A 56,492-nucleotide genomic window follows, 5' to 3' on the forward strand; every position below is an offset into this window, starting at 1 on the left:
CGCTTCCTCCGCTTTGTTTTTTCTTTCGTCGCGGGCGTGCCCGCTGGCGCGCCCCCCCCCCACTTCTCAAGGTGCCGCTTGCTTCGGCCTACTTCGGCTGCGGCTTGCGCACCGACAGGTGCAGCTCCTTCAGCCGCGCCTCCTCCAGCTCCGTCGGCGCGCCCATCATCAGGTCCTGGGCGTTGCCGTTGAGCGGGAAGGCGATGGTCTCGCGGATGTTCGGCTCGTCGGCGAGCAGCATCACGATGCGGTCGACGCCCGGGGCGATGCCGCCGTGCGGCGGGGCGCCGAAGCGGAAGGCGCGCAGCATGCCGGCGAACTTCTCCTCGACCGTCTCACGGTCGTAGCCCGCGATCTCGAAGGCCTTGAGCATGATCTCCGGCTCGTGGTTCCGGATCGCGCCGGAGGACAGCTCGACGCCGTTGCAGACGATGTCGTACTGCCAGCCCAGGATGTCCAGCGGGTCCTGGGTCTCAAGGGCCTCCAGACCGCCCTGCGGCATGGAGAACGGGTTGTGCGAGAAGTCGATCGCGCCGGTCTCCTCGTCCTTCTCGTACATCGGGAAGTCGACGATCCAGCAGAACCGGAAGACGCCCTCCTCGAAGTGGCCGGCCCGCTTGGCGGCCTCGACGCGGACCGCGCCCATGATCTTCGAGACCTCGTCGAACTCGCCCGCGCCGAAGAACACGGCGTGACCGGCCTCCAGGCCGAGGCGCTCGGTGAGGACCTTGATGTTCTCCTCGGTGAGGAACTTGGCGATCGGGCCGGTCAGCGAGCCGTCCTCGGCGACACGGACCCAGGCCAGGCCCTTGGCGCCCTGCGCGACGGCGTAGTCGCCGAGCTGGTCGAAGAACTTGCGGGGCTGGTCCTGCACGGCCGGGACGGGCAGCGCGCGCACGTGCTTGCCGGCGAACGCCTTGAACTCCGAGCCCTCGAAGACGTCGGTGATGTCGACGAGCTCCAGCTGGGCGCGCAGGTCCGGCTTGTCGGAGCCGTACTTCAGCATCGCCTCGCGGAACGGGATCCGCGGGAACGGCGAGGTGACATGGCGGCCGCCGCCGAACTCCTCGAACAGCTCCGTCATCAGCTTCTCGACGGGCTGGAAGACGTCCTCCTGCTCGACGAAGCTCATCTCGACGTCGAGCTGGTAGAACTCGCCCGGCGAGCGGTCGGCGCGCGCGTCCTCGTCACGGAAGCAGGGCGCGATCTGGAAGTAGCGGTCGAAGCCGGAGATCATCAGCAGCTGCTTGAACTGCTGCGGGGCCTGCGGCAGGGCGTAGAACCTGCCCGGGTGCAGACGGGAGGGGACGACGAAGTCGCGGGCGCCCTCGGGGGAGGTCGCGGACAGGATCGGGGTCGCCATCTCGTTGAAGCCCAGCGCCGTCATCTTGTGCCGGATCGCCGAGATGACCGCCGTACGCAGCATGATGTTGCGGTGCATGCGCTCGCGGCGCAGGTCCAGGAAGCGGTACTCCAGGCGCCGCTCCTCGTTGACCCCGTCCTCGGTGTTGATCGTGAACGGCAGCGGGGCGGCCGCGCCGAGCAGCTCGACCTCGCCGACCTCGACCTCGACCTCGCCGGTGGGCAGGTCGGGGTTGATGTTCTCGGCGCCGCGGGAGACGACCTTGCCGTCGACGCGGAGGGTGGACTCCTTGGAGAGCTTGTCCAGGGCCTCGTAGGCGGGCGTGCCGGGGCGGGCGACGAGCTGCGTGATGCCGTAGTGGTCGCGCAGATCGATGAAGAGGATGCCGCCCAGGTCGCGCCGATTGTGCAGCCAGCCACTCAGCCGGACGTCGGTGCCGACGTCAGAGGAGCGGAGCTCGCCGCAGGTGTGGGACCTGTACCGATGCATCGTCGTTCATCCAGTCTTCGCGGATCGGGGGGCGTGTTTCACGTGAAACTTCCCCCCAGCCTACCGGGGACCCCACGATCGCCTCCCCACCATTTGGCGGCGCTCCCGGGCCCCCGCCGACCAGATGCCCCGTACAGCTTCGGTGGCAGTCTGCGATCACCTCTTCTTACAGTGGGGCAATGCGCACTGGTGAGCCCCTGCCCGCCGTGGGGGAGGTTCTCGCCGCCCTCGCGACCGGACTGTGGCACTGGAACACCGCCACGGGCCTGGTCACGGTCGACGCGGAGGCGGCACGGCTGCTCGGGCTGCCCGCCGAACAGGCAACCCTGAGCCAGGCGCAGGTGCGCGCCCGGCTGCATCCCGTCGACTGGAACGAGATCACCGGAGTGATCCAGCTCGCCGTCGCCGAGGGCACCCTCGGCGAGGTGCGGGTACGGATCATGGACGAGCGGGGCCGGGTCGTCCGGGTGGGCCGCAGCCGCTTCCACGCGTCCTTCGATCGCGAGAAGCGGTCGTACGAGGTCACCGGCTCCCTCCAGGAGGTCACGGAACCGAGGCCGGGTACCCCAGCCGGGCGTACGGCGGTCACCGGCGACTGGCGGCGCTCGCGGGAGGCGTTCCTGCTGGACGCGGGCCGGGCGCTGGCCGAGGCACGGTCGACGGCGGAGGTGCTGCGGGTCGCGGCCGGCCTGTCGATGCCGGGCTTCTCGCCCGACGGACTCGCCGTGTTCGGGGTGACGGGCGATCGCCTGACGATCATCGGCCACCACGGCCACCAGCCCGGCGACGAGGGCCCCTTCACGCACATGGCCCTGGACACCGACTACCCGGCCGCCGAGGTCGTCCGCACCGGCCGTGCCGTCTATCTCTCCTCGCCCGAGCAGTACAAGCAGCGCTACCCGGTCACCTGGCCGCTCGCCGCGCACTTCAACCGCCAGTCCTGGGCGTTCCTGCCGCTGACCGTGGCCGGCCGCACCATGGGCGCCTGGATGGCGGCGTTCACCTATCCGGTCGCGTTCACTCCGGACGAGCGGTCCGTGCTGACGACGGTGGCCCGCATGCTCGCCCAGGCCCTCTCCCGGGCCGAGGCCACCGAGTCCGCGCGGGAGCTGACGGACGGCCTCCAGCGCTCGATGCTGCCCAAGCTGGGCCCGGAGATACCCGGCATGAGCGTCGCCGCCCGCTACGTCCCGACCGGCGGCGGGCTCCAGGTCGGCGGCGACTGGTACGACATGATCCCGCTGCCGAACGGCCGCTTCGCCCTCGTCATCGGCGACGTCCAGGGCCATGACGTCCGGGCGGCGGGCCTGATGGGCCAGCTCCGTATCGCGCTGCGCGCCTACGCCTCCGAGGGCCACCGCCCCGACGCCGTGCTCTCCCGCGCCTCCCGTTTCCTGCACGGCATGACGTTCGGCTCCCTCGACGAGGACCCGTCCGACCTGCGCTTCGCGACCTGCCTGTACGTCGAGGTCGACCCCACGACCGGCCTGCTGGACATCGCGCGCGCCGGCCACCCGGACCCGGCGATCCGCATGACCGACGGCACGGTCCTCGCCCGCCCCACGGCCGGCGGTCTCCCCCTCGGCATCGACCCGGACGCCGACTACCCGACGACCAGGATCACCCTGGAACCCGGCGAGACGATGCTGATCTGCACGGACGGCCTGATCGAGACCGGCGGCCACGACCTGGAGACCGGCTGGAAGCGCATCCGCGCGATCCTCGAGGAGCACGACGGCGACCTGGAGGCGCTCGCCGACGCCCTCGTCCAGGCCGTCCACGGCCCGTCCTCCCACCACACCACCGGCCCGCTCGCCGACCGGCGCGAGGACGACATCGCGGTGCTGCTGCTGTGCCGGGAGGGGGAGGGCTGCGGCTGCGGCGAGGCGATCGCGGTACGGCCGACGATCCGGCGCACCATGCTCACGGTCGCGCAGGCCGAGCCGGAGCGGGTCGCGGCGGCCCGTCAGCAGCTGCGGGAGCTGCTGCACGACTGGGCGTCCGAGGACCAGGTGGACTCCGCGGTCCTGCTCCTGTCCGAGACGCTCACGAACGTCCTCGTCCACACCGACTCCGACGCCCTGCTTCTCGCCGAGGTGCGGGGCGAGCCGGGGGGCCGCCGGTTGCGTGTCGAGGTGACGGACACCAGCGACGACCTGCCGCACAAGCGCCGCCCCGGTGAACTGGCGTCTTCCGGGCGGGGGTTGATGCTGATCGAGCTGCTGGCCCAGGGGTGGGGTGTCGATCCCCGGGGCCAGGGCAAGAGCACCTGGTTCGAGTTCTACGAGTCCAAGGGCGCGGACGGCCCCGGGGGCGCGGACGGCCCGGCGGGCTCCGGCGGCTGAGGAGGCTCCGGCGGCTCAGGGGGCTCCGAGCCCGCGTAACGCTCCTGCAGTTCGTGCACGACGCCCGAGGCGGCGGCGGTGAGCGGTACGGCGAGCAGCATGCCGAGGACTCCGGCGACGGACGCCCCCGCGGTGATCGCCACCATGACGGCGGCCGGGTGCATCTGCACGGTCCGGCTCTGGATCACGGGCTGCAGCACATGCCCTTCCAGCACCTGCACGGCGAGCACGACGGCGAGCACCCACAGCGCGATGACGAACCCCCGGTCGGCGAGCGCGACCAGCACGGCCACGGCCCCCGAGATGAAGGCGCCGAGATAGGGGATGTAGGCCCCGACGAAGACCAGCGCGCCGAGCCCGACGGCGCCCGGGACGTCGAGGACGAGCAGCCCGACGGTGATGCAGACGGCGTCGATGAGGGCGATGAAGGTGGTCCCCCGCATGAACCCCTCCACGGCCTGGAACGCCCGCCGGGCCATGGCCTCGACGAGGTCCCCGCTGCCACGCGGGACGAAGGACCGCACCGTGTGGGCCGCCCGGTCGGAGTCCCGCAGGAAGAAGAAGACGAGCAGCAGCGCGAGGACGGCCATGGCGATGGTCTCGCCCACGACGCTCACCCCGCTGATGACCCCGGAGGCGGCCGTCCCGCCGAACTTGGTGAGCAGCTCTCTGGCGTTGGAGGCCACGTCGTCCAGCGACGTCCCGGCGGCCCCGAAGTGCTCGGCGAGATCCTCGCCCGCCTGCTTGAGCGAGGCCACGATCTCCTCCCCGCTGTCGACGATCGCGGCGACGACGATGTACACGGCCCCGCCGACGACGGCCACGACGGCGACGCAGGTGAGCCCGGCCGCCAGGGAGCGGTGCACCTTGGCCTTCACCAGCCGCCGGTGCAGCGGCCGCAGCAACGCCGTCCCCAGCAGCGCGAGCAGCACGGGCACGACAGCCGTACGGAACTCGTCGGCCAGCCGGATCCCGACGTAGACGACCCCGGCGACGAGCAGCACGACGGCACACCAGGCGGCGAGCCGCCGGACGGGGTCGGGGAGCAGTGGGGTGGGAGGCTGCACGACTCCAGCGGATCACGAGCCGGACGAGGCTGTCGTGTGCGGGCGGACCGGGTGGGTGACGGGAGGAAACCTCCCTGAATTCCGACAGGGAAACCGCGGGAGTCAACCGGGCTCCCGGCATGACAAAGTGCCGATGATCAGAACTGAAAGACTTTCCCAGCAGATCAAAGACCTTGCCAAGGGGCACTGCAGGTGCGGGAAAGCGATCTACGCTCGCCTTGAGCAACTGCTTCTGAGGCCTGAGGAGGCCACTCATGGGAAACGCCATCAGTCCGCTCCGCAAATTCGCCGCAGTAGCCGCCCTCGCGTGCGGCATTTTCGGCGCATTTCTCCTGCCGCATGCGCAGGCGCACCCGCAGACGCATCCGCTGGCAATCTCAGCGGGAGGGGACACCTCTCCTGGGGATGGAATTTCGTAGTACCCGGATCGCACGACGCTGAACTACAACATTCAGCGTGACCCAGTAGTCGGGTCGCCGGGAATGAAATTCTCCCGGCGACCCGAATACGCCCTACAGTCCGCCCTCGGACATCCCGTGCACGGCCGGGATGGTGCCCAGCCGCCCTTTCTGGAAGTCGTCGAATGCCTGCTGGAGTTCCTCCCGGGTGTTCATCACGAACGGGCCGTAGTGCGCCATCGGCTCCCGGATGGGCTGTCCGCCGAGCAGGACGACCTCCAGGTTCGGCGTGTGGGAGTCCTGCTTGTCGTCCGCGCGGACGGTCAGCGAGCCGCCGCTGCCGAAGACCGCCGTCTGGCCGAGGTGGATCGGCCGGCGTTCGGCACCCACCGCGCCCCGCCCGGCGAGGACGTACGCGAGGCCGTTGAAGTCCTCGCGCCACGGCAGCGTGATCTCCGCGCCCGGGGCGAGGGTCGCGTGGATCATCGTGATCGGGGTGTGGGTGATACCGGGGCCCTGGTGGCCGTCCAGCTCACCCGCGATGACGCGCAGGAGCGCGCCGCCGTCGGGGGTGGAGAGCAGTTGGACGTTGCCGCCGCGGATGTCCTGGTAGCGCGGCGCCATCATCTTGTCCCTGGCCGGGAGGTTCACCCACAGCTGGAGACCGTGGAAGAGACCGCCGGACATGACCAGCGACTCCGGCGGGGCCTCGATGTGGAGGAGACCCGACCCGGCCGTCATCCACTGGGTGTCCCCGTTGGTGATGGTGCCGCCACCGCCGTTGGAGTCCTGGTGGTCGAAGATCCCGTCGATGATGTACGTGACGGTCTCGAAGCCGCGGTGCGGATGCCAGGGAGTGCCCTTGGGCTCGCCCGGCGCGTACTCCACCTCACCCATCTGGTCCATCATGATGAACGGGTCCAGATAGCGGTAGTTGATCCCGGCGAACGCGCGGCGCACCGGGAAACCCTCGCCCTCAAAACCGCTCGGCGCGGTCGTGACGGCGAGCACGGGACGGGCCACGGCCTCCGCGGGTGCGGCGACGCGCGGCAGCGTCAGCGGGTTCTCGACAGTCACTGCAGGCATGTCGGTACCTCCTTGTGCGGCCAGTTTAGTTGAGCATTGAACTTCCTGCCACCCCAAACAGAGGACACCCGCGGGGCATTCCCCCAACAGAACGCCGCCGGCCCGTCAGGACCGGCGGCGATGTGGGCGATGTGTCAGTCGAGGTCACGCGGGCACAGTAGGGGGGCCCAGGAGCGGAAGGAGCGGTTCAGCCGTAAAGGAGTTCCGGCACTCGGCAGAGGTGACCGGCGGCAGAGGTGTGCAGCCGGTGTCTAGCCGTACATCCTGCGCATCGCGAACTCGACCATCTGCTCGACGGCCTTCGCGTCGAACACCATCCGGTGCTCGCCCTCCATGTCCAGGACGAAGCCGTAGCCGGTCGGCAGCAGGTCGATCACCTCGGCGCCGGTGATGACGAAGTACTTGGACTCCTTGCCCGCGTACCGCCGCAGTTCCTTCAGCGAGGTGAACATCGGGATCACCGGCTGCTGGGTGTTGTGCAGGGCGAGGAAGCCGGGGTTGTCACCGCGCGGGCAGTAGACCTTCGACGTGGCGAAGACCTGCTGGAAGTCCTCGGCGGACATCTGCCCGGTGGTGAAGGCCCGCACGGCGTCCGCGAGCGAGGGCGGGGACGGCTCGGGGTAGAGCGGCGGCTGCTGGCCGTACCCGCCGACGCCGCCGGGCTGCTGCGGCGGGGCGTACTGCTGCTGTGCACCGACGTTCTGGTCGTAGCCGTACATGAGCGCAAGCGTACCGACAGCAGCCGTGGGGCGGGCCGGTACGGGCGCTCCGGCGGACCGACAGCGACTCGGCAGCGACTCGACAGCGAGTGCCCTGGCTTCCCACAGCCGCCGCTCATAGCGTCGGCCATAGCGTCGGCCGTACAGAGGCGAGCACGGCAACGGCAGCACACCAGCGAGGGGACACGGCCATGCACCGACACCATGACGACGAGGTCCACGAACACGACAGGGGTCTGACCTACGACCTTCCCGTCCTCGCCCGCCGCCGCATGATCCGGCTCATGGCCGGAGCGGGTCTGATCCCCCTGGTGGGCTGCAGCTCCGACGAGGACACCCCGGCGTCCTCCGCGTCCTCCTCGCCCGCCGAGTGCGCGACCATCCCCGAGGAGACCGCCGGTCCCTACCCCGGCGACGGCTCGAACGGCGTGAACGTGCTGAAGGAGAGCGGTGTCGTCCGCGGTGACATCACCGAGAGCTTCGGCGACTTTGCGGGCGGCACCGCCGGGGGCGTGCCCCTGACCGTGACGCTGACGGTGGTGGACGCCGCGTCCGGCTGCGGCACCCCGAAGAAGGGCGCCGCCGTCTACCTCTGGCACTGCGACCGGGAGGGCAGGTACTCGCTGTACTCCGAGGGGGTCACGGACGAGAACTACCTGCGCGGCGTCCAGGAGACGGACGACGAGGGCCAGGTCACCTTCACCAGCGTCTTCCCCGGCTGCTACGCGGGCCGCTGGCCGCACATCCACTTCGAGGTCTACGGCAGCCTGGCCGACGCCACGGCCGCCACCTCGATCACCACCACCTCGCAGCTCGCGTTCCCGAAGGACGTCTGCGACACGGTCTACGCCACGGACGGATACGGCCAGAGCGTGCGGAACCTCGCTCCGCTCTCCCTGGAGACGGACGGCATCTTCAGCGACGGCCACGACCAGCAGCTGGCGACGATGAAGGGCGGCGTGACGGAGGGCTACACGGCGACACTGACGGTTGCGGTGTGACCTGTCACAGATGACCGGATCGGGGTTGCGTCTTATTACTGACGGGTAGCATCATCGTAGCTACTTGTTGGTATGCGAACGAGCGCGAGGATCCAAGTGCCTCGCCGATCCCTCTACGGAGCCGTCACCATGGGGCACTACAAGTCCAATCTCCGCGACATCGAGTTCAACCTCTTCGAAGTACTCGGACGCGACAGGCTGTACGGCACGGGTCCGTTCGAGGAGATGGACGTCGAGACCGCGAAAAGCATCCTTGAGGAGCTGACGCGGCTCGCGGAGAACGAGCTGGCCGAGTCCTTCGCGGACGCCGACCGCAACCCGCCGGTCTTCGACCCGGAGACCAACACCGCGCCGGTCCCCGCGTCCTTCAAGAAGAGTTACAAGGCGTTCATGGACTCCGAGTACTGGCGTCTGGGGCTGCCCGAGGCGATCGGCGGCACGACGGCCCCGCCCTCCCTGATCTGGTCGTACGCGGAGCTGATCCTCGGCTCGAACCCGGCCGTGTGGATGTACTCCTCCGGCCCGGCGTTCGCCGGGATCCTCTACGACGAGGGCAACGAGGTCCAGAAGAAGATCGCCCAGATCGCGGTCGAGCGGACCTGGGGCTCCACCATGGTGCTGACCGAGCCGGACGCCGGTTCGGACGTGGGCGCCGGCCGCACCAAGGCGATCCAGCAGGAGGACGGCTCCTGGCACATCGAGGGCGTCAAGCGCTTCATCACGTCCGGTGAGCACGACATGGAGGAGAACATCCTCCACTACGTGCTCGCCCGCCCCGAGGGTGCCGGCCCCGGCACCAAGGGCCTGTCCCTCTTCCTCGTCCCGAAGTACCTCTTCGACTTCGAGACCGGCGAGCTGGGCGAGCGCAACGGCGTCTACGCCACGAACGTCGAGCACAAGATGGGCCTGAAGGCCTCCAACACCTGCGAGATGACCTTCGGCGACCAGCACCCCGCCAAGGGCTGGCTGATCGGCGACAAGCACGACGGCATCCGCCAGATGTTCCGCATCATCGAGTTCGCCCGCATGATGGTCGGCACGAAGGCGATCTCCACGCTGTCCACGGGCTACCTGAACGCGCTGGAGTACGCCAAGGAGCGCGTCCAGGGTCCGGACCTGGCGAACTTCATGGACAAGACCGCGCCCAAGGTCACCATCACCCACCACCCGGACGTGCGCCGCTCGCTGATGACGCAGAAGGCGTACGCGGAGGGCATGCGGGCCCTCGTCCTGTACACGGCCTCGGTCCAGGACGCGATCGCGGTGAAGGAGGCGGCCGGCGAGGACGCGAAGACCGAGCACGCGCTCAACGACCTGCTCCTGCCCATCGTCAAGGGCTACGGCTCCGAGAAGGGCTACGAGCAGCTCGCCCAGTCGCTGCAGACCTTCGGTGGCTCCGGCTTCCTGCAGGAGTACCCGATCGAGCAGTACATCCGGGACTCCAAGATCGACACCCTCTACGAGGGCACCACGGCGATCCAGGGCCAGGACTTCTTCTTCCGGAAGATCGTCCGCAACCAGGGCGCCGCGCTGAACTCGCTCGCCGAGGACATCAAGAAGTTCCTGGCGCTCGGCACGGGCGGCGAGGAGCTGGCGGGCGCGCGCGAGCACCTGGCCAAGGCGGCCGTGGAGCTGGAGGCCATCGTCGGCCTGATGCTGACCGACCTCGCGGCCACCGAGTCGGACGTCAAGAACATCTACAAGGTGGGCCTGAACACCACCCGTCTGCTGATGGCCTCCGGTGACGTCGTCGTCGGCTACCTGCTGCTCAAGGGCGCCGCGGTCGCCGCCGAGAAGCTTCAGACGGCCTCCACCAAGGACAAGGCGTTCTACCAGGGCAAGATCGCGGCGGCGAAGTTCTTCGCGGCCAACGTCCTGCCGGGCGTCACCGGCGCGCGCAAGCTCGCCGAGAACGTCGAGCTGGACCTGATGGAGCTGGACGAGGCGGCCTTCTAGCCGCTGCGCCCGGTACACGTTCCAGGCACTCACGGACAATCCACATCGCCCTCACGAGGGCCCGCTCCCCTTCACCGGGAGCGGGCCCTCGTACGTCGTTAAGGTGAACCCCATGAGCGAACCCCCCCGCTTCGACCGCGGCCACACCGACGACCTGATGTCCTTCCTGGCGGCGAGCCCGTCGCCGTACCACGCCGTGGCGAACACCGCCGAGCGGCTGGAGAAGGCCGGCTTCCGGCAGGTCTCGGAGACGGACGCCTGGGACGGGTCGAGCGGCGGCAAGTACGTGCTGCGCGGTGGCGCGATCGTGGCCTGGTACGTCCCCGAGGGCGCGGCGCCCCACACGCCGTTCCGGATCGTCGGCGCGCACACGGACTCCCCCAACCTGCGGGTCAAACCCCTGCCCGACAGCGGGGCGCACGGCTGGCGGCAGGTGGCCGTGGAGATCTACGGCGGACCGCTGCTCAACTCCTGGCTCGACCGCGACCTGGGCCTGGCGGGCCGGCTGACGCTGCGGGACGGCACGACGCGGCTGGTGAACGTGGACCGCCCCCTGCTGCGGGTCCCCCAGCTCGCGATCCACCTGGACCGATCCGTGTCGGCGGAGGGGCTCAAGCTCGACAAGCAGCGTCATCTGCAGCCTGTTTGGGGCCTCGGCGACGTGCGCGACGGCGACCTGATCGCCTTCCTGGAGGAGACGGCCGGGCTGGCGGCGGGCGAGGTCACCGGCTGGGACCTGATGGTGCACTCGGTGGAGCCGCCGGCGTACCTGGGCCGGGACAAGGAGCTGGTCGCCGGCCCGCGCATGGACAACCTGCTGTCGGTGCACGCGGGTACGGCGGCGCTGACCGCGGTGGCGGGCTCGGGCGCCGGGCTGCCGTCCATCCCGGTGCTGGCCGCCTTCGACCACGAGGAGAACGGCTCGCAGAGCGACACGGGCGCCGACGGGCCGCTGCTGGGCGGCGTCCTGGAGCGTTCGGTGTTCGCGCGCGGGGGGTCGTACGAGGACAAGGCACGCGCCTTCGCGGCCACCGTCTGTCTGTCCTCCGACACCGGCCACGCGGTCCACCCCAACTACGCGGAGCGCCACGACCCGACGCACCACCCGCGCGTCAACGGCGGGCCCATCCTGAAGGTGAACGTCAACAACCGCTACGCGACCGACGGTTCGGGCCGGGCGGTGTGGGCGGCGGCCTGCGAGAAGGCGGACGTGCCCTTCCAGTCCTTCGTCTCCAACAACTCGATGCCCTGCGGGACCACCATCGGCCCCATCACCGCGGCCCGGCACGGCATCAGGACCGTCGACATCGGCGTGGCGATCCTGTCGATGCACAGCGCGCGGGAGTTGTGCGGCGTGGACGACCCGCATCTGCTGGCGAACGCGCTGGTGGCCTTTCTGGAGGGGTAGTTCGCGGGGGCGGCCGCATGGGTGACGCCGGCCGGGGTACCCGGCCGTCCGGACCGGAACGACCGGACCGGACAGGGAGGCGACACTCATGGGCCTCGGCGGATGCATCATCCTCATCGCCGCGGGAGCCATCCTCACGTTCGCGACCGACTGGGACATGGAGGGGGTCAACCTCGACCTGGTCGGCATCATCCTGATGATCGTGGGGCTGATCGGCGTCACGACGTTCAGCAGCATCGCCAGGCGCAGGCGCGTGGTGGTGCCGCCCACGACGCCCGTGGTCGGCGACGACGGCCACCACCATCGGCACCGGGACGGATACAGCGACGGTTACGGCGTCTGAGCGTCCTTCGAGGGTGCGGGAGAGATCGGTCCCCGCACCCTCGTCCAGCGCGTGCCGTCACGTCAGCGCGTGCCCGGTGGTCGCGTCCACGTGGTCCGGCACCTCGTCGTGGCGGTCGCCGACGGTCAGGGTGCCGGTGGGCTCGAAGACGAGGACGGCGGCGGGGGCGGGGGCGTACGGCCTGTGTTCGGTGCCGCGGGGGACGGTGAAGACGGAGCCCCGCGGGAGGACGACGGTGCGCTCGCCCCGCGCCTCCCGCAGGGCGATGTGCAGTTCGCCGTCCAGGACCAGGAAGAACTCGTCGGTGTGGTCGTGGGCGTGCCAGACGTGCTCGCCGTCGACCTTGGCCACCCGGACGTCGTAGTCGTTGACGGTCGTCACGATGCGGGGGCTCCAGGTCTGCGTGAAGGAGGCGAGGGCCGTCTCCAGGGAGATGGGTTCCATGGGCTCATCGTGCGCGGTGGCCCAGGCGCCGTACGAGTGCTAGGAATCGCACATGGCGCACGATTCCTCTCATCCACCGGCGCACCGCGTCGCCGTGATCGTCGACGAGGGCACCAACCCGTTCGAGGTCGGCGTCGCCACCGAGCTGTTCGGGCTGCCGCGGCCGGAGCTCGGCCTCCCCGGTCCGCTGTACGAGGTGACGCTGTGCACCCCCACGCCCGAGGTCCGGATGAACCACGGCTTCTTCACGCTGACCGGGGTGCCCGGACTGGAGGCCGCCGACGCGGCGGACACCCTCGTCGTACCCGGCCGTCCGGACAACGTCGTACCGCGCGGCGCCGCCGTCCTCGACGCCATCCGCCGGGCACACGCGCGTGGCGCCCGCATCCTGAGCCTGTGCACCGGAAGCTTCGCGCTCGCCGAGGCCGGGCTGCTCGACGGGCGCCGGGCCACCACGCACTGGATGTGGGCCGACGCCTTCCGCGAGCTGCATCCGAAGGTCCTGCTGGAGCCGGACGTCCTCTTCGTCGACGAGGGCGACGTCCTGACCGCCGCGGGCAGCGCGGCCGCACTCGACCTCGGTCTGCACCTGTGGCGCCGGGACCACGGCGCGGAGATAGCCAACGCCGTCTCGCGGCGGCTCGTCTTCGCCGCGCACCGCGACGGCGGCCAGCGGCAGTTCGTGGAGCGGCCGGTCCCGGACGTACCGGACGAATCCCTGGCCCCGCTGCTGGCGTGGGCGCGGGAACGGCTGGGCGAGCCGCTGACGGTCGCGGACCTGGCGGCACGGGCGGCGGTGTCGCCGGCCACGCTGCACCGGCGCTTCCGGGCGCAGCTCGGGACGACGCCGCTGGCCTGGCTGACCGGGGAGCGGGTGGCGCTCGCGTGCCGGCTGATCGAGCGCGGAGAGGAACGGCTGGACGTGGTGGCGGCGAGGAGCGGACTCGGCACCGCCGCGAACCTGCGCGCCCGCCTGCGCCGGGAGACCGGGCTCAGCCCCTCGGCCTACAGGCGGCGTTTCGGGCCGGGCCGCGGGGAACTGCTCGTCTCATGAGATTCCTCGTACGCGACCGGCTCCTCGGCATCGGTGACGACTACTGGATCGAGGACGACCGGGGCAACAAGGTGTTCCTCGTCGACGGCAAGGCGATGCGGCTGCGGGACACCTTCGAGCTGAAGGACACGCAGGGGCGCGTCCTCATCGACATCCACCAGAAGATGCTCTCCCTGCGCGACACGATGGTGATCGAGCGGGACGGCGAGCCGCTCGCGAAGATCCGCCGCAAGCGGCTGTCGCTGCTGCGCAACCACTACCGGGTCTCCCTGGCGGACGGCCGTACGGAACTCGACGTCAGCGGCAAGATCCTCGACCGGGAGTTCGCCGTCGAGTACGACGGCGAACTGCTGGCCGTCGTCTCCCGGCGGTGGCTGCACGTGCGGGAGACGTACGGCGTGGACGTCGTACGGGACGACGCGGATCCGGCGCTGCTGATCGCGGTGGCGGTGTGCGTGATCCATCTGGCGGAGAAGGAGCACGCGGAGGACTGAGGAGGGCGAGGGCCGCGGACGCCGGCCCCGCCGTCAGCGGCGCGGCGCGGCCAGCCCCAGCACCCGGTCCTTCAGCGCCGGGAACTGCTCCCGCGTCACGGCCACCTTGCCCGGGTCGAACTCCACCGTGAGGACCTGCTCCCCGGCCCCGGCCTGCGCCAGCACCTCGCCCCACGGATCCACCACGATCGAGTGACCGGCCTGCGGAACTCCCGCGTGCGTCCCGGCCGTTCCACAGGCGAGCACGAACGCCTGGTTCTCCACCGCCCGCGCCTGAGCCAGCAGCGTCCAGTGCGCCCGGCGGCGCTCCGGCCAGCCCGCCGGGACGACCAGGGTCTCGGCGCCGGCGTCGACGAGGCCGCGGAAGAGTTCGGGGAAACGGAGGTCGTAACAGGTGGCCACACCGATGGTGGTGCCGGGCTCGCCGGGCTTGCCGGGCAGACCCACCGTCACCAGTTCCTCGCCCGCGCCCATCAGCACCGCCTCGCCCTTGTCGAAGCCGAAGCGGTGGATCTTGCGGTAGGCGGCGGCGAGCTCTCCGGAGGGGGAGAAGACGACAGACGTGTTGTAGAGGGCGCCGTCAGGGGCCCGCTCGGGGATCGAGCCCGCGTGCAGCCACACGCCCGCGTCGCTCGCGGCCTTCGCCATCGCCTCGTACGTCGGCCCTTCGAGCGGCTCGGCCTCACGGCCGAACTTCTCGTAGGCGAACGCCCCGGTGGTCCACAGCTCGGGCAGGACGACCAGATCCGCCCCGGCCTGTTCGCGTACCAGCGAGACGACCCTCACCCGACGCGAGTCGACCGATTCGTCCTCATTGACGTCGATCTGGAGCAAAGAGGCGCGCACACTACCACCGTCCTGGCATTCGAGCGGTCCACATGGGCTCCCAAGCGGGCCTACGATCGTCACACGAAAGCACTGCCGGGGTGCCTCACAGCAGCGTAACTTAGCGTTCCGAGACACCCGCCGACAGCAGCCGCCGCCCACTGGCACCGACGCCACAACCTGCCCGCGTACCGACGCACCAACCGCCGAGGGGTCCCGTTCCGTGAGTCTGCATCCCACCCTCCAGCCCTACGCCGACGCCTGGACCCACTCCATCGAAGCGATATCCGAGCTGGTGACGCCGCTTGTGGAGGGCGAGTGGAACCGGCGCACCCCCTGCCCCGGCTGGTCGGTCCGCGACGTCGTGTCGCATGTCATCGGCCTGGACTGCGAGATGCTGGGCGACCCGCGCCCCATCCACACGCTTCCGCGGGACCTCTTCCACGTCACGAACGACCACCAGCGCTACATGGAGATGCAGGTCGACGTCCGCCGCCACCACACGGCGCCGGAGATGACGTCGGAGCTGGAGTACACGATCATCCGCCGCAACCGCCAGCTGCGCAACGAGTCCCGGGACCCCGGCACGAAGGTGCGCGGCCCGCACGGGGCGGACCTCACCCTCGAAGAGTCCATGCGGTCCCACGCGTTCGACGTCTGGGTCCACGAACAGGACCTGCGCACCGCCCTCGGCCGCCCCGGCAACCTCGACTCCCCCGGCGCGCACGTGGCCCGCGACGTCCTGCTCGCCAAGCTGCCCGAGATCGTCGCGGGCAAGGCCGACGCCCCGCGCAGCTCGGCGATCGTCTTCGACGTCCACGGCCCGATCGAGTTCCTGCGCACGATCCGCGTCGACATCCAGGGCCGCGGCACCCTCGAAACGGCACCCGCCCTGGGCCCCGCCGCCACCCTCACCCTCGACTGGGAGACCTACGTCCGCCTCGCCTGCGGCCGCGTCGCACCGGAGGCCGTGACGGACCGGGTGAAGGCGGAGGGCGACCCGGACCTGACGGCGGCGATCCTGCGCAACTTCACGGTGACGCCGTAGGGGCCCGCTGGGGCCGTGCAGGCGCCGGATGCCGGCCGGATGCCGTAAGGCGGCGGCCCGTTATTCGTTGTCGGTGTCGGGCGGCGCACGGCTAGCGTGCTCGCCATGACCGACACGACCACCGAAACCGAGGCCGCCCCCGGCCGCCGTGGCGACGAACCGCCGCGCCTGACCCGCCTGACCTTCCACGGACCGCTGTCCGAGGCACGGGCGCACCGCCTCGTCCAGCGCCTCGCCCGCACCGACCCCGCCACCGTCCTCGACATCGGCTGCGGATGGGGCGAGTTGATGCTGCGCGTCCTGGACGCCGTGCCCGAGGCGAGCGGCGTCGGCATCGACGTCAACGCCGAGGACCTCGCCCGCGGCCGCCGCAACGCCGAGGCCAGGGGACTGGGCCGAAGGACCGCATTCGTCGAGGAGTCCGCCGTCGGAACCTCGCGCGGCCCCGCCGACCTCGTCCTGTGCGTCGGGGCGAGCCAGGCCCTGAGCGCGGCCGAGCCGCCCGGGCACACCACCGACGCCCTGCGCGAACTGCGCCGTCTGGTCAGCGACGGCGGCCGCGTGCTGCTCGGGGAGGGCTTCTGGGAGCGCCCCCCGACCCCCGCCGAACTCTCCGGCATGTGGCCGGGAGCCGCCGCCACGGACCACCACGACCTCGCGACCCTGCTCGATCTCGTGGTGGACGCCGGTTTCCGCCCCGAGTGGACCGAGACGGCGAACCTCGACGAGTGGGAGGAGTTCGAGTCGGCGTACCAGGCGGACGTCGAGGTATGGCTGGCCCAGAACCCGGACCACCCGCTCGCGGCCGAGACACGCGAACGCCTCGACCGCCATCGCGCCCAGTGGATGAGCTACCGCGGGGTGCTGGGCATCGCCTACCTCACCCTCGTCCCGGCCCGCTGACCGACGGCACCGCCTCAGGCGGGAACGTGCACCGTCTCCACCCTGCTGGCGACCAGCCGTTCCCGCTCCCTGCGCGCCGCCCGCTTGCGCAGCCGCAGGATCTGGCCGACCCCCAGCGCCTGGAGCACGAACACCGCCGAGAAGGCGACGGTGTAGTCGCCGCCCGTCGCGTCCAGCAGCACCCCGACGGCGAACAGCGTGGTCATCGAGGCGACGAACCCGCCCATGTTGGTGATCCCGGACGCCGTTCCCTGCCGCTCCGGCGGATTCGCCGGCCGCGCGAAGTCGAAGCCGAGCATCGAGGCCGGCCCGCACGCCCCGAGCACCGCGCACAGCACGATCAGCAGCCACATCGGCGCCGTCTCACCGGGCCAGGCCAGCGTCGTCGCCCACAGCGCCGCCGTCGCCGCCACCGTCCCCAGCGCCAGCGGCAGCCGCGCCTCGTGGTGCCGGGCGACGACCTGGCCGTAGACCGGACCCACGACCATGTTCGACAGGACGATGAGGGTGAGGAGTTCACCGGCCGTCGCGCGCGACAGCCCCTGCGCCTCCACCAGGAAGGGCAGCCCCCACAGCAGCAGGAACACCATCGCCGGGAACTGCGTCGTGAAGTGCACCCACAGGCCCAGCCGTGTGCCGGGCTCGCGCCAGGAGGCGGCGATCTGGCGTCGTACGTACGCCGCGCCCTGGTGCGGGACGGGCTCCGGCTCATGCCCCTCGGGGTGGTCCTTCAGGAACAGGAGCAGCAGGACGAGGACCACGACGCCCGCCGCCGCGCTGCCCGCGAACGCCGCCGTCCAGCCCAGCCCGTGCAGCAGCCGGGCCAGCACCAGCGTGGAGACGAGGTTGCCCGCCATGCCCGCGAACCCCGCGAGCTGCGCGATCATCGGACCGCGCCGGGCCGGGAACCACCGCATGCCGAGCCGCAGGACGCTGATGAACGTCATGGCGTCGCCGCAGCCCAGCAGCGCGCGCGAGGCGAGCGCCATGCCGTACGACGGCGAGAAGGCGAAGCCCAGTTGGCCCGCGGTGAACAGCACCACGCCGAGGGTCAGCACCTTCTTCGTGCCGAGCCGGTCGACCAGCAGGCCGACGGGTATCTGCATGCCCGCGTACACGAGCAGTTGCAGGATCGAGAACGCCGACAGGGCCGAGGCGTTCACGTCGAAGCGGTCCGCCGCGTCGAGGCCGGCGACCCCGAGGGACGTACGGAAGATGACGGCGACGAAGTAGACCGAGACGCCGATGCCCCAGACGGCCATGGCGCGACGGCCGCCCGGAGGATCGCCGGGCAACGTGGTGGCCTTCATCGCTCCTCACCCCGCGCGAGGTGCGAGAACCAGCCGATGTGCCGGTGGACCGTCCCGACGGCCGCCTCGGCGTCCCCGGAGCGCAGTGCCTGAAGGATCTCCTCGTGCTCGGCGAGGGTCTTGGCGATCCGGTCGGGGTGGGAGTGCAGGACGGCGACGCCCATGCGCAGTTGCCGGTCGCGCAGTTGGTCGTAGAGCCGCGACAGGATCTCGTTGCCGCCGCTGCGAACGATCTCCGCGTGGAAGCACCGGTCGGTGACGGCGGCACCCGCGAGATCGCCGGCGGCGGCCTGGGCCTTCTGCTTGGCGAGCAGTTCCGTGAGCCGCTCGATGAGCCCCGGGGGTGCCGGGACGGCCTTGCGTGCCGCGTGCTCCTCGACGAGCAGCCGCGTCTCCACCACGTCCTTGATCTCCTGCGCGGAGACCGGCAGGACCAGCGCGCCCTTCTTCGGGTAGAGCTTGATCAGCCCCTCGACCTCCAGCCGCAGCAACGCCTCCCGCACGGGCGTGCGCGAGACGCCGACGGCCTCGGCGAGCTCGCCCTCGGTGAGCAGCGTCCCGCCCTCGTAACGGCGCTCCAGGACGCCCTGTTTGACGTGCGTGTAGACGCGGTCGGCCGCGGGGGGCTGCTTGAGGGACGGGGACGTGGCGGTAGGCATGCGCACAGCATAGATACAACACGTACGCAAGGCGGCACCCGTCCATCATGCGGACGGGGAACCCACCCGTCTGTCGCACAACTTTCTGTGCTACTTACGTGTCACAGATGTGCGGCCCTCCTGTCTTCCCCTCCAACCCGGCCGCGCACAGGGGCATTCGACGTAATCGGGGTATATCAGTTGATAAGCGCCACCAAGAGCCTCCGTATCCGCAGAGCCGCGGCCGTCGCCGTGACGACCGGTGCGGTGCTCGTGACCGGAGCTCTCACCGCGGCACCCGCGCAGGCCGTGACGACGCCCAGCATCAATGCCAAGGGCGGGTTCCTGATGAACAGCGCGAACGGCAAGACCCTCTTCACCAAGGCCGCCGACACCAAGCGGCTCACCGCCTCGACGACGAAGATCATGACCGCCAAGGTCGTGCTCTCGCAGTCGAACCTGAACCTGGACACCAAGGTCACGATCAGGAAGGAGGTCAGCGACTACATGGTCGCCAAGGGCTACCCCTCGACGGCCAGGCTGATCGTCGGTGACAAGGTGACCGTCCGTCAGCTCCTGTACGGGATGATGCTGCCGTCCGGCTGCGACGCCGCGATGACCCTCGCCGACAAGTTCGGTTCCGGCACGACGGTCAACGCCCGCGTGAAAAGCTTCATCGGCAAGATGAACACCATGGCCAAGAGCCTGGGCATGACGAACACGCGCTTCGATTCGTTCGACGGCATAAGCAACGGCTCCAACTACTCGACGCCGCGCGACCTGACCAAGCTCGCCCGCAGCGCGATGAAGAGCTCCACCTTCAAGACCGTCGTGAAGACCAAGGCCTACACGGCCAAGACGATCACGAAGACGGGCTCCATCCGCACGATGGCGACGTGGAAGAACACCAACACGCTGCTCGGCTGGAACGGCACGCTCGGCATCAAGACCGGCTCCGGCACCGAGGCCAAGTACTGCCTCGTCTTCGCCGCCACGCTCAACGGCGAGTCGGTGATGGGCACCGTGATGACGGCCTCCTCGGAGGCCAACCGCACGACGGACGTGAAGAAGCTCATCAACTACGGCTACGCCAAGATCAGCTGACACGCGCGTTCATCGAAGAAGCCGCGGAAGGCGAAGAAGGCGAAGAAGAGGGGCGGCCACTCGGCAGTGGCCGCCCCTTCTCGTCACCGTCCCCGGCTCACGCCCAGGTGATCAACCGCTTCGGCTGCTCCAGGATCGCCGCCACGTCGGCCAGCACCTTGGAGCCCAACTCCCCGTCCACCAACCGGTGGTCGAAGCTGAGCGCCAGCGTGGTGACCTGACGCGGCTTCACCTTGCCCTTGTGGACCCACGGCTGGAGCTTGATCGCGCCGACCGCGAGGATCGCGGACTCACCGGGGTTGAGGATGGGGGTGCCGGTGTCGACGCCGAAGACGCCGACGTTGGTGATGGTGACCGTGCCGCCCTGCATCGCGGCGGGGCCGGTCTTGCCCTCCCGCGCCGTCGACACCAACTCACCCAGCGCCTCCGCCAGTTGCGGAAGCGTCTTGGCGTGGGCGTCCTTGATGTTCGGGACGATCAGCCCGCGCGGGGTCGCCGCCGCGATGCCCAGATTGACGTAGTGCTTGCGCACGATCTCCTGGTTCGCCTCGTCCCAGGACGCGTTGATGTCCGGGTTCCGCTTGATCGCGACCAGCAGGGCCTTGGCGATCAGCAGCAAGGGGTTCACGCGCAGGCCCGCGAACTCCTTGTCCTCCTTGAGCTCCTCGACCAGCTTCATCGTGCGCGTCACGTCGACCGTCACGAACTCGGTGACATGCGGCGCCGTGAACGCCGAGCCGACCATCGCCGCAGCCGTGGCCTTGCGGACGCCCTTCACGGGGACACGGGTCTCACGGACGGTGTCGTACGTGGCCACCGGCGCCGGGGCGGCGACGGGAGCGGCGGCCGGGGCGGCCTGCGGCTCCGGCTCGGCGGCCGGGGCCTGCGGGGCCACCGCCGCGTGGACGTCCTCGCGGGTGATGATGCCGTCGGGGCCGGTGGGGGTCACTGTGGCCAGGTCGACACCCAGGTCCTTCGCCAGCTTGCGCACCGGCGGCTTCGCCAGCGGCCGGGGAGGCGTGACCGCCCCGGCCGGGCCGTGGCCGTTCAGCTCCGACTGCAGGGCCTGCGCCGCGGCCGGGGCCTCCTGGCGCGGAGCCGCCTGGTGCGGGGCCTCGGCGCCCTTGCGCGGGCGGCGCTTCGTCGAGGACGTGGCCACGCCGTAACCGACCAGCACCGGCTGGCGGCCCTGCGGCTTGGCCTCCTTCTGCGGGGCCTCCTTCTCCGGGGCCTCTTCCTTCAGGTCCTTCAGGGCCTCCGGCTGCGCGGCCGGCGCCGCAGCGGCGGCCGCCGTCCCGCCCGCCACGTCCACCGCGATGATCGCCGTACCGACGTCCACCGTGGTGCCCTCGGGGAAGCGCAGCTCACGGACCACCCCGTCGTACGGGATGGGCAGCTCGACGGCCGCCTTGGCCGTCTCGACCTCGCACACCACCTGACCGTCGGTGACCGTGTCGCCCGGCTGGACGTACCACTTGAGGATCTCGGCCTCGGTGAGTCCCTCGCCCACGTCGGGCATCTTGAACTCGCGCACGGACGCTTCAGTCATCGTCGTCACGCCCCTCTCCTCAGTACGCCAGGGCACGGTCGACGGCGTCGAGTACCCGGTCCAGGCCCGGCAGGTACTCCTCCTCCAGGCGGGCCGGCGGATACGGGGCGTGGTAGCCGCCCACCCGCAGCACCGGGGCCTCCAGGTGGTAGAAGCACCGCTCCGTGATCCGGGCGGCGATCTCCGCGCCCGAGCCGAAGAACACCGGTGCCTCGTGCACCACGACCAGGCGGCGGGTCTTCTCCACGGACGCCTGGATCGAGTCGAAGTCGAGCGGGGAGACCGAGCGCAGGTCCAGGACCTCCAGGTTCCTGCCCTCCTCGGCGGCCGCGTCGGCGACCTCCTGGCAGAGCTTCACCATCGGGCCGTACGCGGCCAGCGTGAGGTCCGTGCCCTCGCGGACGACCTTCGCCTTGTGCAGCGGGCCCGGGATCGCCTCGGTGTTGACCTCGCCCTTGTCCCAGTAGCGACGCTTGGGCTCGAAGAAGATCACCGGGTCGTCGCTCTGGATGGCCTGCTGCATCATCCAGTACGCGTCCGACGCGTTGGAGGGGCTGACGATCTTCAGGCCGGCCACGTGCGCGAACAGCGCCTCGGGGGACTCTGAGTGGTGCTCCACCGCGCCGATGCCGCCGCCGTACGGGATGCGGACGACGACCGGGAGCTTGACCTTGCCCAGGGAGCGGGCGTGCATCTTCGCGAGCTGTGTGACGATCTGGTCGTACGCCGGGAAGACGAAGCCGTCGAACTGGATCTCCACGACCGGGCGGTAGCCGCGCAGGGCCAGGCCGATCGCCGTGCCGACGATGCCCGACTCCGCGAGCGGGGTGTCGATGACGCGGCTCTCGCCGAAGTCCTTCTGCAGGCCGTCCGTCACCCGGAAGACGCCGCCGAGCTTGCCGACGTCCTCGCCCATGATCAGGACCTTGGGGTCGGAGTCCAGGGCACGGCGCAGCGACTCGTTGATCGCCTTGGCGAGCGCCATGCTCTTGGACGTCACAGTCTCCGCCATCTCAGTTGCCCCCCTCTACGTCCGCGAACGACGCCTGGTAGGCGGCGAACTGGGCGCGCTCCTCGTCGACGAGCGCGTGCCCGTCCGCGTACACGTTCTCGAAGATGGCGAAGTGGTCCGGGTCCGGCATGGCGCGGACCGCCTCGCGCACTCGTTTGCCCAACGCCTCGCTCTCGCGCTCCAGTTCCGCGAAGAATCCCTCGTCCGCGTGGTTTGAAGCCTCCAGATAGCGGCGAAGGCGCAGGATCGGGTCCTTCGCCTCCCAGGCCAGGCGCTCCTCGTCGCCCCGGTACCGGGTGGGGTCGTCGGAGGTGGTGTGGGCGCCCATGCGGTACGTGTACGCCTCGACCAGCGTCGGTCCCTCGCCGCCGCGGGCGCGCTCCAGCGCCCACTTCGTCACGGCGAGGCACGCCAGGACGTCGTTGCCGTCGACCCGGATGCCCGGGAAGCCGAAGCCCTGCGCGCGCTGGTAGAGCGGCACGCGGGTCTGCTTCTCGGTCGGCTCGGAGATCGCCCACTGGTTGTTCTGGCAGAAGAACACCACCGGGGCGTTGTAGACCGCGGAGAACGTGAAGGACTCCGCCACGTCGCCCTGGCTGGAGGCGCCGTCGCCGAAGTAGGCGATCACCGCGCTGTCCGCGCCGTCCTTGGCGACGCCCATCGCGTAGCCGGTGGCGTGCAGCGTCTGGGAGCCGATGACGATCGTGTAGAGCTGGAAGTTGTTGCTGTTCGGGTCCCAGCCGCCGTTGTTCACGCCGCGGAACATGCCGAGCAGGTTGGTCGGGTCCACCCCGCGGCACCAGGCGACGCCGTGCTCGCGGTAGGTGGGGAAGACGTAGTCGTCCTCGCGGGTGGCCCGGCCGGAGCCGATCTGGGCGGCCTCCTGGCCGAGCAGCGACGCCCACAGGCCCAGCTCGCCCTGGCGCTGCAGGGAGGTGGCCTCGGCGTCGAAGCGGCGGGTGAGCACCATGTCGCGGTAGAGACCGCGGAGCTCGTCGGGGGTGATGCCGGCGACGTACTTGTCGAACTCCGCGTTCTTGACGCGCTTGCCCTCGGGCGTCAGCAACTGGACGAGTTCGGGGTCGGTGCCCGGCGATTTCCTTGCGGTCGCGCGCTTGCCGGCCGTGCTCTTGGTACCGGCGCTGCGTCGCGGCTTTCGCGCGGCAGTGCTCTCCACGGTCACGTGTGCTCCTCCGTCGGTCCGGCTACCCGGGTTCGCCGGGGGCCTGGGGGTCCCCCAGCTCGTTCAGAGCCTGGGGGAGCGGCTCACCTGAAGCCCTACGGACGCACAGGGTGGGTGCGGCTCGTTGGGGGACAGGCGTGACAGGTGCCCCGGCGAGCGCCCTGCAACAGGCACGTTACCCAGTGCTCCACATCTCTGTGAAACCCCTCCTGACCTGCGTTTTTGCTTGGAAATCCAAGTAAATCGCGAAAGTCCGGAACAAGTCCTGGTCACAGCCTTGCAGGGGGCCGGAACAACGGCACGTTATATCGGTGACCCAGGTCACGGGAAGAGTCGCCGGGAGCGACTTCACGGCGGAGGACGGCGACGGGGGGCCCGAAGAGGCCACGAGGGCGACCGACGGGGGTACGCGTTTCCGGCCATCCGGTCACGGTGTGCACATATGACACGCGCGCGTGGAGCCCGTTTCGGGCCACACGCGCGCGTGGGGATGTGCTCGGCGGGACAGCGCCGACGGGGTCAGGTGCCGTCGCCCGTCGGAGCCGTCGGCAGGGTCGTCGGCGCCGTCGGCTCCTGCGTCGGCTCGGGGGTCGTCGGCTCCTGCGTCGGCTCGGCCGTGGTCGGCTCCTGCGTCGGCTCGCCGGTCGGATCCTGCGTCACGGGCTCCGACGGCGTGTACGAGGGCGGGTCCGTCGGCGTGTACTCCGGTCCGGTGCCCGTGTCGCTGCCGTCGTCGGTGTACTCGTCGGTCGGGTCCTGGGTCGCCTCGTCGGTCGGGTCCTCGGTGGCCTTGTCCTTGTCGTCGGTCTGCGAGACGGTCGGCGACTGCGTGGTCCCCTTGCCGGGGTCGTTCCCGTTGTTCTTGTTCAGCGCCAGCGCGACACCCGCCGCGATCGCGATCACCGCGAGGACGGCCAGGATCCACAGCTTGCCGCGGCCGCTGCCCTTGTTGCCGTGCCCCTCGAAACCGGTGTCGTCCCCGCCGCCGTACCCGGAGGGCAGGATCGGCTGCGGGATCTGCGTCGTACCGGAGCCGGAGTCACCCGGGTGCCCCATGACGGCCGTGTGGGCGAAGCCCGCCGCCGGGGTGTTCCGGCCCTCGTGCATCGTCACCGGACCGGTGTTCCAGGTGCCGGTGTGGCCGCCCTGGTCGTACAGCATCTGCAGGCCGTACTGGACGAGGCCGCGCATCTCCTCGGCCGTCTGGAACCGGTCGTCCGGCTCCTTGGCGAGCGAGCGCATGACCAGCCCGTCGAGCTCCGGCGGCGCGGCGTCGGAGACCTCGGACGGCGGGGTCGGGATGTCCTGGACGTGCTGGTAGACCACCGACAGCGGGGTCTCGCCGGTGAACGGCGGGCGCAGCGCGAGGAGTTCGTAGAGCAGACAGCCCGTGGCGTACAGGTCGGAGCGGTGGTCGACCGCCTTGCCGAGCGCCTGCTCCGGCGACAGGTACTGGGGCGTGCCCATGACCATGCCGGTCTGCGTCATCGTCGACTGCGCGCCGTGCAGGGCGCGGGCGATGCCGAAGTCCATCACCTTCACGGCGCCGTTGTTGGTGATGATGACGTTGGCCGGCTTGATGTCGCGGTGCACGATGCCGTGCTGGTGCGAGTAGGCGAGCGCCTCCAGGACGCCGGAGACGATGATCAGGGCCTGCTCGGGGCCGGGTGCCTCGGCGTTGATCAGGAGGTCGCGGATCGTGCGGCCCTCGACGATCTCCATGACGATGTACGGCACCGACTGGCCGTTCACGTGGTCCTCGCCGGAGTCGTACACGGCGACGATCGCGTGGTGGTTGAGGCCGGCCACCGACTGGGCCTCGCGCGTGAAGCGGGCCTTGGACACCGGGTCCTCGGCGAGGTCGGAGCGGAGCAGCTTGACCGCCACGGTGCGTCCGAGGCGCACGTCCTCGGCCGCGAACACCTCGGCCATGCCGCCCCGGCCGAGTCTGCGTGTCAGCCGATAACGGCCGTCCCCGACAAGCCCGCCATTACCCCACATTTCCGGCGCGTCTGACATACCGCCGCCAGCCGCCTCGGGGTCGGACGGGCCCTGAGCGCGCTGCTGCTGTGCCATCGGTCCTCGCCGTCGTTTCTGCCCGCGGTGCGCGCGGTGTTGTTACGGTCTCCGTCGGCCACGCTACAGCCTCCGCGCAAGCCGTCGGTCCGAGATGGTCGCCCCAACCGGAAGGAGACGGACCGGCCATCCAACCGGTACCCCGTCCGCTCGTGCAAATTCTGTGTACTGGCGGTACTGCCCCGGTAACGCTTCCGCGGCGCTTCTTTCGCGTACGGTCACGGAACGGGCACCGTGCTTGACCTGTCAGTGCCGTGGGGCAGACTTGGCCGGGAATAGCACATTGGATCACTCGGATCACCCGATCCACAGCGATCGCAGGCGCCCGAGAGGCTACGGGGGACGCAGAACATGAGCCAGGACGGCGCGCAGGGCCGGTACGCGGGGCGGGCACTGGCCGGCGGCCGCTATCAGCTGCGCGACTTGCTCGGCGAGGGCGGCATGGCCTCGGTGCATCTCGCGTACGACTCCGTGCTCGACCGGCAGGTCGCGGTCAAGACGCTGCACACCGAGCTCGGCCGCGAGCAGGCGTTCCGCGAACGCTTCCGTCGCGAGGCCCAGTCCGTGGCGAAGCTCACGCACACCAACATCGTCTCCGTCTTCGACACCGGCGAGGACGTCCTCGACGACATGACGACGCCGTACATCGTCATGGAGTACATCGAGGGCCGGCCGCTCAGCTCGGTTTTCGACGAGGACGTACGGCAGTTGGGCGCGGTGCCCGCCGACAAGGCGCTGAAGATCACCGCGGACGTGCTCGCGGCGCTGGAGATCAGCCACGAGATGGGGCTGGTCCACCGGGACATCAAGCCGGGCAACGTGATGCTGACCAAGCGCGGCGTCGTCAAGGTGATGGACTTCGGCATCGCGCGGGCCATGCAGTCCGGTGTGACGTCCATGACACAGACCGGCATGGTGGTCGGCACCCCGCAGTACCTCTCGCCGGAGCAGGCGCTGGGCCGGGCCGTGGACGCCCGCTCCGACCTGTACTCGGTCGGCATCATGCTGTTCCAACTGGTCACCGGGCGGCTGCCGTTCGAGGCGGACTCGCCGCTGGCGATCGCGTACGCGCATGTGCAGGAGGAGCCGGTTGCTCCGTCCTCGATCAACCGCGCCCTGCCGCCGGCCGTGGACGCGCTGGTCGCCCGCGCGCTGAAGAAGAATCCGAACGAGCGCTTCCCGAGCGCCGAGGCCATGCGCGACGAGTGTCTGCGCGTGGCCGCGTCCTTCCAGGCGGCCCCGCCGAGCATCGTGCCGGGTGCGCAGGCGCAGAGCGGCCAGGGCGTCGGCGCCGCGGTGTTCCCGCCGGTCGGCCAGGCGCCCCCGTCCTCGGGCCCCGTCCAGACGCCGTACCAGCCGCACCCGACCCCGGCCCCGAACCCGTACGGCACCCCGCCCCCGTCGATGCCCTCGCCGGCCTACGGCTACCCGCAGCAGCCCGGCTACCAGACGCCGCCACCGGCCTCGTACTCCCCGCAGCCGGGCCACGCGACCCCGCCGCCGTACGCCGTCTCCCCGCAGCCGCAGGGCACTTCGGGCGGGGGCAGGAACAACCGGCCCGTCGTCATCGGCTCGATCATCGTGTCCATCGTCGCGGTGGGCGGCCTGATCGTGGCGCTGGCACTGAAGGGCGGCGGCCCCGAGGAAGGGGGCAACGGCGGCGGCTCGACCGCGACGGCCGCGGTGTCGAAGGCGCCGGGGTACCGCGAGGGGGACAGCTCGAAGACGGTCGAGACGACCGAGTGCACCGAGCCGTCCGAGTCGTACACCGACCCCGATCAGGTGGCGATGCCGGACTTCACGTTCAGGTACTGGCCGTCGGTCGAGGCGTGCCTGAAGGCCGCCGGGTGGGACTACGAGAAGGTCGACAAGAACGAGAACACGTACGGTCAGGGCACCGTGATGGCGCAGTCGCCCAAGCCGCCCACGAACTTCGACCCGGACAACCCGCCGAAGATGACGTTCGAGGTCTCCACGGGCAATCCGGAGTGACGTCCGCGACGTGCGCGACATGAGACGTGCGTGGCCATGAGACGTGCGTGGCCATGAGACGTGCGCGACATGAAAGGGCCCGGCAGCGTCGGCTGCCGGGCCCTTCCCCTGTCCGGGGGCGGTGATTACAGGTAAGGCCCGCCCGAGCGGCCGGCCTGGCGGTGTTCGCCGTCCTCGTGGCCGCCGACTCCCGGCGGGAGGGCGCGGCGCATCTGCTCCAGCTGGGCGCGGGCGGCCATCTGCTGGGCGAAGAGCGTGGTCTGGATGCCGTGGAAGAGGCCCTCCAGCCAGCCGACCAACTGGGCCTGCGCGATGCGCAGTTCCGCGTCGCTCGGGGTTCCCTCGTCCGTGAACGGCAGGGAAAGCCGCTCCAGCTCCTCGACGAGCTCCGGTGCCAGACCGTCCTCCAGCTCCTTCACCGAGCTGGCATGGATCTCCTTCAGCCGGACCCGGCTCGCCTCGTCCAGGGGAGCGGCGCGCACTTCTTCGAGCAGCTGCTTGATCATGCTGCCGATCCGCATGACCTTCGCCGGCTGCTCGACCATCTCCGTCACCGGGACCTCGCGGGAGTCCTCGTCTCCGTTGCCGCCGGTGAGCGCCATCCCGTCCTGGCCCACGACCAGGATCTGGGGGTTCTCGGACGGCCTGTCGTTCCTCGGCATCTCCATGCCGCCATTCTCTCGCACCCGTACAGCTCATCATCGTGGTGCCCCCGCCGGGGCAAGATCCACCGTTTACGGTACGGGACTTTCCGTCACGCCTCGGCGGATCCGGCCCGTCCGGACGGTGTGCCCGCCCTCCGGTCGTGCGCCGGATTCGGTCGGGTGGCGGAGTCCGGAATGCCGGGTTCATGGGTGGCTGTGAGGCTTGCTCCATGACTCCATCGCTGGGAGTGAGGCAGGAGCGGCCGCGAGCCGCTTCCGGTGGCCCGTGCGCCGCGGCCGGACGCGGGGCGCGATCGGGGGTGCGGCGGGCTCCGCGGGCGGCGGGGGTGCTGGTCGGGCTGGTGGCGGGGCTGATGGTGGGAGTGTGCGGGGCCGGGGCGTCGTACGGCATCGATGACCCGCGGGGTGCGGCCGCGCTCGGGGACTCGTCCGGTTCGCCCGGTTCTTCCGCTTCCTCCGGGTCCACCGCCGCGTCACGGGCGCTCTCCGCGCCTTCGGGATCGCCCACGGGTTCCCCCGGGGAGGAGGCGGCCGAGGACGCCGCCGGCTCCGCAGCCCAGGCCCGGCCTTCTCCCGCCGCCTCGGACGTGTCCGAGGCCCAGTCCGTCCCCACCGCCACGGCCGAGGAGCCCATTCCGTCCAGCGCGTCCGGCTCGGCCGGTGAGGGCCCGGAGTCCCGGGAGTCGAAGGCGTCGTCCGCCTCTCCCGCTCACGGCCCCGCCACCTCCCCTCCCGCCCCTTCCGGCAAGCCTTCCCGGGCCGGCAGCCGCGCGGGTGAGGGGCGGGAGCGGCCCGGGCGGGAGAAGGGACCGCTGGAGCACGAGCAAGCGGCGGCGGACGAGCCTGACGGCCGCGAGAGGAACGAACCCGGCGAGGACGGCGACGGCGACGGCGACGGCGCGACCTTGCCGCAGGCGGAGGGTGAGGACGACGGCGGAAGCGCGTTCGAGGACTCGGAGGCCGCCGGTGACACCGCCCGGGACGCCTCCATGGCGCCCTCCGCCCCGCCGAGCCGGTCCGGGCGGCAGCCCGTCCCGCACGCCGAGGGACCCACCGAGCCCGTACTGGAGGTCCTGCCCCTCGGCAGCGGACTGGTGCTCATCGGGCTCGGTCTGGGTCTGGCCTTCCTCGGTCTCCGGCTGCGGCGGGGCTAGGCGTATTGATCACGAGCGTTGTTAACGGGTCGGGCGGTGGAAGGGACGGTGCTCAGGCGGCAGAGCCCTGGGGCGTCACGAGGAGCACCTTCCCGATGTGCCCGCTCTCCTCCACCACCCGGTGCGCCTCGGCCGCGTCCTTCATCGGGATCTCGCGGTCGACGACCGGACGTACGTGGCCGCCGTCCAGCAGGGGCCACACATGCTCGCGTACGGCCGCGACGATCGCCGCCTTCTCGGTGAGCGGACGCGCGCGCAGCGAGGTCGCGCTGATGGCGCCGCGCTTGGCCAGGAGCGCCCGGATGTCGAGCTCGCCCTTGACGCCGCCCTGCATGCCGATGATCGCGAGGCGGCCGTTGACGGCGAGGGTCTGGACGTTGCGGTCGAGGTACTTGGCGCCCATGTTGTCGAGGATGACGTCGGCCCCGGCCCCGTCGGTGGCCTTCTTGACCTCGGCGACGAAGTCCTGCTCCCGGTAGTTGATCAGGATGTCGGCGCCCAGCTCGGCGCACCGATCGAGCTTCTGCTGAGTCCCCGCCGTCACGGCGACCTTGGCGCCGACGGCCTTGGCGAGCTGGATCGCCATGGTGCCGATGCCGCTGGAGCCGCCGTGCACGAGCAGGGTCTCGCCGGGGCGGAGGTGGGCAATCATGAAGACGTTCGACCAGACCGTGCAGACCACCTCGGGCAGGGCGGCGGCCCGCGTCAGGCTCACGCCCTCGGGCACCGGCAGCAGCTGCCCCGCCGGCACGACGACCTTCTCGGCGTAACCGCCGCCCGCGAGCAGCGCGCACACCTCGTCGCCGACGGCCCAGCCGGCGACGCCGGGGCCGATCTCGGCGATGCGGCCGGAGCACTCCAGGCCGGGATAGGGGGAGGTGCCGGGCGGCGGGTCGTAGAAGCCCTGCCGTTGCAGGATGTCGGCGCGGTTGACGGCCCCGGCCACCACCTCGACCAGTACCTCGCCCTCGCCGGGCGCGGGATCGGGGACCTCGTCCCACACCAGCGCCTCGGGCCCACCAGGTTCGGGAATCGTGATCGCATGCATGGGACGGACGCTACTCCTCGGCTCTCGCCCCCGGCTCCCTACTCCGGTCGGAGCCCTCGGCTCACGCGCCCCGGCCCTCCCTCTCCGGTCGGAGCACCCGCGGCCTCCGTCCCTCTGTGTCGGTCTCCGGTCCCATGCCCCTCGGTCCTTGGGCGGGTCTGCTCAAGAATCCCTGTGCGGCAGCGATGAGTTTGCGCGACTGTAAAGGTCTCCCCATGCGTAGCCCAAGAACGTGGAAGGCCACTCGGAAGGATCCCGAAGCATGAGCACGCAGACGACGTCCGGTCTCGCCATCGAGACCGCGGGCCTGGTGAAGACGTTCGGTGAGACACGGGCCGTCGACGGCGTGGACCTCGCGGTTCCGGCCGGCACGGTCTACGGCGTCCTGGGCCCGAACGGCGCGGGCAAGACGACCACGGTGAAGATGCTCGCCACCCTGCTACGACCGGACGGCGGCGAGGCCCATGTCTTCGGCCACGACATAGTCCGCGAGGCCGACGAGGTGCGCGGCCGGGTGAGCCTCACCGGCCAGTACGCCTCCGTGGACGAGGACCTCACCGGCACCGAGAACCTGGTCCTGCTGGGCCGGCTCCTCGGACACGGCAAGCACGCCGCGCGGGAGCGTGCCGCGCAGCTCCTCGATGCCTTCGGGCTGACGGAGGCCGCCGGGAAGCAGGTCAAGAACTACTCCGGCGGCATGCGGCGCCGTATCGACATCGCCGCCTCCATCCTCAACACGCCCGACCTGCTGTTCCTCGACGAGCCGACGACCGGCCTCGACCCGCGCAGCCGCAACCAGGTGTGGGACATCGTCCGCGCGGTCGTCGCGCAGGGCACCACCGTGCTGCTGACCACGCAGTATTTGGACGAGGCCGACCAGTTGGCGTCCCGGATCGCCGTCATCGACCACGGCAAGGTCATCGCCGAGGGGACCAAGGGCGAGCTGAAGGCGTCCGTCGGCGCCGGTTCCGTGCATCTGCGGCTGCGTGACGCGGCACAGCGGCCGGACGCCGAGCGCGTGCTGCGGCTGACCCTGGACGCGGACGTGCAGCTGGAACCCGATCCCGTGGCCCTCACCGCCCGCGTCGGCTCCGGCACGACCAACGGACAGGGCGCGGCGGAGCAGGCAGCCCGCGCGCTCGCCGAGCTGGCCCGCACCGGCATCACCGTCGACACCTTCTCGCTGGGCCAGCCCAGCCTGGACGAGGTCTTCCTCGCCCTCACCGGACACGACACCCAAGAGACCAAGGACGACAAGGACGAGGTGGCGGCATGAGCACCGCGACGCAGACCGAGAGCAAGGAACTCGCCCCCGTCAGCGCCGAGTCGCTCGCCGCGCTGCTCGTCTCCGGGGAACGACCGCCGCGGCCCAGCGCCTGGTCGGCCTCCATGACGTTCGGCTGGCGGGCGATTCTCAAGATCAAGCACGTGCCGGACCAGCTGTTCGACGTCACCGCGTTCCCGATCATGATGGTGCTGATGTACACGTACCTGTTCGGGGGCGCCCTGGCCGGCTCCCCGAAGGAGTACATCCAGTTCCTGTTGCCGGGCATCCTGGTGATGTCGGTCGTGATGATCACGATGTACACCGGTGTCTCGGTGAACACCGACATCGAGAAGGGCGTCTTCGACCGCTTCCGGTCGCTGCCCATCTGGCGCCCGTCGCCGATGGTCGGCTATCTGCTGGGCGACGCCCTGCGCTACACGATCGCGTCCGTGGTGATGCTCACCGTCGGCATCATCCTGGGCTACCGCCCGGACGGCGGCGTCGGCGGCGTGCTCGCCGGGATCGTGCTGCTGGTCGTCTTCTCGTTCGCGTTCTCGTGGATCTGGACGATGTTCGGGCTGATGCTGCGCTCCGAGAAGTCGGTGATGGGCGTCAGCATGATGGTGATCTTCCCGCTCACCTTCCTGTCCAACGTCTTCGTCGACCCGAAGACCATGCCCGGCTGGCTCCAGGCGTTCGTCAACAACAGCCCGATCACCCATCTGTCCTCGGCCGTGCGCGGACTCATGGCGGGCGACTGGCCCGCCGCCGAGATCGCCTGGGCGCTGGGCTGGGCAGGGCTGTTCGTCGCGATCTTCGGGCCGATCACGATGCGGCTGTACAACCGCAAGTAGTCGGGCAGATCGCCACAAGGCCCCCGGGGAGCGTCAGATGCGCTTCATCCCCGGGGGCAGACGCCGCTCATCGGGTGCGACCTGTGTGCCCGGAGTCGCCCGCACGATGGTGATGAGCCGGTCCGTCAACTCCAGTGTCCCGACGTCCGGATCGTCGTAGCCGAGCACCCGGTGCCCGCGGACGACGCTGATCACGAGGTCGTCCGTATGACGCGGGCTCTTGCCCACCTCGGCCCTTATGACCGGCCGTTCGACGATGTCCAGCCCGCTGCCCTGCTGGATCAGGTCCTCCAGGACCATGCCGGCGGCGGGGCTGAGCACGGAGAGTCCGAGCAGCCGGCCGGCGGCGCTGGCGCTGGTGATGACCGCGTCGGCACCGGACTGCTTCAGCAGGGGGGCGTTCTCCTCCTCGCGCACCGCGGCCACGATCTTCGCGCCGCGGTTGAGCTGCCGTGCCGTCAGCGTCACCAGCACGGCGGTGTCGTCGCGCTGGGTCGCGATGATGATCTTCCGCGCCTTGTGCACCTCGGCCCGCTTCAGGACATCACTGCGTGTCGCGTCCCCCGTGACCCCGGCGTACCCGTCCGCGACCGCCGCGTCGATCACCTTCGAACTCGGGTCGACCACGACGACCTGGTCCTTCCTCAGGCCCGTCGCGCAGACGGTCTGGATCGCCGAACGCCCCTTCGTACCGAAGCCGACGACGACGGTGTGGTCACGCAAGGTGGACCTCCAGCGGTTCAGACGCCATTCCTCCCTGGTCCGCTCGGTGAGGACCTCGAGGGTGGTGCCGACCAGGATGATCAGGAACAGCACCCGCATGGGCGTGATGACGAAGATGTTGGTGAACCGGGCAGCGTCGCTGACCGGGGTGATGTCGCCGTATCCGGTGGTGGAGAGGGTGACGGTCGCGTAGTAGAAGGCGTCGAGGAGATCGACGGAGCCGTCCGAGTTGTCGTTGTAGCCCTCGTGGTCGGCGTAGACGATCAAAGCCGTGACAACGAGCAGCATCAGCGCCAGCGACACCCGCTTGGCGACCTGGCGGAACGGATGCTCGATGATCTTCTTCGGAAGCTTCACCCGATAGGTCGCGACCCTCTCCTCCGCCCGGCGGGCGATCGCGTCCTGGCCCGGAAGTTTCACGTGAAACACACCTCGATGCCGGCGCTCGCCCAGGGAAGATCGAGCAGTTCGGTCTCCTGACCCGCCCGAGCACCGCCCGGTGGTACGACGGCGACGGCGTCGGCCGCCGCCATGCCCCGCAGCATGGCCGGACCGTGGTAGTGCAACGGCACGGCATGGTCGCCGCGCAGCACGACGGGGATGAGCCGGGTGTCGTACGGATGTCCGTGCACCGCCTCCTTCAGGGGCAGCGTGTACGACTCCGGGGCCGGCCGGGCGGCGAGCGTGCGCAGCAGGGGCTCGGCGAGGGTGAGCAGGCCGGAGACGGCGGCGAGGGGATTGCCGGGCAGGCCGACGAGGTGCTGCTCCTCCTTGATGCGTGCCAGCAGCATGGGGTGGCCGGGGCGCACCTTGACGCCGTCCACGAGGAGTTCGGCGCCGATGCGGTGCAGCGTGGGGTGGACGTGGTCGACGGGGCCGGCCGCGGTGCCGCCGGTGGTGACGACGAGGTCGGCGTCGGAGCCGGTGAGGGCCTTGCGCAGGGCCTTGGCGTCGTCGCCGAGCCTGCGTACGGCGATGACCTCGGCGCCCAGGGCGCGCAGCCAGGGCGGCAGCATCGGGCCGAGGGCGTCTCGGATCAGCCCGTCGTGCGGGAGCCCTTCGGTGAGCAACTCGTCGCCGAGGATCAGCACTTCGACACGGGGGCGGGGTACGGCGGTGAGGGTGTCGTATCCGGCGGCCGCGGCGAGGCCGAGCACGGCCGGAGTCACGACCGTGCCCACGGCGAGCAGTTGATCGCCGTGGCGGCACTCCTGGCCGCGTGGACGGATGTCCTGACCGGGCTGGACCTCGCGGGTGGCGTGCAGCCGACCCTGGCTGTCCGAGCGCCCGTGCTCGGTGCGCAGGACGGCGTTGGTGTCCGGGGGGATGCGGGCGCCGGTCGCGATGCGGACGGCCTCGCCGTCGGTGAGCGGTTCGGGCTCGGCGTGCCCGGCCAGGACACCCTCGTCCCGTACGGCCCAGGGGCCGGGGCCCGCGACCGCCCAGCCGTCCATCGCCGAGGTGTCGAAGGAGGGCAGGTCGGTGAGGGCGGCGAGGGGGGCGGCCAGGGTGAGGCCGAGGGCGGCGTCGAGGGGGACGGAGACGGGAGCGCGTCGGGCGGTCCCGGTCGTCGTGGGGGTGCCGCCCATGCCCTTGAGGGTGGGAGGGAGGGCGGCGCGGGCGGCGATGTCACGGGCTTCGGGCCAGCGGGTGGCCCTGTGGTGGCGGTCCGGGTCGTGCGGGCCCGGGGAGTGCGGGGTGGGGGCGTGCGGGGTGGGGGCGGGCACGTGGTCGCCGGGGGTGTGGTGGCTGTTGTGTTCGTTCACGAGGGCGAGCACCTCCTCGACGTCGAGGTCCTCGGCGTCCTCGTCCGCCTGGATGCCGCGGGCGGTCATCCGGCGTCCGGGCGGGTGTCGGGCGTGGCGTCGGACGCGGCGGCGGGTGCGGGGTCGGAGGCTGCGGCGGGTGCTGCGCCGGACTGGGCGGCGGCGGCCTCTTCCGCCCAGCGCAGGGCGAGAGCGGCGGCCTTGCGGGATGCTTCGGCGACGGCTTCGGGGCCTCCCTCACCGCCCTTGGCCTGCGCCGCCGCGTAGCCGACGAGGAAGGTGGTCAGCGGAGCCGCGGGCCGTGCCACGCCGTGGGCGGCGTCGCGGGCGAGGTCCAGCAGTACCTTGGTGTCGACGTCGAGGTCGATGCCCAGTTCGTCCTTGACTGCGGAAATCCATTCATCCAACACGTGCCCATGCTCCCTGATGCGTGCCCTGGCGGTGGCGATGTCGTCCCAGGTGTCGCAGTCGAACGACGCGACGGGGTCGGGGACTCGGGTGAGGTCGAGCGCGCCGGTCAGCCGGCGCAGGGGGAGGCCGGTGAGGCCGCTGACCCCAGGACCGGTGAGGCCACCGCCCTGAGGGCCGGCGATGCCGTCGTGTCCGCGGCTGAGCGCGGCCAGTTCGCGGCGCAGCGCGGACGCGCGGTACGCGGCGACGAGGGGCTGGTCGCGGCCGTCGGCGTCGGTGAGCAGGGCGCCGTCGGCGCCGCTCGTGCGCAGGGCGGCCAGCAGCCGCCGGACCGTGCCCTCGTCGAGGAACGGCAGGTCGGCGGAGAGGACGACGACCCGCTCGGCCGTGGTGTGCCGCAGCCCGGCGTCCAGGGCGGCGAGCGGGCCGGCGCCGGGCGGGTCCTCGCGCGCCCAGGTCACGGGCCGTGCGGTGGGCCGGGGGTCGGCGACGACGACGGTGGTGCCGGCGTCGGCGCAGGCGGCGAGCACCCGGTCGAGCAGCGCCCGCCCGCCGACGCGCAGCCCGGGCTTGTCCGCGCCGCCGAGCCGCCGCGCGGCACCACCGGCGAGCACGACGGCGTCGTACGCGACGTCGCGCCCGGCGTCGGTGGCATCCTGCGCGCCCGGCGGTTGATACGCGGTCATCCCCCGAGTATGCGTGCCTCCAGGATCACAGGGAACGCGGTGGGGGAAGCCGGAGGCCGTGGCGGTTCGGTCACAGGGTGCGCAGCAGCACCGCCGGCTGTTCCACGCAGTCCGCCACGTACCGCAGGAAGCCGCCCGCGGTGCCGCCGTCGCAGACCCGGTGATCGAAGGTGAGCGACAGCTCGACGACCTGCCGGACCGCCAGTTCGCCCTCGTGCACCCAGGGCTTGGGGATGATGCGGCCGACGCCGAGCATCGCGGCCTCGGGGTGGTTGATGATCGGCGTGGAGCCGTCGACGCCGAAGACTCCGTAGTTGTTCAACGTGAAGGTGCCGCCGGTGAGTTCCGCGGGCGTGAGGCGGCCCGCGCGGGCCGCCTCGGTCAGCCGGGCGAACTCGGCGCTCAGCGACTCCGCGTCCCGCGCGTGCGCGTCCCGCACGACCGGGACGACGAGTCCCCGCTCGGTCTGCGCGGCGAACCCGAGGTGCACATGGTCGAGCTGGACGACCTCCCTGGCCTCCATGTCGACCGTGGAGTTGAGTTCGGGGAACCGGGCCAGGGCGGCGGTGCAGATGCGGGCCAGCAGGGCGAGGAGGGAGATCTTCGGCCCACCCGCGGCGTTCATCGCCGTGCGCGCCCGCATGAGTTCGGTCGCGTCGGCGTCCACCCAGCAGGTCGCGTCCGGGATCTCCCGCCGGCTGCGCGAGAGCTTGTCCGCGACGGCACCGCGGACGCCCTTGAGGGGCGTGCGGATGCCGCTGGGGCCGGCCTTGGCCTGGGCAGCGGGAGCTGTCGCCGGGGTGACCGCGGATGCAGGCGCCGGAGTGGCCGTGGGCGCCGCGGCCACGCGTCCCTGCGCGGAGGCGGCCCGCAGCGCGTACTCCACGTCCGCCCGAAGGATGAGCCCGTCCGGTCCGGAACCGTGCAGCTCCCGCAGGTCCAGGCCGTTCTCACGGGCGAGGCGGCGTACGAGCGGGGAGATCACCGGCACCGGGCCCTCGTGGTTGCCGTTGCGGGCCCCGGCCCGGTTCGGGTCGGCAGGTGCGGTGGAGGGCTCGGAAGAGGCCGGCTCCTGCCGCACCGGTGCCGTCGGAGCCGTCGAGGCCGTCGAGGCCGCCGGAGCCGCCGGAGCCGTCGGAGCCGCCGGCCGTACCCTGCGCCGCCGTGAGGGAGCCTCGGAGGTGCCGTAGCCCACCAGCACGTTCCCGGACCCCTCGGTCTCCCGGCCGGGCGCGGCCGCGCCCTGGCCCGAACCCTCGACCGCGCCGCCCGGGGCCGGCGCCCCCACCGCCACCGTCAGCAGCGGTGCCCCCACGGGAAGCTCCGTGCCCTCCTCGCCGAAGCGGGCCGTGACCACGCCGCCGTAGGGGCAGGGGACCTCCACCATCGCCTTGGCCGTCTCGACCTCGACGACCGGCTGGTCGACGGCGACGACGTCACCGACCTCCACCAGCCAGCGGACGATCTCCGCCTCGGTGAGCCCCTCCCCGAGGTCGGGGAGCTTGAACTCCAGCACCTGTGCCATCAGCTCTCGGCCTCCCACTGCAGACGCCCCACGGCGTCCAGGATCCGGTCCACGCCGGGCAGGTGGTGACGCTCCAGCATCGGCGGCGGGTAGGGGATGTCGAACCCGGCCACGCGCAGCACCGGCGCCTCCAGGTGGTGGAAGCAGCGCTCCGTGACCCGGGCCGCGATCTCCCCTCCCGGGCCGCCGAACCCGCCCGACTCGTGCACGACGACCGCTCGTCCGGTCCGCCGTACCGAGGCGCTGACCGTCTCGTCGTCGAACGGCACCAGCGAGCGCAGGTCGACGACTTCCAGGTCCCACCCCTCCTCGCGCGCCGCCTCGGCGGCTTCGAGGCAGACGGGCACGGACGGTCCGTACGTGATGAGCGTGGCGCTCCGGCCCGAGCGCCGCACCACCGCGCGGCCGATCGGTTCAACGCTCTGCGGGTCCTGCGGGTTCCAGGAGTCCTTCGACCAGTACAGCCGCTTGGGCTCCAGGAAGACCACCGGGTCGTCGGAGGCGATGGCGGCGCGCAGCAGCCCGTAGGCGTCGGCGACGGTCGCGGGCGTGACGACATGGAGCCCCGGAGTCGCCAGGTAGTACGCCTCGGAGGAGTCGCTGTGGTGCTCGACGCCCCCGATGCCACCGCCGTAGGGGACGCGGACGGTGATCGGGAGCGGCATCTTGCCGCGCGTGCGGTTGCGCATGCGCGCGACATGCGAGATGAGCTGCTCGAACGCCGGGTAGGCGAAGGCGTCGAACTGCATCTCCACGACCGGGCGCAGCCCGTACATGGCCATGCCCACCGCCGTGCCCAGGATCCCCGCCTCGGCCAGCGGCGTGTCCGTACAGCGGTCCTCGCCGAACTCCTTGGCGAGCCCGTCGGTGACCCGGAAGACACCGCCGAGGGTGCCGACGTCCTCACCCATGACGTGCACGGTGGGGTCCTCCGCCATGGCGTCGCGCATCGCGCGCGTGAGGGCCTGCGCCATGGTGGCCGGCTTGACGGCGACGGTGGTCATCGGTGCGACCCTTCCGACTCGGCTTCGAGCTCGGCCCGCAACTGGGCCTGCTGTTCGCGCAGTTGCGGGGTGGGCTCGGCGTACACGTGGGCGAACAGGTCCATCGGGTCGAGCACCGGGTCCTGGTTCATGCGCTCACGCAGATCGGCGGCCATCGCCTCGGCGGCGTCCCGCGCGGCCTGCTTGCCGGCCTCGTCGATGAGGCCGCGCTCGGTCAGCTCGTGCTCCAGGAGCGCGATCGGGTCGTGTCCGCGCCAGGTCTCGACCTCGGAGTCGCCGCGGTAGCGGGTCGCGTCGTCGGCGTTGGTGTGGGCGTCGATGCGGTAGGTGATCGCCTCGATCAGCGTCGGCCCGCCGCCCGCGCGCGCGTGCCGGACGGCGTCGCTCAGCACCTCGTGCACGGCGGCCGCGTCGTTGCCGTCGACCAGGCGGCCGGGCATGCCGTAGCCGACGGCCTTGTGGGCCAGCGACGGGGCCGCGGTCTGCTTGGCGAGCGGGACGGAGATGGCGAAGCCGTTGTTCTGGACGAGGAAGACGACCGGCGCCTGCCAGACGGCGGCGAAGTTCAGCGCTTCGTGGAAGTCGCCCTCGCTGGAGCCGCCGTCGCCGACCATGGCGAGCGCGACCACGTCGTCACCCTTGATGCGGGCGGCGTGGGCGAGGCCGACGGCGTGCGGGAGCTGGGTGGCGAGCGGCGTGCACAGGGGGGCCACGCGGTGCTCGTACGGGTCGTAACCGGTGTGCCAGTCGCCGCGCAGCAGGGTGAGCGCCTCGACGGGATCCACACCCCGGGCGACGGCCGCGAGCGTGTCCCGGTAGCTGGGGAAAAGCCAGTCCCGCTCCTGAAGGGCCAGCGCGGCGGCGACCTCACAGGCCTCCTGGCCGGTGCTGGACGGGTAGACGGCGAGGCGGCCCTGCTTGGTGAGCGCGGTCGCCTGCGCGTTGTACCGGCGGCCGCGCACCAGCTCGGCGTACAGCCGGCGCAGCAGGTCCGGGTCGGCCTTCGCGGCGGCCTCGGTGCCGAGGACGCGGTACGGCTCCGCGTCGGGCAGCAGCGGCGCGGGGTCCATGCGGGGCTGCCAGGCGGGCGGCGGCGATGGCCGGTACGCGCCTCGCTGCTCCATGACCGTCATGACGGCACCTCCTCGTGGGAGCGGCTACGGGAGGCGCAGCTCCAGTGACGCGCCTCACCTACCGATTGTTCGGTCGTCGGCACATTTTGGCTACACGCCCCCTCAGGCTGTGGACAAACGGTTCTCCACAGCCTCCAATGAACGCAGTACGTCCACGGGAGGAAGGTGGGGGGACATGGCGCCTGAACAAATGGCCGAAAGCCCGGGTGACGGCACGCCCCTGCCGCCCCCACGCCCGCTGGACGCCATCGATCAGGACATCCTCCAGATGCTCCAGGCGGACGGCCGCGCGTCGATACGGTCGGTCGCCGAGCGGGTCCATGTCTCCCGCGCCAACGCCTACGCGCGCATCAACCGCCTCATCGAGGACGGCGTCATCCGCGGTTTCGGTGCCCGCGTCAACCACGAAGGCGCAGGTCAGGGGACATCCGCGTACATCACCCTGAAGATCGTCCAGAACTCCTGGCGCACGGTGCGCGAGCAGCTCACCCAGCTGCCGGGCGCCTCGCACATCGCTCTGGTCGGCGGCGACTTCGACGTGCTGCTCCTGGTGCACACGTCCGACAACAGGGCGCTGCGCGAACTGGTCCTCACCCGGCTCCAGGCGATCCCCGAGGTGCTCAGCACGCGCACGCTGCTGGTGTTCGAGGAGGAGGACCTGGAGCCACAGGGGTGAGCCGGGCGTCCCGGCCGTCAGCCGGAGGCCACGCCATAGCCGATGCCGGTGCCGCTCGTGCTCACTCAGTGCCCGCTCGCGTACTCATGCCGCAGGCGGCCGTCAGCCCTCCTGCCGCAGCCCCCCGAAGACCAGCCGCACCACCGTGTCGGCGACCTCGCGCTCGTTCATGCCCCGCCCGTCCGGCCGGTACCACTCCACGATCGAGTTGATCATCCCGAAGACGAGCCGGGTGGCCAGCCGCACCTCCACGTCGGCGCGCACCTCACCGTCCGCGGCGGCCGCCTTCAGCAGATCGGCGACCCGGTGGTCGAAGTCGCGACGCCGCTCCAGGGCCCACCGCTCGGTCTCGGTGTTGCCGCGCACCCGCAGCAGCAACGTCACATAGGGCAGCTCGGCTATGAGCACCTCGACCATGCGCCGTACGACGTACTCCAGCCGGTCGGCGGCGTGGCCCACGCGCGCGTGCTCCTCGTCGAGGATCCCGAAGAGGCCGTCGAGCGCCCGGCTGACGGCGCGGCGCAGCAGCTCCTCCTTGCCCGTGACGTGGTGGTAGATCGACGACTTGGAGATACCGGCCGCCTTGGACAGGTGCTCCATGGAGGTGCCGTCGTAGCCGCGCTCGTTGAAGACCCGCACGGCGACGGAGAGCAGCGTCTCGGGCGTGTACGTGTCCCGCTTGGCGGTGGTCATTCGGTGCTGCCCTCCCGGGTCATGAGGTGCTGCCCTCGCGCTTGTCGGAGGCGTACGCGTGGCGGTACAGCGCGAGGGACGGCGCGTACCGCCCGGAGGGATCGCGCAGGTGCAGGTCGTCGAGGAGGGCGTAGGCCCAGTTGCGGCCGAGCCGGCGGCTCCACTCGAAGGGGCCGAGCGGGTAGTTGACGCCGAGCCGCATCGCGGTGTCGATGTCCTCCTCGGTGGCCACGCCCTTGGCGACGGCGTCGTGCGCGAGGTCGACGATCCGGGCGACCGTGCGGGCGACGATCATGCCCGGGACGTCTCCGATGACGCTGACGTCCTTGCCCAGCGCCTGGAAGAGGCCGGTGGCCTCGGTGAGGGTCTGCGACGAGGTGTCCTGGGAGGCGGACAGGGCGATCCGGGTGGCCCGGCGGTAGTCGAGGGCGAGGTCGAAGTAGACGACGTCCCGGAACTCCACCGAGGTCTGCCCGTCGGCGAGCGCGAGCTGGCCGCCGCCGGGCAGCACCAGGCGGGTGCCGTGGTCCTCGTCCTCCTCGCGGACCTGGATGCCCGCCTCGCGGATGAGCGCGAGCAGCTCCGAGGCCGGGCCGAGGTCGCCCTCGGCGACGACGTAGGCGGGCGGCCGCTGCTTCTCGGCGGTGTGCGGCTCGGGGCGCTCGGCGGCCCCGTTCTCCCCGGCATAGTCGTACCAGCCGTGCCCGCTCTTGCGGCCGAGCCGGCCGGACTCGACCAGGCGGCGCTGGGCCAGCGAGGGCGCGAAGCGCACGTCCTGGAAGAAGGACTGCCACACGGAGTGCGTGACGGACTCGTTGACGTCCTGCCCGATGAGGTCGGTGAGCTCGAAGGCGCCCATCCTGAAGCCGCCGCACTCGCGCAGGACTGCGTCGATGGTCGCCGGGTCGGCTCCTTGCGCCTCGTAGACCGCGAAGGCCTCGGCGTAGAAGGGCCGCGCGATGCGGTTGACGATGAAGCCGGGGGTGTCGGCGCAGGCGACCGGCGTCTTGCCCCAGGCGCGAGCCGTCTCGTACGCGCGCGTGGCCGATGTGACGTCGGTGGCGAACCCGGAGACGACCTCGACGAGCGGCAGCAGCGGCGCCGGGTTGAAGAAGTGCAGGCCGACGAAGCGGCCGGGGTTGGCGAGGGCGCCGCCGATCGCGGTGACGGACAGGGACGAGGTGTTGGTGGCGAGCAGGCAGTCCTCGTCGACGATGCCCTCCAGCTCGCGGAACAGCTCCTGCTTGACGTCGAGGCGCTCCAGGACGGCCTCGACGACGAGGGCGCAGTCCGCGAGGTCGGCGAGCGACCGGGCGGGGCTCAGCCGCGCGCGGGCCGCGTCGCGGTCGGCGCCGGTGAGGCGGTCCTTCTCGACGAGCCGGTCGAGGCGCGCGCCGATCGTGTCGGCCGCGTCCTGGGCCCGCCCGGGAACGGCGTCGTACAGCCGTACGGGATGGCCGGCGACCAGCGCGACCTGGGCGATGCCCTGGCCCATGGTGCCGGTGCCGACGACGGCCACGGGGCTGCTGAGGTCGAGTGCTGTCATGTGCGCGATCCTCCCGCACGGGGTTTTCCACAGATGCGGCGGACCCCCTTGTCCCGACCGATCGTTCGGTTACTCTAACTCTGACCGCCTGTTCCTGCCCATGTTTCTGCCAGGTCATGAGCTCAAAGGAGAGCTCTGGAATCGAGGAGTTGGTCCCGCATGGCCGCCGAACTGACCGCCCACGAGCTGATCGCCAAGCACCGGCCCACCCTGGACCAGGCGCTGGAAGCGATCCGCACGCGCGCGTACTGGTCGCCGCACCCGGAGCACCCCAAGGCCTACGGCGAGAACGGCAGCCTGGACGCGGCGGCGGGCAAGGCCGCATTCGACGCCCTGCTCGGGAACCGCCTCGACCTCGGCCAGGCCGGCACCGACGACTGGGTGGGCGACGAGGTCTCCCCGTACGGCATCGAACTGGGCGTCGAGTACCCGCACGTGGACATCGACCGGCTGCTGCCGGCCATGAGGTCCGGCATGCGTCAGTGGCGGGACGCGGGCGCGGAGATGCGCGCGGTGGTGTGCCTGGAGATCCTCAAGCGGATCAGCGACCGCACGCACGAGTTCGCGCACGCGGTCATGCACACCTCCGGCCAGGCCTTCATGATGGCGTTCCAGGCGGGCGGCCCGCACGCGCAGGACCGCGGCCTGGAGGCGGTGGCGTACGCGTACGTGGAGCAGGTCCGCACGCCGGACACGGCGGAGTGGACCAAACCGCAGGGCAAGCGCGACCCGCTCGCCCTGAACAAGCGGTTCACTCCGGTCCCGCGCGGGATCGCCCTGGTCATCGGCTGCAACACCTTCCCGACCTGGAACGGCTACCCGGGCCTGTTCGCCTCGCTCGCCACCGGCAACGCGGTCCTCGTCAAGCCCCACCCGCGCGCGGTGCTGCCGCTCGCGCTGACCGTGCAGGTCGCCCGGCAGGTGCTCGCCGAGGCGGGCTTCGACCCGAACCTGGTCGCGCTGGCCGCCGAGCGGCCCGGCGAGGGCATCGCCAAGACTCTGGCCACCCGCCCCGAGATCCGGATCATCGACTACACCGGCTCGACCGTGTTCGGCGACTGGCTGGAGGCCAACGCCCGCCAGGCGCAGGTCTACACGGAGAAGGCCGGCGTCAACACGGTGATCGTCCACTCGACGGACACCTACAAGGGGATGCTGTCCAACCTGGCCTTCTCGCTGTCCCTGTACAGCGGCCAGATGTGCACCACCCCGCAGAACCTGCTCATCCCCCGCGACGGCATCCGCACCGAAGAGGGCCCGAAGACCTTCGACGAGGTCGTCGCCGACCTCGCCCGCTCGGTCGACGGCCTCCTCGGCGACGACGCCCGCGCGAACGCCCTGCTGGGCGCGATCGTCAACCCGGACGTGAAGGCTCGCCTGGAGGCCGCGGCAGGGCTGGGCGAAGTCGCCCTCGCCTCACGGGAGATCGCCAACCCGGAGTTCCCGGACGCGGTCGTGCGTACGCCGGTGATCGTGAAGCTGGACGGCACCAAGCCGGACGACGAGGCCGTCTGCATGAGCGAGTGCTTCGGCCCCGTCTCCTTCGCGGTCGCCGTCGACTCGGCGACGGACGCGGTGGAGCTGCTGCGCCGGACGGTCCGCGAGAAGGGCGCGATGACGGTCGGGGCGTACACCACCGACGAGGAGGTCGAGCAGGCGATCCAGGAGGTGTGCCTGGAGGAGGCCGCCCAGCTGTCGCTGAACCTCACGGGCGGGGTGTACGTCAACCAGACGGCCGCGTTCTCCGACTTCCACGGCTCGGGCGGCAACCCGGCGGCCAACTCGGCACTGTGCGACGGGGCGTTCGTCGCCAACCGGTTCCGGGTCGTCGAGGTGCGTCGGGAGGCCTAGGGGCCGCCCAGGCTCCAGTGGTAGAGCGTCATCGCCACGCTCGTCGCCAGGTTGTAGCTGGAGACCTGCTCACGCATCGGCAGGGACACCAGGTGGTCGGCACGCGCGCGTAGTTCGGCGGACAGTCCGCTGCGCTCCGACCCGAACGCGAGGACGGCGTCGTCCGGGAGCTTGACGCCCCGGATGTCGTCGCCCTCCGGGTCGAGCGCGAAGACCGGTCCGGGCGGCAGCTCCGCCACGTCCAGCCGCTCCACGGCCGTCGCGAAGTGCAGGCCCGCCCCGCCGCGTACGACCGTGGGATGCCAGGGGTCGAGGGTGCCGGTGGTGACCACGCCGGTCGCGCCGAACCCGGCGGCCAGACGGATCACGGCGCCCGCGTTGCCGAGGTTGCGCGGGTTGTCGAGGACCACGACCGGGGCGGTGCGGGGGGTGTGCGCCAGCTTCTCCAGGTGGGCCGCGCGGGACGGACGTACCGCCAGGGCGGCCACCGCGGTGGGGTGCGGGCGCGGCACGAGGGAGGCGTACGTCGGCTCGGCGACCTCGGTCAGGAGCCCGTCCAGCGTGTCCCGTACGTCCGGGGCGAGCTCCTCGGCGAGGGCGAGCGTGCCTTCCCTGTCGACGGCGACCGCCATCGGGACCTCGGCGCCGAAGCGCACGGCGTGCTTGAGGGCGTGGAAGCCGTCCAGCAGGACGCAGGTCTCGGCGAGCCGGTTCCAGGAGGTCACGGTCATGCCGTGAAGCCTACGCGCGCGTGCTCGGGGTTCTCGGGGGTGCGCGGCTCGGGGGGCGCCGTAGGGGCGTCACCGCCCCGGACCGGACGCGCGAGCCGTCCACGCGCGCGTGCCGCCCAGCCGCCCAGCCGGCGCAGGAACGACGTCGGCAGGAACACCGCGTCCGCCGCGATCATCGCCAGCGAGAAGAACGGCAGTCCGAGGACGACCGCGATCACGGCATGCTCGGTGATCATGGCCGCGAGCAGGGCGTTCTTCACCCGCCGGTTGAACAGGGTGAACGGGAAGGCGACCTGCACGATGACCGTGCCGTAGGTGATGAGCATCACCATGGTGCCGCTGGAGGACAGCAGCTCGGCGAGGGCCGGCCAGGGCGAGAAGTAGTCGAGGTGCAGTGGGTAGTAGACGGCGGTGCCGTCCTGCCACCGGGAGCCCTGGATCTTGTACCAGCCGGCGGTGGCGTAGATCAGGCATGCCTCGGCCATGATCACGAGCAGGGCGCCGTTGTGCACGATGTTGCCGACGACGTCGAGCAGGATGCGCGGCTGGGCGGTCCGCGCGAGTCGGCCCACGATCCACCACACACCCAGCCCCAGCCAGAGGCCCCACAGGATCACCGGCACGGTCAGGTCGCCGTCGAGGCGGCCGGCGACGGTCACCGCGACCAGCGCGAACCCGAGCACGCTCCACAGGAGCGGGCCGACCCGGTCCGGCGCGACGCGCTCGCCACGCGCGCGTGCCTCCCGCGCGAGCCGTGCCCGGCGCTCGTCCAGCGACCACACCTGGCCGCAGCGCGTGAACACGAGGTAGAGGCACATCAGGTGCAGGACGTTGTCGCCGCCGTCGCCCATGAAGATGGACCGGTTCTGCAGCGAGAGCACGCCGACCATGAACAGCACGGACATCGTGCGGGTGCGCCAGCCGAGCAGCAGCAGAACGCTGGTCAGGACGGCGAGGGCGTAGACGGACTCGAACCAGAGCCCGTCGCTCGACCAGATCAGGGCGGTGAAGGCGCCGTTCGTCCTGATCAGCTGCTGGGCGAGACCGAAGTCCCAGGGGCCGTCGGGGCCGTACAGCTCCTGGCGGTGCGGGAACTCACGCAGCAGGAACAGCAGCCAGGTCGCGCTGAAGCCGATGCGGATCACGGCCGTCTGGTACGGGCCGAGGGCGGACTCGGTGACGCGGGCGATACCCGAGGAGATCGCGAGGGTGAAGCGGTTCACCGGGCGCCCCCCTCGGTGCCGCCGGCGCTCGCGGCGCGGGCCGCGCCATCGGTCTTCTCCTCCGCCACCCACCACCACGGCAGCACCCGGTAGGTCGGCTTGTCCGAGACCCGCTCGTCGCTCCACTTCGGCACCGGCACGTTGGTGGTACGGGAGCGGAACTGGACGCGTTCGACGACGCCGCCCTCGCCTGCCGCGTTCTCACGGTCGAGGCGCAGCTCCGCGATGCGCCGCAGATACGTCTCGGACAGCGCGCCGCGCAGGCCCACGGGACGGTTCTCGGCGTCGTGCGTGGCGACGTAGAAGTCCCAGGCCCGGCGCAGCTCGTTCTGCTGAGTGTGGCTGGGCAGCAGGTTGCCGTCGATGGCCCGGCCGTCCTGGGCGGACAGGTCGTACCAGCCGGTCGTGCGGGTGGTGCCGTCGGCCGTGGCGACCTCGCCGCGGACCTGCACCGAGATGTTCTGCTGCAGCGGGTTGGGGGCGAACAGCTTCCAGTTCTGCTCGAACTCCGGGTAGATCCACTCGTCGATCGCCTTGCCGTGCTGCTTGGTGATGGTGTTCGGCGGGGCGACGTGCAGGAAGACCATGCCTATGTGGACACAGACGGCGATCGCCACGACCGCGAGGGCGAGCGCGGCGCCGATCTGGTACCACAGCGAGAGGGCGGCCACCCCCGTGCGGGGTTCCGGGGCCGACGGCGGTGCGGGCACGGACGCGGACGCGGACGCGGACGCGACGGTGGGCGCGGACGCGACCGTGGATGGGGACACGACCGTGGATGGGGACGCGACCGTGGATGGGGCGTCCCGCGGCTCCTCTTCCGGCCCGTGGCGGGCGGCCGAGCCTGCCTCGTACGCGTCCATGCTGCCCCGTTCCCCGATTCCGGTTCGTCTTCCCTCAGCGCTCGCACGGGAACGGTACTCAGGCCCACCCGCCGGGCACAGCCCCTGTCGGGCCGCCGTCGTCCACACCTTACGGGGGTCGTACGGGACCGTACGGGGGTCTTACGGGAGGTTACGGCGGGCCTACGCGGAGCATTCCCTTCTTCTAGAACCTGTTCTATCTTGACGCTCCGTCAGATCTCCGTGCGTGTGGAAGGGCAGGGACCGTGGACTTCACCTTCACCGAGGAGCAGCAGGCGGCGGCCGAGGCGGCGCGCGGAGTGTTCGCCGGGGTCGCGCCGGACGCGGTGCCCTCCCCCGCGCTCACACCGGGTGCCGTCGCCGACGACTTCGACCGCCCGCTGTGGAGCCGGCTGGCGGAGGCGGACCTGTTGAGCCTGCTGCTCGCGGAGGACTACGGCGGAGCCGGGCTGGACGCCATCGCCCTGTGCCTGGTGCTGCGCGAGTCGGCGAAGGTACTGGCCCGAGTACCGCTGCTGGAGAGCAGCGCGGCGACGGCGGCCGTCCAGGCGTACGGCGGCCAGGAGCTGAGGGCCGAGCTGCTCGCGCGGGCGGGGCGCGGCGAGGTCGTGCTGACGGTCGCCGCCCACGGCCGCACCGGCCACGACCCGGCCGAGCTCGCGGTGACCGCTCGGCAGGACGGTTCCGGGTGGGTGCTGGACGGGATGCAGACCGCGGTTCCCTGGGCGTACGACGCCGATCTCGTCGTCGTGCCGGCCCGTACGGCCGCCGACCGGACCGTCCTCGCGCTGGTGCCGCGCGGTGTGGAGGGTGTCTCGCTCGCCGAGCAGGTCTCCACCAGCGGGGAACGGCTGGGGGAGCTGCGGCTGGAGTCGGTACGGGTCGCGGCGCGCTACGTCGTCGACGCCGAAGGCGCCTGGGAGTGGCTGCGGGAGCTGCTGGCCACCGGGACGTGCGCGCTGGCGCTCGGGCTGGGCGAGCGGGTGCTGGAGATGACCTCGCGGTACGCGAGCAAGCGGGAGCAGTTCGGGCATCCGATCGCCACGTTCCAGGCGGTCGCCGTCCAGTCGGCCGACCGCTACATCGACCTGTGCGCGATGGAGGCCGCGCTGTGGCAGGCCGCGTGGCGGATCACCTCGGGAGCGCCGGGGGCGCTGCCGGCCGCCGGGGATGTGGCGGTGGCCAAGATCTGGGCCTCGGAGGGCGTGCGGCGGATCGTGCAGACCGCCCAGCATCTGCACGGCGGCTTCGGGGCCGACGTCGACTACCCGCTGCACCGGTACCACGCCTGGGCCAAGCACTTGGAGCTGGCGCTCGGCCCGGCCGCGGCGCACGAGGAGGCGCTGGGGGATCTGCTGGCGGCGCACCCGCTGGGCTGACGGGTGCCTCCGGCGGCGTGGAATCCACCGCTCAGGAAGACGACGGCCGCAATGATCCGCGGCCGCAATGATCCGCCGGTTGAGATTTCGGCGTCCTCAGAGGACGTAGCCGGGCTGCCCCTCGTCGGTCACCACGGGACGTCCCGCCGCCGCCCACACCTGCATACCCCCGTCGACGTTCACGGCGTCGATGCCCTGCTGGACGAGGTACATCGCGACCTGCGCCGAGCGCCCGCCGGAGCGGCAGATCACATGGACGCGGCCGTCCTGCGGGGCGGCCTCGGTCAGCTCACCGTACCGGTCCACGAACTCGCTGATGGGGATGTGCAGTGCCGCTGCGGCGTGACCCGCCTGCCACTCGTCGTTCTCGCGGACGTCCAGCAGGAAGTCGTCGTCCTTGAGGTCCGCGACCTCGACCGTGGGTACGCCTGATCCGAAATGCATACTCCGACGCTACCGGACGTTGTCCGGGTCGTCCGGGTCGCGCGGTTCCCCGCGCCCCCCTACGGCCGATTCCCGTCCCCCTGGGCGAGCAGAGCCGCCAGCTCCTCCTCCCGCTGCGCGACCTGGGCCAGGAGCTGGTCGGCGATCTCGTCGAGGAGGCGGTCGGGGTCGTCCGGGGCGAGGCGGAGCATCGCACCGATCGCGCTCTCCTCCAGCTCCTTCGCGACGAGGGCGAGCATCTCCTTGCGCTGAGCGAGCCATTCGAGGCGGGCGTAGAGCTCCTCGGCGGGGGTCGGGCCCTGCTCCTTGGGCACGGGTCCCGCGGCCCACTCCTCGGCCAGCTCCCTCAGCAACGCCTCGTCGCCGCGGGCGTAAGCGGCGTTCACGCGGGTGATGAACTCCTCGCGCCGGGCCCGCTCGGCCTCTTCCTGCGCCAGGTCCGGGTGGGCCTTGCGGGCCAGTTCCCGGTAGAGCTTGCGGGCCTCGTCGCTGGGGCGCACCCGCTGCGGCGGCTGGACCGGCTGGTCCGTGAGCATCGCCGCGGCCTCCGGGAACAGCCCCTCGCCGTCCATCCAGCCGTGGAACAGCTCCTCGACGCCGGGCATCGGCATCACCCGGGCGCGGGCCTCGTCGGCCTTGCGGATGTCCTCGGGGTCGCCGGTACGGGCGGCCGTGGCCTCGGCGATGCGGGCGTCCAGCTCGTCGAGACGGGAGTACATCGGCCCGAGCTTCTGGTGGTGCAGCCGGGAGAAGTTGTCCACCTCGACGCGGAAGGTCTCCACCGCGATCTCGTACTCGATCAACGCCTGCTCGGCGACCCGCACGGCCCGCTCCAGCCGCTCCTCGGGCCGCCCGGCCCCGTCCTCGGCCGTCACCTGCGCCTCACCACCCTGCTCGGCTCCACCGGCGGGCACCTCGGCACCGCCCCGCGTCCCCGCACCAGCGGGCTCGGCCTGGGACTGCTCAGCTTCCGGCGTCGTCACCCGACCAGCGTAGGCCACACCTCACCCGGCGCCTCGAACACTCCGGCTCCGGTTCCGGTTCCGGCTCCCGCCCGGCCCTCCGCCGCCGCCGTCCGCCGTGCCCCGTCCTGCGCCCCGGCCCCCTTCCCGCGTGTGTCCGCCTGTTCGAGGATGCCCGGAACGAGGATGCCCGGAAGGGAGAAGGAGGATGCCCGGAACGAGGATCCGGCGGCTACGCGCCCACGGCGTACTTCACCGAGCCCCCGCCACCGACCGCCCCGTCGCCCCTCACACCCCCATCTCCGCCGCGATCCGTCCCGCCCGCACCGCCGCCACCAAGGCCCCGTGGTCCGCCTCCGTGCGGTCGGCGTAGGTGACGGCGAACGTGGCGATCGCCTCGTCCAGTTCCTCGTTCTTGCCGCAGTAGCCGGAGATCAGCCGCGGGTCGGCGCTGTGGGAGTGAGCGCGGGCCAGGAGGGCGCCGGTCATGCGGGCGTAGTCGTCTATCTGGTCGGCGGCCAGCGCGGCCGGGTCGACGCTGCCCTTGCGGTTGCGGAACTGACGTACCTGGAAGGGGAGTCCGTCGACCGTCGTCCAGCCCAGCAGGATGTCGCTGACCACCTGCATGCGCTTCTGGCCGAGCACCACGCGCCGCCCTTCGTGCGCCACCTCCGGCGCCTCGAAGCCGGCCGTCACCAGGTGCGGGACGAGGGCCGAGGGGCGGGCCTCCTTCACCTGGAGGACCAGGGACTCGCCCCGGTGGTCCAGGAGCAGGACGACGTACGAGCGGGTGCCCACGCTGCCCGTGCCCACCACGCGGAACGCCACGTCGTGCACCGAGTGACGGGACAGCAGGGGGAGACGGTCCTCGGAGAGTGTGGTGACGTACTCCTCCAGCGACGCCGCCACCACCGCGGCCTCCTCGTCCGGGACGCGGCGCAGGACGGGCGGGGCGTCGACGAAGCGCCGGCCGCCGTCCTCGGTCGGCTCCGTCGACTTCGCCGCGAAGCGGCCGCTGGTGTTGGCCCGCGCCTTCTCCGCAACCCGCTCCAACGTGCCGAGCAGGTCATGGGCATCGGTGTGCGAGACGAGTTCCTCGTCCGCGATCGCGTTCCACGCGTCCAGCACCGGGAGCTTGGCGAGCAACCGCATCGTGCGCCGGTAGGCACCGGCCGCGTCGTGCGCCGCCTTGCGGCACGCGTCCTCGTCCGCGCCCGCCTCCCGGCCCGCGAGCACGAGGGAGGTGGCGAGCCGCTTGAGGTCCCACTCCCAGGGGCCGTACAGCGTCTCGTCGAAGTCGTTGAGATCGATGACCAGGCCACCGCGCGCGTCGGCGTACAGACCGAAGTTCGCCGCGTGCGCGTCACCGCAGATCTGCGCGCGGATCCGGGTCATCGGGGTACGGGCGAGGTCGTACGCCATGAGCCCCGCCGAGCCGCGCAGGAAGGCGAAGGGCGTCGCCGCCATGCGGCCCACCCTTATCGGCGTGAGCTCGTGGAGCCGCCCGAGGTTGGACTCCTCGACGGCGGCCACGGTGTCGGGGCGGGCGGCGTCGAGGGTGAGGACCGCGTGCTCGCCTCGCGGGAGCCGTTCGCGCAGCGCCTTGCCCTCCTCCTTGGGGGACCCGCCTCCTGGCCACTCGGCGAAGCCGCCCACCCGGGGCAGCCGACGAGCCACGGCCTTCGCCGCCGCCTCGGACGCTTCCGACGCTTCCGACGCTTCCGACGCCGTAGCCTCCGCACCAGCCTCGGTCATACCGACCGCCTCCCCCACTCACGCACGAACATCAACTCGTGCCGACGTTACAACCGGTGGCCGAAACCCGTCAGGCCCTGTGGACAACTCCACACCTGTGGAAAACCGCACGGAGCCCCACCCCCAGCAGTCATCGGAGAACCGCCCTCAGCAGCCCCCGGACCGCTCCCCGACCCCCGACCCGACGGGCAGCCGTCACAAGCTCCGTGCGCCGGAACCAGACCGCCAGGACCAGCGGATACACCAGGTACCCGAACCGCGTCGCCGGGATCAGGCACATCGCCAGCCCCAACCCGAGCGCCAGCCGGTCCGCCGCCGCGACGACGGTCCGGGGCGGACGTACCGCCAGCGACACCGCGACGCCGACGGCGGCGGCCGCGAGGGCGGCCATGGCGAGGACGGAACCGCCGGGGACGTACGTGGCCAGCAGGTACCCGGGCAGCGGGCTGGCCGCCGGCGAGCGCACCCCGCCCTCGCCGAGCGGGAACATCACCACGTGCTCGACGAAGGCGTGCGGGTCCGCCAGAGCCACCGGCACCACGGCCGCCAGAGCCACCAGCACGGCGACGACCCCGGCCCGTACGGCCGCCCGCCGCCCCGCCGTCACCGCCAGCAGCACCAGACCCACCGGCAGCAGCGGCCAGGCCGTCCACTTCAGCGCGGCCGCGGCCCCCATCGCGAGCCCCGCCGCCGTACCGGACCCGCCCCGGCCCGCCAGGGCCAGCCCCAGGCACATCAGTCCGATCACCGGCAGGTCGACCCCGCCGACGGCCAACGGCAGCGCGACGGCCGGGAAGGCCGCGAGGAGCAGCACGGCGTTCGCGGTCGACGCGCCGTGTGCCGTGTCGCGCCGGCCCGAAGCAATGCCCTGCGGAAGAGAGTTACGGCCCGCTCCCCGCGCGGCGTTCCTGGCGACCAGCATGCTCCCCAGGAACGCCGCGCAGAACCACACCCGGGCGTCCGCGAGCGGCGTGCCGCCGAAGATCGCGTGGGGTATCCCGAACAGCGCCATGCCGGGCAGATACGGGTTGTAGTCGTCGAGGCCGACCGGATGCGGCAGATACGGGCTGCCGGAGTCCAGCAGGAGGCCGCCCGAGCGCTGGACGACGTGCACCTCCGACTGCGCCGCCCCGGCGACGATCAACAGCGTCAACGGGACCACGACGGAACCGAGTAGCGCGGCGAGCGCACTCCGCCCGCTCCAGGGGCGCGGCGACCGGCGCGCGAGCTCCGCCGCCACGGCGTACCCCACGGCCGCGCACAGACCCCAGATCCGGTGCGGGGTGAGCGTCGTGACCAAGGCCATCGACAGCGCGAAGCCCGAGCAGCCGAGCCAGAACAGCACGTCCCGGCGTGCGCGGGGGACCCGGCTGTGCGACTCACGGCCGTTGTGGAGGGCCTCCGGCCGTGCGGGCGCCAGGACAGCGCCGCCGGCCCGGGGCCGCACTCCGGTGACGAACGAGAGTGACTCGGGCATCGGTGGGCTCCTCGGGAAGGGGGAGCTCCCAATCTCGCGCCGGGACCCGGCGGGCCACCTCGGCCGAACGGCCACGGTTCACAGCCGCCGCTACGAGGGGCTCAGCCGAAAGACCGACCTCCCAGGGGCCACAGCCACCGAGGACCGGTCGGCGAGGACCGGTCGGCGAGGACCGGTCGGCGAGGATCACCAGGTGAGGGCGTCGTCCAGCGACTGCTGCCAGTACGTGACCTTGAGGGAGTCGTCGACGTGGACGCCGGCCGCGGGCAGTGTCGGGTTGGCGCTCGCGCCGACGCTCTCGTTGCCGGACCGGCCACGGAAGTGGACGATCAGGGACTTCTCGGTGCGGCCGTTCGAGCCGCTGCCGTCGGCGGCGGCCAGGAGCACGGCGGCGTAGCCGGACTCACCCGGGTCGACCTGGTCGCACCGGTGGAGGACGACGCGGTCGGGGAGGAGCCCGCCGAGGCGCCCTCGTCGTTGACGCCCGTTCCGTCGTCGCACGCGGTCATGGAGAGGGCGGCGAGTACGACGGCCGCGGCGCGCCGACGAGACGGGTACGGGTGCTACGGGTGACGGACATGCGGCTGTGCCCCTTCGCTGTTCGGGTGGGTGTCGTGCGGTGGGGGGGAAGTGGCTTGGATGACTGGAGCTTGGGGAGCGATCCGTCCCAAGCGCCACGCAGGGCGGGCAGTTGGGGACACTGGAACGCCGAAACGCGCTTTGCCAGGGGAATTCAGTGCCCTTGGAACGCGCGAACGGGACGCGGGGGATGGAGGAACGGGTGTCGCGCAACCGCTGCCACGCGAGCCTCATCTGCGCGCCGGCCTCGGCCCGCACTGCCACAACGAAGGTCGCGTCGACGGTGGCCGCAGGGATGAGGCAGGGTTCAGGCCATGAACCGCCTCCGAGAAGTCCGAGAGGTCCGAGAGGTCACACCAGCTGCCTGAATCCGTCCGGGAACCGGGCGACTGAGGCACAAGCGTCCGCGTCGGTCGGATGGCTCCGCGCCCTCCGGGGACGGCCCCGGCCCTGAGGACGTTCATCTACGACGGTCAGCGAAGCGTGCAGGAACTCGTCGACCGCTACGACATCAAGAACGCCGGGGTCCGGCAGCTCCTGATGGACTACCTCGCCCGGCGCAGGAACCGTGGACCAAACCGCTCAGTTGCCCCGGGCGTGTATGTGTACTCAACGATGAGGGAGGACGGTTTGGAGCCATTGGAACTCCGCCGCGCAGTTGAGGCAGGACGGGCGACCGCTTCGGAGCTGGGCCTTCAGGTCGACGATGTGGTCGTCATCCACAACTCGGACCGCGTCGCGCTGCGCCTGGTACCTTGCGATGTTCTGGCTCGGGTCGCGCCTTCGGGGCATCTGGCTGCTTCCGAGTTCGAAGTAGAGGTTGCTCACCATCTCGCCGACGTCGACGCTCCGGTGGCTGAGCTCGACCCCCGGGTCGACCCTCAAGTCTATTTGCGTGATGCCTTCGCCATCTCGCTCTGGACCTACTACGAACCTGTGGGATCAGACATCGCGCCGGCCGACTACGCAGACACGTTCATGCGGCACCATGCCGCCCTGCGTCAGATCGACCTGGACGCACCGCATTTCACCGATCGAGTCGCTGGGGCACTGAGAGAGGTGAACGACCGGGAGCAGTCCCCCGAGCTGCCCGATTCTGACCGGGAACTCCTCAGCGACACGCTCAGTGGTCTGAGCGCCGCGATCAGCATCGACAAAGCCCGCGACCAGCTGTTGCACGGCGAGCCGCATCCGGGCAACCTCCTGAACACAAGGAGAGGGCCGCTTTTCGTAGACCTCGCCACGTGCTGCCGTGGGCCGATCGAGTTCGACCTCGCCCATGCGCCCGAAGAAGTGGGACGGCACTATGCGGGGGCTGACCACGACCTGATTCACCGATGCCGCGCCCTGAACTGGGCGTTGTTCTCGGCCTGGCGCTGGCGCCGAGACGACCAAATGCCTGACCGGGACCACTGGAGAGTAGAGGGGCTCAACCAGGTTCGTGCTGCACTTGATCACTGCGAACCGGCCTGAACTCGAGACAGAGGGGCTGCCTGCGCCGGTCCCGATCCGCTGCGCCGTGTGCGGCATCCCGACACGGTGCGGCGGTCGAACCCGGCCGAGGGGGGCTGCACGCCACCGTGGCCAGGGCCTCGGCGCATGCGGAACGGGATTTTCCGCGCAGCTGGTGGCTACGCTCGTCACGCCGGAGGGGAAGCGGGCGGTTCTCGGAACTGGAGCGGCCGCCCCCGGCGGGCCGACGCCAGCCGGAGTCCTTGCGCCACCTCCACCTGCCACCGATGTCGAGCGGCGCCGCGACAACACAGCGTGGCCCGCAGACAGTTGGGGTACCAAGACGTTCACGAAGTGCTTCACGCGCCCACGGGTTCAACCGTCTACGGATCTTCGTCCGTGGACATGCCCCAGGCCGACTGACGCCGGTCAGCGAGGAGAGGCGCAACGGGAGAGAGGGCTTCCTGGCAGAGCCCCCTGTCCCGCAGGAACGCTCCGGCGCCCCGACCCCTCGGGCTTGCCGGGGCAGCCGAAGCAGAGAGTTCCGTGGTCAGCCGGAGCAAAGGTCCCAGGCAGGCGGTACGCCGTCCAGGAGCTGTCGGCCGTCCTTCTCCGTGACCTGCCTTCTCCGAACTACCGGGGTCGTCCCGTGCTCAGGTGATGGGATCAGCCCCAAGGGCGGTATGGCGCCGGAGAACGGCCGCGAACGGCAAGGGTGTTAGCTTCTTCCCCGTGGCGGAACACCAGGACGAGACGAGGGCGGCCTACGACGGGGTCGTCGAGCTCTATGCGTCAATGTTCGCTAATCGGTTGGAGAC

The 56,492-nt window shown here is 71.2% G+C and carries 48 protein-coding genes and 1 pseudogene (1 of these 49 running past the window's edge); 19 read left to right on the plus strand and 30 right to left on the minus strand.

Translation table 11 applies throughout. The features are described from left to right. Nucleotides 1-88: 88 nt before the first annotated feature. A complete protein-coding gene (gene aspS / locus ABZ078_RS29985) occupies nucleotides 89-1,852 on the minus strand; it encodes an aspartate--tRNA ligase (RefSeq protein ID WP_356580365.1) in 1,764 nt (587 codons plus the stop codon). 179 nt (nucleotides 1,853-2,031) lie between these two features. On the opposite strand from aspS, the gene ABZ078_RS29990 reads away from it, so the two are divergent. Further along, nucleotides 2,032-4,197 (plus strand): SpoIIE family protein phosphatase, encoded by a 2,166-nt coding sequence (locus tag ABZ078_RS29990; protein WP_356580367.1) that lies wholly within the window; start codon nucleotides 2,032-2,034, stop codon nucleotides 4,195-4,197. Here the strand turns inward: ABZ078_RS29990 and ABZ078_RS29995 are convergent. From ABZ078_RS29995 to ABZ078_RS30005, 3 genes are all read right to left on the minus strand, one after another. After that, on the minus strand, nucleotides 4,134-5,264 hold the full coding sequence (locus ABZ078_RS29995; protein WP_356580369.1) for an AI-2E family transporter: 1,131 nt from the start codon (nucleotides 5,262-5,264) through the stop codon (nucleotides 4,134-4,136). The two genes, ABZ078_RS29990 and ABZ078_RS29995, sit on opposite strands and share 64 nt — an antisense overlap. A gap of 512 nt (nucleotides 5,265-5,776) precedes the next feature. Then, a complete protein-coding gene (locus ABZ078_RS30000) occupies nucleotides 5,777-6,748 on the minus strand; it encodes a pirin family protein (RefSeq protein WP_356580371.1) in 972 nt (323 codons plus the stop codon). A 251-nt stretch (nucleotides 6,749-6,999) separates the two neighbouring features. Further along, a complete protein-coding gene (locus tag ABZ078_RS30005) occupies nucleotides 7,000-7,467 on the minus strand; it encodes an SseB family protein (protein ID WP_234763985.1) in 468 nt (155 codons plus the stop codon). Nucleotides 7,468-7,658: 191 nt separating this feature from the next. Between ABZ078_RS30005 and ABZ078_RS30010 the strand changes: the two genes are divergently transcribed. The 4 genes from ABZ078_RS30010 to ABZ078_RS30025 all read left to right on the plus strand — a co-directional run bounded on the left by ABZ078_RS30010 (nucleotide 7,659) and on the right by ABZ078_RS30025 (nucleotide 12,175). Then, a complete protein-coding gene (locus ABZ078_RS30010) occupies nucleotides 7,659-8,468 on the plus strand; it encodes an intradiol ring-cleavage dioxygenase (RefSeq protein WP_356580374.1) in 810 nt (269 codons plus the stop codon). Nucleotides 8,469-8,597: 129 nt separating this feature from the next. Further along, a complete protein-coding gene (locus tag ABZ078_RS30015; protein ID WP_356580376.1) occupies nucleotides 8,598-10,424 on the plus strand; it encodes an acyl-CoA dehydrogenase in 1,827 nt (608 codons plus the stop codon). A gap of 112 nt (nucleotides 10,425-10,536) precedes the next feature. After that, nucleotides 10,537-11,832, plus strand: coding sequence for a M18 family aminopeptidase (locus ABZ078_RS30020; RefSeq protein ID WP_356580378.1), 1,296 nt, complete (start codon nucleotides 10,537-10,539; stop codon nucleotides 11,830-11,832). 88 nt (nucleotides 11,833-11,920) lie between these two features. Continuing rightward, entirely contained in the window at nucleotides 11,921-12,175 is a 255-nt protein-coding gene (locus tag ABZ078_RS30025; RefSeq protein WP_356580380.1) for a DUF6458 family protein, read from the plus strand. A gap of 57 nt (nucleotides 12,176-12,232) precedes the next feature. On the opposite strand, the gene ABZ078_RS30030 is transcribed toward ABZ078_RS30025, so the two are convergent. Continuing rightward, the gene (locus ABZ078_RS30030; RefSeq protein WP_356580381.1) at nucleotides 12,233-12,619 is read right to left on the minus strand and encodes a cupin domain-containing protein; all 387 of its coding nucleotides are present in this window, start codon (nucleotides 12,617-12,619) and stop codon (nucleotides 12,233-12,235) included. A 52-nt stretch (nucleotides 12,620-12,671) separates the two neighbouring features. Here ABZ078_RS30030 and ABZ078_RS30035 point away from each other — a divergent pair, with 52 nt between their 5' ends. Together ABZ078_RS30035 and ABZ078_RS30040 are read left to right on the plus strand one after the other, a co-directional pair. After that, complete coding sequence (locus ABZ078_RS30035; RefSeq protein ID WP_356580383.1) at nucleotides 12,672-13,673, plus strand: helix-turn-helix domain-containing protein; 1,002 nt, start codon at nucleotides 12,672-12,674, stop codon at nucleotides 13,671-13,673. After that, nucleotides 13,670-14,167 (plus strand): LURP-one-related family protein, encoded by a 498-nt coding sequence (locus ABZ078_RS30040; RefSeq protein ID WP_356580385.1) that lies wholly within the window; start codon nucleotides 13,670-13,672, stop codon nucleotides 14,165-14,167. The genes ABZ078_RS30035 and ABZ078_RS30040 overlap by 4 nt, the downstream gene beginning before the upstream one ends. Before the next feature lie 33 nt (nucleotides 14,168-14,200). On the opposite strand, the gene ABZ078_RS30045 is transcribed toward ABZ078_RS30040, so the two are convergent. Beyond that, nucleotides 14,201-15,013 carry a carbon-nitrogen family hydrolase gene (locus ABZ078_RS30045; protein WP_356580387.1) on the minus strand — a complete coding sequence of 271 codons (813 nt, stop codon included), beginning with the start codon at nucleotides 15,011-15,013 and terminating at the stop codon, nucleotides 14,201-14,203. 202 nt (nucleotides 15,014-15,215) lie between these two features. Between ABZ078_RS30045 and ABZ078_RS30050 the strand changes: the two genes are divergently transcribed. Together ABZ078_RS30050 and ABZ078_RS30055 are read left to right on the plus strand one after the other, a co-directional pair. After that, nucleotides 15,216-16,040, plus strand: coding sequence for a maleylpyruvate isomerase family mycothiol-dependent enzyme (locus ABZ078_RS30050; RefSeq protein ID WP_356580389.1), 825 nt, complete (start codon nucleotides 15,216-15,218; stop codon nucleotides 16,038-16,040). 105 nt (nucleotides 16,041-16,145) lie between these two features. Then, entirely contained in the window at nucleotides 16,146-16,943 is a 798-nt protein-coding gene (locus tag ABZ078_RS30055) for a class I SAM-dependent methyltransferase (protein WP_356580391.1), read from the plus strand. Between the two features lie 14 nt (nucleotides 16,944-16,957). On the opposite strand, the gene ABZ078_RS30060 is transcribed toward ABZ078_RS30055, so the two are convergent. After that, nucleotides 16,958-18,253, minus strand: a complete 1,296-nt coding sequence (locus ABZ078_RS30060) for an MFS transporter (RefSeq protein ID WP_356580393.1) — start codon at nucleotides 18,251-18,253, stop codon at nucleotides 16,958-16,960. Then, entirely contained in the window at nucleotides 18,250-18,912 is a 663-nt protein-coding gene (locus tag ABZ078_RS30065) for a GntR family transcriptional regulator (protein ID WP_356580395.1), read from the minus strand. Before ABZ078_RS30065 ends, ABZ078_RS30060 begins: the two co-directional genes overlap by 4 nt. Nucleotides 18,913-19,092: 180 nt before the next feature. Between ABZ078_RS30065 and ABZ078_RS30070 the strand changes: the two genes are divergently transcribed. Continuing rightward, a complete protein-coding gene (locus tag ABZ078_RS30070; RefSeq protein ID WP_356580396.1) occupies nucleotides 19,093-19,995 on the plus strand; it encodes a serine hydrolase in 903 nt (300 codons plus the stop codon). A gap of 97 nt (nucleotides 19,996-20,092) precedes the next feature. Here the strand turns inward: ABZ078_RS30070 and ABZ078_RS30075 are convergent, their stop codons facing one another. The 4 genes from ABZ078_RS30075 to ABZ078_RS30090 form a co-directional block, all read right to left on the minus strand. Beyond that, nucleotides 20,093-21,553: a dihydrolipoamide acetyltransferase family protein gene (locus ABZ078_RS30075; RefSeq protein WP_356580398.1), complete on the minus strand. Its 1,461-nt coding sequence runs from the start codon at nucleotides 21,551-21,553 to the stop codon at nucleotides 20,093-20,095. A 10-nt stretch (nucleotides 21,554-21,563) separates the two neighbouring features. Continuing rightward, on the minus strand, nucleotides 21,564-22,556 hold the full coding sequence (locus tag ABZ078_RS30080; RefSeq protein WP_356580400.1) for an alpha-ketoacid dehydrogenase subunit beta: 993 nt from the start codon (nucleotides 22,554-22,556) through the stop codon (nucleotides 21,564-21,566). A gap of 1 nt (nucleotide 22,557) precedes the next feature. Then, nucleotides 22,558-23,739, minus strand: coding sequence for a pyruvate dehydrogenase (acetyl-transferring) E1 component subunit alpha (gene pdhA, locus ABZ078_RS30085; protein WP_356580402.1), 1,182 nt, complete (start codon nucleotides 23,737-23,739; stop codon nucleotides 22,558-22,560). A gap of 519 nt (nucleotides 23,740-24,258) precedes the next feature. Then, nucleotides 24,259-25,815, minus strand: coding sequence for a protein kinase (locus tag ABZ078_RS30090; protein ID WP_356580404.1), 1,557 nt, complete (start codon nucleotides 25,813-25,815; stop codon nucleotides 24,259-24,261). Nucleotides 25,816-26,166: 351 nt separating this feature from the next. Between ABZ078_RS30090 and ABZ078_RS30095 the strand changes: the two genes are divergently transcribed. Next, nucleotides 26,167-27,807 (plus strand): protein kinase, encoded by a 1,641-nt coding sequence (locus ABZ078_RS30095; RefSeq protein ID WP_356580406.1) that lies wholly within the window; start codon nucleotides 26,167-26,169, stop codon nucleotides 27,805-27,807. 125 nt (nucleotides 27,808-27,932) lie between these two features. On the opposite strand, the gene ABZ078_RS30100 is transcribed toward ABZ078_RS30095, so the two are convergent. Continuing rightward, entirely contained in the window at nucleotides 27,933-28,475 is a 543-nt protein-coding gene (locus tag ABZ078_RS30100; protein ID WP_356580407.1) for a bacterial proteasome activator family protein, read from the minus strand. 206 nt (nucleotides 28,476-28,681) lie between these two features. On the opposite strand from ABZ078_RS30100, the gene ABZ078_RS30105 reads away from it, so the two are divergent. Then, nucleotides 28,682-29,626: a hypothetical protein gene (locus ABZ078_RS30105; protein WP_356580409.1), complete on the plus strand. Its 945-nt coding sequence runs from the start codon at nucleotides 28,682-28,684 to the stop codon at nucleotides 29,624-29,626. A 52-nt stretch (nucleotides 29,627-29,678) separates the two neighbouring features. Here ABZ078_RS30105 and ABZ078_RS30110 read toward each other — a convergent pair whose 3' ends face one another. Next, complete coding sequence (locus tag ABZ078_RS30110; RefSeq protein WP_356580411.1) at nucleotides 29,679-30,674, minus strand: NAD(P)H-quinone oxidoreductase; 996 nt, start codon at nucleotides 30,672-30,674, stop codon at nucleotides 29,679-29,681. A 262-nt stretch (nucleotides 30,675-30,936) separates the two neighbouring features. Between ABZ078_RS30110 and ABZ078_RS30115 the strand changes: the two genes are divergently transcribed. Then, entirely contained in the window at nucleotides 30,937-31,950 is a 1,014-nt protein-coding gene (locus ABZ078_RS30115) for an ATP-binding cassette domain-containing protein (RefSeq protein ID WP_356580413.1), read from the plus strand. Beyond that, a complete protein-coding gene (locus tag ABZ078_RS30120; protein ID WP_356580415.1) occupies nucleotides 31,947-32,795 on the plus strand; it encodes an ABC transporter permease in 849 nt (282 codons plus the stop codon). The genes ABZ078_RS30115 and ABZ078_RS30120 overlap by 4 nt, the downstream gene beginning before the upstream one ends. A 33-nt stretch (nucleotides 32,796-32,828) precedes the next feature. Here the strand turns inward: ABZ078_RS30120 and ABZ078_RS30125 are convergent, their stop codons facing one another. The 6 genes from ABZ078_RS30125 to pdhA (ABZ078_RS30150) form a co-directional block, all read right to left on the minus strand. Beyond that, nucleotides 32,829-33,938 (minus strand): potassium channel family protein, encoded by a 1,110-nt coding sequence (locus tag ABZ078_RS30125; protein ID WP_356580416.1) that lies wholly within the window; start codon nucleotides 33,936-33,938, stop codon nucleotides 32,829-32,831. After that, on the minus strand, nucleotides 33,935-35,353 hold the full coding sequence (locus ABZ078_RS30130; protein ID WP_356580418.1) for a molybdopterin molybdotransferase MoeA: 1,419 nt from the start codon (nucleotides 35,351-35,353) through the stop codon (nucleotides 33,935-33,937). Before ABZ078_RS30130 ends, ABZ078_RS30125 begins: the two co-directional genes overlap by 4 nt. After that, entirely contained in the window at nucleotides 35,350-36,381 is a 1,032-nt protein-coding gene (locus tag ABZ078_RS30135; RefSeq protein WP_356580420.1) for an NTP transferase domain-containing protein, read from the minus strand. The genes ABZ078_RS30130 and ABZ078_RS30135 overlap by 4 nt, the downstream gene beginning before the upstream one ends. Before the next feature lie 70 nt (nucleotides 36,382-36,451). Continuing rightward, on the minus strand, nucleotides 36,452-37,906 hold the full coding sequence (locus tag ABZ078_RS30140) for a dihydrolipoamide acetyltransferase family protein (RefSeq protein ID WP_356580422.1): 1,455 nt from the start codon (nucleotides 37,904-37,906) through the stop codon (nucleotides 36,452-36,454). After that, on the minus strand, nucleotides 37,906-38,910 hold the full coding sequence (locus tag ABZ078_RS30145; RefSeq protein ID WP_356580424.1) for an alpha-ketoacid dehydrogenase subunit beta: 1,005 nt from the start codon (nucleotides 38,908-38,910) through the stop codon (nucleotides 37,906-37,908). The genes ABZ078_RS30140 and ABZ078_RS30145 overlap by 1 nt, the downstream gene beginning before the upstream one ends. Then, the gene (gene pdhA, locus ABZ078_RS30150; protein ID WP_356580426.1) at nucleotides 38,907-40,043 is read right to left on the minus strand and encodes a pyruvate dehydrogenase (acetyl-transferring) E1 component subunit alpha; all 1,137 of its coding nucleotides are present in this window, start codon (nucleotides 40,041-40,043) and stop codon (nucleotides 38,907-38,909) included. Before pdhA (ABZ078_RS30150) ends, ABZ078_RS30145 begins: the two co-directional genes overlap by 4 nt. A gap of 190 nt (nucleotides 40,044-40,233) precedes the next feature. On the opposite strand from pdhA (ABZ078_RS30150), the gene ABZ078_RS30155 reads away from it, so the two are divergent. Then, a complete protein-coding gene (locus tag ABZ078_RS30155; protein WP_356580461.1) occupies nucleotides 40,234-40,719 on the plus strand; it encodes an Lrp/AsnC family transcriptional regulator in 486 nt (161 codons plus the stop codon). 102 nt (nucleotides 40,720-40,821) lie between these two features. Here ABZ078_RS30155 and ABZ078_RS30160 read toward each other — a convergent pair whose 3' ends face one another. Beyond that, nucleotides 40,822-41,412, minus strand: coding sequence for a TetR/AcrR family transcriptional regulator (locus ABZ078_RS30160; RefSeq protein WP_356580428.1), 591 nt, complete (start codon nucleotides 41,410-41,412; stop codon nucleotides 40,822-40,824). 19 nt (nucleotides 41,413-41,431) lie between these two features. Beyond that, nucleotides 41,432-42,958, minus strand: coding sequence for a 3-hydroxyacyl-CoA dehydrogenase (locus tag ABZ078_RS30165; protein ID WP_356580430.1), 1,527 nt, complete (start codon nucleotides 42,956-42,958; stop codon nucleotides 41,432-41,434). Between the two features lie 159 nt (nucleotides 42,959-43,117). Here ABZ078_RS30165 and paaN point away from each other — a divergent pair, with 159 nt between their 5' ends. After that, nucleotides 43,118-44,809: a phenylacetic acid degradation protein PaaN gene (paaN, locus tag ABZ078_RS30170; RefSeq protein ID WP_356580432.1), complete on the plus strand. Its 1,692-nt coding sequence runs from the start codon at nucleotides 43,118-43,120 to the stop codon at nucleotides 44,807-44,809. Here the strand turns inward: paaN and ABZ078_RS30175 are convergent. From ABZ078_RS30175 to ABZ078_RS30185, 3 genes are read right to left on the minus strand one after another with little or no spacing between them, the layout of a single operon-like run. Further along, nucleotides 44,806-45,540, minus strand: coding sequence for a TrmH family RNA methyltransferase (locus ABZ078_RS30175; protein ID WP_356580434.1), 735 nt, complete (start codon nucleotides 45,538-45,540; stop codon nucleotides 44,806-44,808). The genes paaN and ABZ078_RS30175 overlap by 4 nt on opposite strands. After that, entirely contained in the window at nucleotides 45,537-46,763 is a 1,227-nt protein-coding gene (locus ABZ078_RS30180) for an HTTM domain-containing protein (protein ID WP_356580436.1), read from the minus strand. Before ABZ078_RS30180 ends, ABZ078_RS30175 begins: the two co-directional genes overlap by 4 nt. Then, complete coding sequence (locus tag ABZ078_RS30185; protein ID WP_356580438.1) at nucleotides 46,760-47,626, minus strand: DUF5819 family protein; 867 nt, start codon at nucleotides 47,624-47,626, stop codon at nucleotides 46,760-46,762. Before ABZ078_RS30185 ends, ABZ078_RS30180 begins: the two co-directional genes overlap by 4 nt. 245 nt (nucleotides 47,627-47,871) lie before the next feature. On the opposite strand from ABZ078_RS30185, the gene ABZ078_RS30190 reads away from it, so the two are divergent. Further along, nucleotides 47,872-49,005 carry an acyl-CoA dehydrogenase family protein gene (locus ABZ078_RS30190; RefSeq protein WP_356580440.1) on the plus strand — a complete coding sequence of 378 codons (1,134 nt, stop codon included), beginning with the start codon at nucleotides 47,872-47,874 and terminating at the stop codon, nucleotides 49,003-49,005. Nucleotides 49,006-49,101: 96 nt separating this feature from the next. Here ABZ078_RS30190 and ABZ078_RS30195 read toward each other — a convergent pair whose 3' ends face one another. From ABZ078_RS30195 to ABZ078_RS30215, 5 genes and pseudogenes are all read right to left on the minus strand, one after another. Continuing rightward, nucleotides 49,102-49,449: a rhodanese-like domain-containing protein gene (locus ABZ078_RS30195; protein ID WP_356580442.1), complete on the minus strand. Its 348-nt coding sequence runs from the start codon at nucleotides 49,447-49,449 to the stop codon at nucleotides 49,102-49,104. Between the two features lie 59 nt (nucleotides 49,450-49,508). Beyond that, complete coding sequence (locus tag ABZ078_RS30200) at nucleotides 49,509-50,432, minus strand: hypothetical protein (protein ID WP_356580444.1); 924 nt, start codon at nucleotides 50,430-50,432, stop codon at nucleotides 49,509-49,511. A gap of 267 nt (nucleotides 50,433-50,699) precedes the next feature. Continuing rightward, nucleotides 50,700-52,166, minus strand: coding sequence for a DUF2252 domain-containing protein (locus tag ABZ078_RS30205; protein WP_356580445.1), 1,467 nt, complete (start codon nucleotides 52,164-52,166; stop codon nucleotides 50,700-50,702). Between the two features lie 130 nt (nucleotides 52,167-52,296). Next, on the minus strand, nucleotides 52,297-53,643 hold the full coding sequence (locus ABZ078_RS30210) for a glycosyltransferase 87 family protein (RefSeq protein ID WP_356580447.1): 1,347 nt from the start codon (nucleotides 53,641-53,643) through the stop codon (nucleotides 52,297-52,299). Nucleotides 53,644-53,829: 186 nt separating this feature from the next. Then, nucleotides 53,830-54,060, minus strand: a pseudogene (locus tag ABZ078_RS30215) (DUF4232 domain-containing protein); the annotation flags it as partial. A gap of 792 nt (nucleotides 54,061-54,852) precedes the next feature. Here ABZ078_RS30215 and ABZ078_RS30220 point away from each other — a divergent pair. Next, a complete protein-coding gene (locus ABZ078_RS30220) occupies nucleotides 54,853-55,695 on the plus strand; it encodes an aminoglycoside phosphotransferase family protein (protein WP_356580463.1) in 843 nt (280 codons plus the stop codon). A 711-nt stretch (nucleotides 55,696-56,406) separates the two neighbouring features. Further along, nucleotides 56,407-56,492, plus strand: the 5' end (the start) of a protein-coding gene (locus ABZ078_RS30225) for a class I SAM-dependent methyltransferase (protein WP_356580449.1). Its footprint extends 544 nt past the window's final position; 86 of the gene's 630 nt are visible here — the first part of the coding sequence; its start codon is at nucleotides 56,407-56,409; its stop codon lies off the right edge, out of view.

The sequence above is a fragment of the Streptomyces sp. NPDC006385 genome (assembly GCF_040612485.1).
Classification (GTDB): domain Bacteria; phylum Actinomycetota; class Actinomycetes; order Streptomycetales; family Streptomycetaceae; genus Streptomyces.

Excerpts from the sequence above, each read along its gene's own strand:
- ABZ078_RS30030 (WP_356580381.1), bottom strand. The coding sequence starts at position 12,619 with ATGGAACCCATCTCCCTGGAGACGGCCCTCGCCTCCTTCACGCAGACC.
- ABZ078_RS30160 (WP_356580428.1), bottom strand. The coding sequence starts at position 41,412 with ATGACCACCGCCAAGCGGGACACGTACACGCCCGAGACGCTGCTCTCC.
- ABZ078_RS30185 (WP_356580438.1), bottom strand. The coding sequence starts at position 47,626 with ATGGACGCGTACGAGGCAGGCTCGGCCGCCCGCCACGGGCCGGAAGAG.
- aspS (WP_356580365.1), bottom strand. The coding sequence starts at position 1,852 with ATGCATCGGTACAGGTCCCACACCTGCGGCGAGCTCCGCTCCTCTGAC.
- ABZ078_RS30015 (WP_356580376.1), top strand. The coding sequence starts at position 8,598 with ATGGGGCACTACAAGTCCAATCTCCGCGACATCGAGTTCAACCTCTTC.
- ABZ078_RS30205 (WP_356580445.1), bottom strand. The coding sequence starts at position 52,166 with ATGACCGAGGCTGGTGCGGAGGCTACGGCGTCGGAAGCGTCGGAAGCG.
- ABZ078_RS30095 (WP_356580406.1), top strand. The coding sequence starts at position 26,167 with ATGAGCCAGGACGGCGCGCAGGGCCGGTACGCGGGGCGGGCACTGGCC.
- pdhA (WP_356580426.1), bottom strand. The coding sequence starts at position 40,043 with ATGACGGTCATGGAGCAGCGAGGCGCGTACCGGCCATCGCCGCCGCCC.
- ABZ078_RS30210 (WP_356580447.1), bottom strand. The coding sequence starts at position 53,643 with ATGCCCGAGTCACTCTCGTTCGTCACCGGAGTGCGGCCCCGGGCCGGC.
- ABZ078_RS30090 (WP_356580404.1), bottom strand. The coding sequence starts at position 25,815 with ATGGCACAGCAGCAGCGCGCTCAGGGCCCGTCCGACCCCGAGGCGGCT.
- ABZ078_RS30155 (WP_356580461.1), top strand. The coding sequence starts at position 40,234 with ATGGCCGAAAGCCCGGGTGACGGCACGCCCCTGCCGCCCCCACGCCCG.
- ABZ078_RS30055 (WP_356580391.1), top strand. The coding sequence starts at position 16,146 with ATGACCGACACGACCACCGAAACCGAGGCCGCCCCCGGCCGCCGTGGC.
- ABZ078_RS30120 (WP_356580415.1), top strand. The coding sequence starts at position 31,947 with ATGAGCACCGCGACGCAGACCGAGAGCAAGGAACTCGCCCCCGTCAGC.
- ABZ078_RS30005 (WP_234763985.1), bottom strand. The coding sequence starts at position 7,467 with ATGTACGGCTACGACCAGAACGTCGGTGCACAGCAGCAGTACGCCCCG.
- ABZ078_RS30105 (WP_356580409.1), top strand. The coding sequence starts at position 28,682 with ATGACTCCATCGCTGGGAGTGAGGCAGGAGCGGCCGCGAGCCGCTTCC.
- ABZ078_RS30065 (WP_356580395.1), bottom strand. The coding sequence starts at position 18,912 with ATGCCTACCGCCACGTCCCCGTCCCTCAAGCAGCCCCCCGCGGCCGAC.
- ABZ078_RS29990 (WP_356580367.1), top strand. The coding sequence starts at position 2,032 with ATGCGCACTGGTGAGCCCCTGCCCGCCGTGGGGGAGGTTCTCGCCGCC.
- ABZ078_RS30040 (WP_356580385.1), top strand. The coding sequence starts at position 13,670 with ATGAGATTCCTCGTACGCGACCGGCTCCTCGGCATCGGTGACGACTAC.
- ABZ078_RS30175 (WP_356580434.1), bottom strand. The coding sequence starts at position 45,540 with ATGACCGTGACCTCCTGGAACCGGCTCGCCGAGACCTGCGTCCTGCTG.
- ABZ078_RS30020 (WP_356580378.1), top strand. The coding sequence starts at position 10,537 with ATGAGCGAACCCCCCCGCTTCGACCGCGGCCACACCGACGACCTGATG.
- ABZ078_RS30135 (WP_356580420.1), bottom strand. The coding sequence starts at position 36,381 with ATGACCGCGTATCAACCGCCGGGCGCGCAGGATGCCACCGACGCCGGG.
- ABZ078_RS30115 (WP_356580413.1), top strand. The coding sequence starts at position 30,937 with ATGAGCACGCAGACGACGTCCGGTCTCGCCATCGAGACCGCGGGCCTG.
- ABZ078_RS30025 (WP_356580380.1), top strand. The coding sequence starts at position 11,921 with ATGGGCCTCGGCGGATGCATCATCCTCATCGCCGCGGGAGCCATCCTC.
- paaN (WP_356580432.1), top strand. The coding sequence starts at position 43,118 with ATGGCCGCCGAACTGACCGCCCACGAGCTGATCGCCAAGCACCGGCCC.
- ABZ078_RS30010 (WP_356580374.1), top strand. The coding sequence starts at position 7,659 with ATGCACCGACACCATGACGACGAGGTCCACGAACACGACAGGGGTCTG.
- ABZ078_RS30110 (WP_356580411.1), bottom strand. The coding sequence starts at position 30,674 with ATGCATGCGATCACGATTCCCGAACCTGGTGGGCCCGAGGCGCTGGTG.
- ABZ078_RS30165 (WP_356580430.1), bottom strand. The coding sequence starts at position 42,958 with ATGACAGCACTCGACCTCAGCAGCCCCGTGGCCGTCGTCGGCACCGGC.
- ABZ078_RS30080 (WP_356580400.1), bottom strand. The coding sequence starts at position 22,556 with ATGGCGGAGACTGTGACGTCCAAGAGCATGGCGCTCGCCAAGGCGATC.
- ABZ078_RS30195 (WP_356580442.1), bottom strand. The coding sequence starts at position 49,449 with ATGCATTTCGGATCAGGCGTACCCACGGTCGAGGTCGCGGACCTCAAG.
- ABZ078_RS30060 (WP_356580393.1), bottom strand. The coding sequence starts at position 18,253 with ATGAAGGCCACCACGTTGCCCGGCGATCCTCCGGGCGGCCGTCGCGCC.
- ABZ078_RS30140 (WP_356580422.1), bottom strand. The coding sequence starts at position 37,906 with ATGGCACAGGTGCTGGAGTTCAAGCTCCCCGACCTCGGGGAGGGGCTC.
- ABZ078_RS30035 (WP_356580383.1), top strand. The coding sequence starts at position 12,672 with ATGGCGCACGATTCCTCTCATCCACCGGCGCACCGCGTCGCCGTGATC.
- ABZ078_RS30130 (WP_356580418.1), bottom strand. The coding sequence starts at position 35,353 with ATGACCGCCCGCGGCATCCAGGCGGACGAGGACGCCGAGGACCTCGAC.
- ABZ078_RS30000 (WP_356580371.1), bottom strand. The coding sequence starts at position 6,748 with ATGCCTGCAGTGACTGTCGAGAACCCGCTGACGCTGCCGCGCGTCGCC.
- ABZ078_RS30100 (WP_356580407.1), bottom strand. The coding sequence starts at position 28,475 with ATGGAGATGCCGAGGAACGACAGGCCGTCCGAGAACCCCCAGATCCTG.
- ABZ078_RS30145 (WP_356580424.1), bottom strand. The coding sequence starts at position 38,910 with ATGACCACCGTCGCCGTCAAGCCGGCCACCATGGCGCAGGCCCTCACG.